Consider the following 57,671-nt stretch of genomic DNA (forward strand, 5'->3'; position numbering starts at 1 on the left):
TTTTTTTGAAATCCTTCTAGAATTAAAAGCGACTCTTTGGCTTCATTTAAAGCAGATGTGTATCCTGGATCCTCATCAACCAACACCTCTAATTTTTTGATATCTATTTCTCGTTGAGCAATCTGTTTACGAATGATAAATATCTCCTTGGGATGACCTGAGAGCGTGAAATACCCACAGGGTAAACCAGATTGGCATTTCATCGCAAAAGGGCATCCCCAACGGCCAACATCGCGTGTACAGCAACCTAATTCGAGAGGATGGAGTAACGCATGTCGTGATATTAATTCAGATGCTTCTTTATCTTTTTGTGATGCAATTAAAGCAGCATGAGCGGCTTTTAATTCAGGTACAAATGAACCAGAAATGGTACTGGTTATATAATTAGCAACCTCTTTATTAGTTTGGCCATAGGTCTGCAAGTTTGTTTTAAAATTAGTTTCAATATTTACCGTTGGGTCGATCAGCATCATCCCAGTTTCTTTAAGGAACGAATTTGAGTGATTCAAGTCTGGTACTTGAACTGAAGTGTTTTCTCTACGGTAAATTGACAATTGATGATCAATGCCGGTTTGGCTTTTATCAGAACGGTCCTCTAACATCATTGCTGATAAGGATGCAGCACGAAAACTTTGCGATTCAGCCACGTACTAAATTCGTAACACGTACTCGAGTCAATAGGGGCTAACAGTGCTATCTAGCTGATATTTTATCTTTCATGAAGTTATTCCTCATTACGTCACGTTTAACATAATATGCATTATGCGAACCTAAGTTGTAGAGGCTCAATGCTAATGTCTAATCCTGGCTCAATCTAAATGTCTGCACTATATTTATCTATGGGGTTAACCTTTCTTTTTTCGACGTGGGGAAAGAAAAAGGATATTTCAACTTTGCTGAAAGGCGGACATTTTAACTTAGCCTTGACATAAGTGTGAAACGAAGAAATACAGCGTTTTGGCTGGTTAATTCCGTGTTGGTTCTTTTTAGCTTCGTTATAGTCGTTCATGAACTTAGCCATTGCCAAAAATGATTTTTCACTAATCCAAACAGTTTTCACCTAATTCATTCCCTATAAATTATCGCTGAAAGATTCTTTCGTCTTCGACCATTAAACTATTAAATTGCTATTAGATCGAACAATTAAAACCCTGTCAACCAGTGGCGCAAGCGCGGTTTCGTGGCACTTAATATGTCCCCCCATTGTATCGGCGAATTGGTATTTAATTTCCTTTGAAAAATCGGCGTGTCGCCTCACATATCTATCGACATAAAAGTTGAGAAATTTGATTTAAGATTAACCAATATGCTACTATTCTGTCTACATAAAACAACATAGGTTATTGAAATAAATGTCTAATATAATTTATTTAAAGCTAACTGGTGAACGACAAGGTTTAATTTCAAGAGGCTGTGGAACTGAGGATTCTATAGGGAATAAATTTCAATTAAATCATCAAGATGAAATATTTATTACTCAGTATTCTGAATCAACATCGCGTATGCAAAATATGACTCACCATCCTGTTGATTTTATTAAGATGATTGATAAATCAACCCCACTGCTTTTAGTGGCAAACTCTAATAATGAAAAGCTTCAATTAGAATTGAGTATTTATAAAACGACAACAAATGGAACCATAGAAAAGTATTTAGTTGTTAAAATTAATGAAGCCTACATTATCAATCGCAATGTTAGAATACCTCATTCAATCAATAGCAATGATATGCAACCAGAAGAATCATTTTCAATTATATATAGGGATATTACATATAATCATATAACTGCAGGAACATCAGGTTATAGCATTTGTGAACAAAGCCTTTAATAGTAATAAGGTTTTTATCATCATGAAATTTTGAAAGATAAAAACCTATTATTTAAATTAGCTTTTTCTTTATTTTAGCTTATTATAAATGATATTTTTCAGAATGAACATCCCGATAAATAAAATCAGAAAAATAATTAAAGTACCCCCCTCACTTTCAATCCCTAGATCTTTTAGGAAAAAATAGATCGATACAGATATGGTAGCTGAAAAAAACAAGTTTACCCAAATAAATAACTCTAAAAAAATCAAATCTAAAATACCACTAAGAAAATCACGCATGTTATTTACCTGTTCTAGCATTATTAATTAACTCATTAAAAGCCAAGTATAAATTATCTAAAACCAGCTTGTTATCCCCTGAAGAAATTAAATTTAATATCTTTTCAAAGAATGGTTCAGCAAAATAATATAACATATTAATGTTTTTTTCTTTTAACTTATTAAAAACAACCGGATGATTTCTATACAGCCTTCTGGATGAAGCGGACATTTTTTCAACAATTCCATACCCAGATAGAACTAAAATAGGAGTACCTAAGGAACCTCTAATGACTGCCGCTTTAGATAAGTTATTTAGAATAATAATTGCAATAAGATTAGATAGTGTATATACCAATATATCTTTAACTAGCATTTTTGCTGAAAATCTTTCTAAAATATTCTGTGGACTTTTATAATTAAAGTAAGGGCTGAAATTTGTTGCATTATTTATAAATCCTGACAAAGTTGAATACAACTTGCTTCTAAAATAATTCTTTATTTCCTGTGATATGGTTTTATCTTCAATTAGCCCATTATCTACCAAAACTTTTAATATGACTTCTAATTTCTCATTGGATGAAATATCAATAATTGAATTAAAAATAGTTGATACTAAATCGGATATTACATCATAATATTTAAATGGTGAAGTTACAATTCGATATAAAATTATTAGTATTTGTAATTCTTCTTCATTCATTGTCTGCCTTAGGGCTGTTCTTAACGGAATTAAATTATGTTCAAAATAACGAGAATGAAAGGGATTTAATTTAGATGGATTCATAGAGAACTCTCTCAACGATGCTCTACTTACACCTTGATATATATCATTTACAACACTTGCTCCTAATTCTGCCGCATCATCAGTAAGCTGCATCCATTGTTCAGTATTTTTAGAGCGATATATCCATCCTTCATCAAAATCTTCCATTGCCATTTTTGTTTCCTTTTGATTTATTTTTTAGTTGTTAATGCATTATAAATTTCACTTAGGTTATATGCAATCAAAACCCTTTTAACGATATCCGCTCCCGCTGACGTAATGAACGGACACCGTTTTCTGGCTAAATACCCTAATGTCATCAACTGCAGTAGCCAATGGATATACGGGACTATTTTTTAAAGCGACTTTAAGCTTTATCTGTTATCAACAAATATTAAAATGCAATACCATGCCACTTAACTCAATTTTCAATTTTATACCAATAATTGGTTCTTGGAGCTCAACTATGAAGATACCTGCTCGATTAGCAAGTAGCCTGCTGGTTGCTACATTATTTAATTCTCATTATATTTTTGCAGAAACCTTATTAAATCAACCTGTTGAACTTAACCACGCAACTGTATTCTTACGTGGCGCCGAATTAGATAACACCGTGACACTGTCACTTAATAAGGGTGAGAGTTCCGTTGTTCTCACTAATATTGCGAATAATATTGACCCGCGTACATTATCGATTAATCTTAAACATGATGATGTGGTTATTCGCTCCGTTAATCTTCAAAAAATAGCAACTGAAGCTAATTATCCAATTGCTATTGTTGAACTTTTGGAACAGAAAAAACTATTAAGTCAGCAAATAGAAACATTGAATATTGCAATTAAAGTAGGTGAAGAACAATTAAGCTTATTGAAAGATCACCGCTTTTTTGGGGAAAATACAGAGCAAACACTAGAAGAATCCGCCCAAAAATTAAATTTTATGCGTCAGCAGATGTCTAATATTTTACAAGATCAACAAGAACACCAGTTGGAATTAGTTGAACTGCAAGAAAAAGCCGCGTTATTGCAGGCAAAAATTGATGAAAATATGCCCTCTTCAATTGGCGAACAAAGCCAAATTGTCTTATCTATCGATGCGAAAAAGCCAGTTACCACAGAGTTGCAAGTTTCTTATTTAACACCTGATGCTGCTTGGTCTCCGAGTTATGATCTCCGTAGCTTAAATTCGCAATCCCCTATTGTTTTAACGTACAAAGCGGATATAGTGCAAAATACAGGCATTGATTGGGATAAAATTAACTTAACACTTTCAACGATTAACCCCTCTAAAAATATCATGCCTTCTGTCTTACAACCTTGGCGTTTGTCCGTTTATGATAATAATGCTCAAATAGCGAGTCAGGCTCGAATGAGAATGCCTGCAGCCCCAGTGGCAATGTATGAAGAAAGTCATGTTAGTGAGAAGAAGACAATCAATTCAGGAATAGCAGACTTTGTTACAACGTCTAATAACGGTATCAATTTAAATTACGAAATCGCCCTGCCTTACTCGCTAAAAAGTACGGTCAAGCCGAATTCGCTCACCATCAAACAACAACATATTGATGTTAAATATAAATATACCGCCACGCCAAAATTAACTGAAGAAGTGTTCTTACAAGCGAATATTGAAGATTGGCAATCACTTAACCTATTGAATGGTAATGCTAATATATATTATGGAAATACTTATATAGGCAATTTCATGGTCAATGCTAATCAATTGGTTGACTCATTGGTAGTACCTTTTGGGGTCGATAAGAATATTCAGGTTTCCCGTGAACCAAATGAAAAAATAAAGAAAAAACCGAGTTTTATGGGGTCAACAATCCAACAAACAGAAAGTTACTTGGTTAAAATAAAGAATATGCATACGAAACCCGTTGAAGTAACAGTTTATGACCAAATTCCAGTAAGTGAGGATAGCGATATAAAAGTGTCTGCAATAGAGGATAAAAATGCGGTCACCAACAAAAGCACCGGTGAAATAACATGGGATATCACCTTAGAACCTAATGAAGAAAAGCAAATCTCATTCAGTTATACATTGAGCTACCCAAAAGACAAACAAATATTGGGGTTGTAACAATTTTTGTGGTTCCCAATAGATAGCGTTAAAATGAAATCACGCTAACACGACAATAACAACTATGAGGTTTTCAATGATTATTTTAGTAACGGGTGCTTCTTCTGGTTTTGGTGAATCAATTGCCCGTCGATTTATCAAACATAATTACACTGTTATTGGTACAGGACGTAGAACAGAGCGTTTAGAAGCCCTCCATAAAGAGTTAGGTGATAAATTTTATCCGTTAACTTTAGATATCCAAGATAGAAAAGCTATCCATGATTCGATTGCAAATTTACCTGCACATCTCAAAAAAATCGATGTTTTAGTGAATAATGCAGGTTTAGCATTAGGTTTAGAACCTGCATTTGACGCCAATCCTGATGATTGGGACGTTATGATTAATACGAATACCAAAGGTTTAGTCAATATGACCTACGAAGTATTGCAAGGCATGGTTGCCAACAATCACGGTCATATTATTAATATTGGCTCTACGGCGGCGAGCTGGCCTTACAAAGGTGGCAATGTTTACGGTGCAACCAAGGCTTTTGTTAAACAGTTTTCACTTGGTTTACGTGCTGATTTACAGGGGAAAAAAATCCGAGTGACTGATATTGAACCAGGCCTAGTCGGTGGAACAGAATTTTCAAATATTCGCTTTAAAGGAGATGATGATAAAGCGGCTAGTACTTATCAAGGCGCTGACGCTCTAACCCCTGAAGATATCGCGGAAACGGTATACTGGGTTGCCACATTACCTGCACATATGAATGTAAATACATTAGAATTGATGCCTGTTTGCCAAACTTTTGCAGGTTTAACAGTACATAAACAGATTTAATTTTTAGTACTATTCTATACAGACGCACTGACACTTTTTTAGCTATACTCAGGTTATCGGTCCTGTTTAGTAAGGAATTTACATGAGTTCACACAAAATGTTGAAAACTGGCTTAACTGCGATTTGTTTATGTCTCCCTTTACTTTGGGCTACATCGTCTTCTGCGGCACAATCCACGACATCATGCACTGCAGGCAGTACTTGCGTTTCTGTGGGCAAAGGCGATGACTCTCTTAATAAAGAGCAAGCGCGTCAAGAAAAGGAACAATGGGATGATACCCGTATGTTGCGCAAAAAGGTTAATACTCGTACCGAAAAAGAGTTTGATAAAGTAGATCAGGCTTTTGATGCAAAAGATAAATGCGAAAAAAGCCTCAATCTAAATGCTTACTGGGAACCGAGCACTAAACGTTGCCTTGATGTAAGTAATGGCCGTCCAATTAATAATCCATAACCTTATAATAGGTTGTCTTATGGAGCTGTTGATCAAGGAGAGAAGATGAAAAAGAAATTGTTGTTACCCTTATTTGCATTGGTGCTAGTGCCAGTTTTTGCCCAAGCTTCATGTGAAAGTGTGATTGAGGAAATCAAACAAAAGATTATCAATAATGGCGTTCCTGCTGATAACTTTAGTTTGGTTGCAGTGCCTAATGATGAAGTTGACTCGTCTAAAGGCCAAGTTGTCGGGCACTGCCAAAATGATTCTTATAAAATCATTTATACTCGTCACTAGGTTACAATTTAGATAGAATCAAGGGCGCTATTTGATGATGGCGCCCTTTTTCTTTATTGCTTATTAAGCAATTAGTTAGGAATAGCGATAAGTTCTTGCAGTTTATCTGTATTGAGGTAATGCCCTAACTCTTTTTCTTCAGGGCGCAATAAATATGGAATTTCTCCAATTAATGGAGCCTTAATATGATGTTGCAACCGGTCAATTATTTGGGCGTAGTGTGCCAACCCTGGGTTGATGCGGTTTGCCATCCAACCTATTAATGGTAACCCATCGGCTCGAATTGCATCAGCGGTTAATAATGCATGATTAACACAGCCATGTTGAATACCGACGACTAAGATAACACCGACCGGCTGATCTTTTAACCAGTCTGCATAAAAAGTATTATCATCAAGTAGATAGCGCCATCCCCCATTACCTTCGATAACAACCATATCGCATTGATGATGTAAATGGTCTAACCCATGCTTTATTTTATTAAAATCAATGCTATTTTCATGACTGTAATTATCTGTGATACGCACAGGATTAACTTCATCATAGGAAACAAGGTCTTGAGAAACACTGTGGATTAGCAATGCATCTTTATTTCTGATTCCTTCAGGGGTATCAATGCATTGATCCGCAATAGGTTTATAGCCCACGGCTTTAATTCCTTGGCTATTTAGTGCTTGCAGGATGGCAAGCGTCGATACTGTCTTCCCGACATCTGTATCTGTCCCGGTAACAAATAGATTGATCATGGTCTTTTTCTATCCTGAAGTGACAGACTTATACAGCAATAAGCTGCAAAAATGATATGGATTCAGTTTATTGGAATGGGTAAGTGAGAAGTTTGCGTTAGCTCAATTTTGTGTACGATAGTATAAATATTATCGAATTGTTTTAGCCTTGTAATAGTTGTAGTAGTAGAGAACCATCATATAACGCTCTCTGTATTAATGACGTTTCACTATCCTTAACGGTAAATATGGATTTTTCTATTACTAAATTAGATGAATATAGAGGGATTGTATGTTTGTTTATATGATTATGTAAACATTCTAAAAATAACTCAGAATCTTGATTCAATGGGGAGTTTACCAAAATTAGCTCGCTCCCTAATAAATTCACCATCAATCCTAATGGTTTTGCCAACCGTTGAGCAACCTGATTAATAAGATAAACACAAAGGCTATCGTTTGATATTGCTCCAGAGCAAATGTTATCAATTGAGATATTTTTCTGATGTAAATGCGAATCAGGGTAGTTTATTAGCAAACTTTCAGCTAGGTGTAATATTGCAGGAATAGAAGTTTGGGTTTCCAAGCAACCATCGCTACCACAATAGCAAAAGCTATGGTTACAGGGTTCACATTGGGTATGGCCGAACAAAATAGGCCGATGGGTATTTGTATCTAATGTTGTTCCATGGCTTAGCACCATGACATTAACAACATCTTGTAGCTGTAAGTAAATAATATTTTTTTCTTTTCTTTTCTCTTGATGAGAGAAATGATCCATTAACGCTAAAGCATCCACAGGAGGGTGTAAATAAACTGGTAAACCGGTTTGCTTGGTAAGAGATTCCGCTATGGCCAGTTGGTGGATTTTAAAAGATGGATGCTGATAAATAACACCTGTATGAGGATCTAATATACCATCAATAAGAATGCTAATTGCAGTGACTCTTTCTAATATTTTTTGATTGCTAGCAAAAAATTGACTGATTAATTCAGTAAGCGAATCCATGAATTCACTATTGCCTAACGGTGTGAATGGATATTCTGTTTGAGCCAAGGTAACTGCGTTAATTTCTTTCAAGGAAATAATCAGTTTCTGGCCTTCAATACGGATCGCTAGAAATTGCCACCCTTCACTTTCAATTACCAGCCCTACAGCTGGACGCCCACGTAAACCAAGCACTGGAAACTCTAACTCTTTGATTAAGTGAGCATCCATAAGTTCACGTGTAATTTTAGTGATACTGGCAGGCGCAAGCTGAGCCTGTTTTGACAAGGCAATACGCGAAATTGGACCATGTTGATCAATGATACGATATACAATACCCGTATTTAACTGTTTGATTTGGTCAATGTGACCAGTTTGATTCACCATGGTAATAATTCAATTCCTTTATAAAGCAATGAGTTATTATGCCTTAATCTGTGTATGAATGATTTCGTTTACATTGAAAATGTGAACTAGCTCACTCTTGGTTGCCAACAATGTTGGCCATCAAAAGATTTGTTAATTTTTTGGCTACGGCAGGTAATGTTCTACGAGTATTGTAGACTAACCAAACTTCAGATGAAGCATTAATATTAGTGAGTTTTAAGTATTTTACACCATCAATTTTCATTCGTGTGAATGATTCTGTAATCACAGAAATTCCCATTCCCGCGGAAACTAATCCTAAAATGGTCATGGCTTCCCCCGCTTCTTGAGAAATGGTGGGTACCACTCCCGCAGATGTTAACAATTGATTTATTTCATCATATAGTGCGGTACCAACATCACGTTCAAAGAAAATGAATGGATAATCAGCAAGTTGTTGAATATCAACACCAACATCAATAAATTCTAATAATGGATGGCCTTCATAGACGGCAACCATAAATGGTTCTTTAAATAATAGTTGGTAATCCAATTGTTCTGGTAACACCGTATTTCTCATAATACCAATATCAATTCGCCCCGTAATTAATGGCGCTATCTGTTGTTTGGTATTCATCTGATGCATATGAATAGAAACTTCAGGGTAAGCTTCCCGATACTGCCGTAAACTCATGGTAACTTTGTGCATAAATGGCGTAGTTGACGTAAATCCAATAGATAACTCCCCAAGTTCGCCTTTTTCCATGCGAGCTGCTTTTGTCGCAGCCGCATCGACTTGAGCTAAAATTTGATATGCCTCTTTTAAGAACATTGCCCCCGCAGGCGTTAACGCAACGTTTCGATTATTCCTTTCTAACAATTTTGCATTAACTTTCTCTTCAAGCATTTGTATTTGCTGGCTTAAAGGGGGCTGTGAAATATGCAGACGTTCAGCTGCCTTGCCAAAATGAAGCTCTTCAGCGACAGCAATAAAGTATCGAAGATGTCTAAGTTCTATACTCATCTTTTGGTTAATACCCATTAATATGTTTAAAGTATTATTATTAATAATTAATATATTAGACAAAAAACTAGAAAGTTTCTATTCTTTGATCGAAATCAAACGTGTTGGTATGACAAGGAATAAACATGGAACACTCACAAAATAGCCTCACATCTGAGCGGCCTAATGAAGGAATAAGAACACCCTTGCAGGGAAATACCACACCCAAAAAACATTATATACAAAGAGATGATGCGCTGTATTTACGTGTAACCTTATCTTTTTTTACGGTGGGCTTTGCCACATTCGCTTTGCTATATTTTGTTCAGCCAATATTACCTATGCTGTCAGAGGATTTTAATATTTCCCCTGCAACTGCAAGCTTATCATTATCACTGAGTACTGGCTTGATGGCATTAGGTTTACTGATTACCGGGCCAATTTCAGATGCAATAGGTCGCAAAAATGTGATGGTTATTGCATTGGCTTGTGCTGCACTATTTACTCTGCTCAGTTCAGTCATGCAGAGTTGGCAAGGGATCTTAATTGCGAGGGCATTAGTCGGTTTATCGCTAAGTGGCGTTGCTGCTGTCGCTATGACTTATTTGAGTGAAGAGATCCATCCAAGTTATGTTGCGTTATCTATGGGGTTATATATTAGTGGTAATTCATTGGGTGGAATGAGCGGCCGTTTGGTGACGGGAGTGATTGCTGATTTTTATTCATGGCGTGTTGCCGTTGTGATTTTAGGTTCGTTAGCTTTGATCGCGGCTATTGGTTTTTGGCGCTTATTGCCCCCTTCTCAGCATTTCCGTGCGAGTTCTTTAAAACCTAAGAATCTATGGGTTAATTTGCATCTACACTTTAGAGACAAAGGCTTACCTTTTCTATTTATTGAAGGCTTTGTTTTGATGGGGGGTTTTGTCACAATGTACAACTACATTGGATATCGTTTACTTGAAGCGCCTTACTCTTTTTCTCAGTCTACTGTTGGCTTGTTATCCGTTATTTATTTAACAGGGACTTACAGTGCGACTAAAACGGGAAGTTTAATTCACAAGTATGGACTTGGACGAGTGCTCATAGCGTCTATTACTATGATGTTAGTTGGTATTTTAATCACACTATATTCAAATGTTTGGTTAGTGCTGCTAGGAATGACAATACTAACAACGGGCTTTTTTGCAGCGCACTCTGTAGCGAGTAGCTGGGTGGGACGCAGAGCTAAACGAGCACGTGGACAAGCGTCTTCTCTGTATTTATTTAGTTATTACGCTGGGTCAAGTATTGCAGGTACGGTTGGTGGCTTATTTTGGCAACACTTTGGCTGGAATGGCGTTGCGCTATTTATTGCTGGAATATTATTTATCGGCATAGTCATTGCTTACCGTTTGAAATCAATTTGTTATAACCAGTAGATTAGGAACTAATAAAGGTTAAACTACCATACCTTCTCGTGATTAGTAGATGATAAAAAAGTCTATTAATTACGAGGAAACCCAATGAAACCATTCTCTATAAAACCATTTTTAATTGCCCCATTACTCCTATGCTGTAGTTCTTTTGTTTGGTCCCATGGCTATGTCGAATCCCCTGAAAGTCGTTCATATTACTGCAAGCAAGGGGGAAATACCCACTGCGGAGCTGTGCAATATGAACCGCAATCTATTGAAGGCCAAAAAGGTTTTCCTCAATATGGCCCAGTTGATGGAAAAATTGCTAGCGCCGGTATTGCTGCTTTTTCTCCCTTAGACATACAAACTGCGAATCGATGGCAACGGGTTATCTTAAATTCACCTGATGTTAGGTTTAAATGGCACATTACGGCAAAACATAAAACGACAAAATGGGAATATTTCATAACTAAGCCAGACTGGCAGCCAAACGCCTTGCTATCTCGTAATCAATTTACACTAACGCCATTTTGTAAATTTGAACGCGTAGAGTTTCCAGAAGAGACTGTTGAGCACAAGTGTGTATTGCCAAAAAATCAAAAAGGTTACCATGTCATTTTAGCCATTTGGACGATAGATGATACGCAAAATGCGTTTTATCAAGTTATTGATACAGAAATAAATTAACGTCAAAGGAAAGCTTATATAAGAAAGGGGCAAGTGTTAAAATGCCTCACTTGCCCTTTTTGACTCTGATTTTCTTATAGATAAACACGAGAGTTTATGTTATTTATTGTTTATTACCTATTTGAATGTTGTAACTAAACTATGAAAAAACAAGATTTAATTAATACGTTCAATGAATTGGAATCACAAATAAACCAATTTAGCCTGTTGTTATTGGAACAATCAAAACAAGTTCCATTTACAGCTCATGTCTTCCAGATACCTTCAGTAATTAAAGGTGAAGAGAATAATGAGATAGAACAAATCTCAGTACAAACATTAGTTGGTCATGATGCGATACGTGAAACAGTAAAGTTAGTTAATTTATTGTTTTTACAAAACAAACCAGACGAGGTCAGCAACAAAGCCGCTATCCGTTTACCGGGGGTTATATGTGTACAAACTAATTTGCAAACTTATCGTAACTTTAATTCATTAATTTTAAAGATCAATGAGTTAAAAATGCATATAAAAGCCATTGTCACACAAGTTGACGAACCTCATCGATTCGAATTTATTCGTGATAGTTTACATGGCCTACTAACATTGAATACCTACCGAACCCTCTCTTCATTGATTGATGTCGATACGATTAATTTTGGCTGGGCGAATAAAAAAGTTATCAATAAAGTCACAAAAGAAGCAATGCTAGACCGCTTACAAGCAAGCTTAGAAAGTGGCCGCTGCCCTCTTCATTTACCAAAAGAGCACTGGCGCTTACAATTGGAAAATGAAATTCGCTTAATTGACGCCCTACCTTACAATGCGGTTTTAAAAACTCAACGGCCAGTCAAAGTTCAGCCAATCGCTCGTGTGTGGGATAAAGAACAACAGAAACAAACCCAGTTTGCTTGTGCAACGCCTTTATTTGTTTTTGCGCTTGAAAAAACGGTGGCAGAAATTAAAGTCGGTGAACTTCCCGATTACCATGCCAATAACATTGCAATCCGTAATCGGCCCAGAGCAAAAGCAGTTGAACTATTAATACCACGTTTAAATTTGTATATAGAACGCTAAAAAAACACCCATCTGTCAAACAGTATGGGTGTTATATAAAGCCAGTTTAATAAGCTAGCTTAAGATTTCATGCTGCCAACCATATCTTCTGGACGAACCCAATCATTGAACTGTTCTTCAGTTAAATAGTTTAGTTTCAGTGCAGATTCTTTCAGCGTCAGCCCTTCTTTGTGTGCTTTTTTAGCAATTTCTGCCGCTTTATCGTACCCAATGTGAGTATTTAAAGCTGTCACTAACATTAGCGATTCATGAAGTAATTTTTCAATACGCTCACGATTTGGTTCAATTCCAATCGCACAATGCTCATTAAAGCTACGCATACCATCAGCTAATAAGCGAACAGACTGTAAGAAATTATCAATTAGCATTGGGCGGAATACATTCAGCTCAAAATTACCGGATGCCCCACCAATGTTAACAGCAACATCATTCCCCATAACTTGTGCACATAACATAGTCAGTGCTTCACACTGTGTAGGGTTTACTTTACCTGGCATGATTGAACTGCCTGGCTCATTTTCTGGGATAGATATTTCACCAATACCGCAGCGAGGACCAGATGCTAACCACCTAACATCATTGGCAATTTTCATTAAAGAGGCAGCTAAGCCCTTTAAAGCACCATGTGCATGTACAAGGCTATCGCAAGTTGCTAATGCTTCAAATTTATTAGGTGCCGTAACAAATGGTTGGCCAGTTAATTCTGCGATTTTTTTCGCAACACGTACCGCATATTCAGGATGCGTATTTAAACCAGTCCCTACTGCTGTACCACCTAGCGCTAATTCACACACATGAGGAACAGAATTTTCAATGTGTTTTTCATTATGCGCTAACATTGCAGCCCAACCTGAAATTTCTTGGCCTAGCGTCAACGGGGTTGCATCTTGCAAGTGAGTACGACCGATTTTTACAATATCTTTAAATTCTTTCGCTTTTGCATCTAATGTTTGATGCAAAATTTTCAGTTCAGGGAGAAGATGTTCGCGGATTGCGACGACCGCAGCAACGTGCATTGCCGTTGGGAAAACATCATTTGAACTTTGACTTTTATTCACATCATCATTAGGGTGAATAAGACGATCATTACCACGTTGACCACCGAGAATTTCGCTACCACGGTTAGCTAAAACCTCGTTCATGTTCATGTTACTTTGCGTACCAGAACCGGTTTGCCAAATAGCTAGAGGAAATTCCGTTGGATGTTTACCAGCTAAAACTTCGTCAGCAGCAGCAATGATTGCATCGCCGCGCTCTTTAGCTAATAATCCAAGATCCATATTAACACTAGCAGCGGCTTTTTTAGTGATAGCGAGTGCGTGAATTAACGCAACAGGCATTTTTTCTACAGATATACGGAAATGTTCTAAAGAACGCTGCGTTTGCGCGCCCCACAATTGGTCAGCAGGTACTTCAATTGGTCCCATTGAGTCTTTTTCAATGCGAGTGGCTGCCATTACTATCTCCTTAGGTACATACACAGAATAATTGATTTTAGAATCATCTGCTTGCAGGTAAGCAAATAACCGAGCAGTATAATGCCACAAATTGAATTTCATTTATGAGACTTGGTCGAGCTTATTGTATTGTAGTGAAAAGGAAATCAGTTGATTTTTATGAAAAAGAGAATTTTGCTATGCTTAAAATGATAAACAAAGTCCAAAACTATGACTGGGGCAGTAAAACGGCCCTGACTAAGTTATATGGGATTTCAAACCCTGGTAGCTTACCTATGGCTGAACTTTGGATGGGTGCTCATCCAAAAGCAAGCTCCGAAGTTCTCGATGCGGAAAAAAATCAAAGTATTCCACTTAACGCCTTAATTGAAAGTGATCCTGAAGCCTACTTAGGTCAGCATGTCGCACAAACTTATCATCGTTTACCTTATTTATTTAAAGTGTTATGTGCTGCTCAACCGTTGTCTGTTCAAGTACATCCAAACAAAACTTATGCTGAAGTTGGTTTTGCTAAAGAAAATTCGGCTGGCATCCCACTAGATTCCCCAATACGCAATTATAAAGATGACAACCATAAACCTGAATTAATCTTTGCGTTAACACCTTTTAAGGCAATGAACGCGTTTCGCCCACTGAATGAAATCGCGCAATTACTGGATTTTGTTTCAGCTGCACATCCTGATATCCAATTATTTGTTCAAGACCCAACAAAAGAAAAGTTATCTCGTTTATTTGCACAAATTCTTAATTTAACAGGTGAACAAAAAGATTTAGCACTTGGCGTATTGAAAGCCGCTTTAAACAGCCGACAAGGCGAGCCATGGAACTCAATAAAGCAAATGGTTAGCCTATATCCTGAAGATAATGGGCTATTTACCCCTCTTCTTCTTAACATCGTTGAATTAGAACCTGGTGAAGCGATGTTTTTATATGCCAGAACGCCACATGCATATCTAGAAGGTGTTGGGTTAGAGGTGATGGCAAACTCAGATAATGTACTGCGTGCTGGGTTAACAAATAAGCACATAGATATCCCAGAGCTGATTGCTAACATTGACTTTAAGCCTACGTTTGCAAAGGATTTATTAAGTATTCCCGAAAAATCTGGAAATATCTGGAAATATAATATTCCAGTAGAAGATTTTGCATTTAATATATATTCTATAACCCACTCGGAAGTTGCGCTATCTAACAATAGTGCCTCAATTTTGTTCTGTATTGAAGGCCAGTTAGTTTTACATTCAAGTAATGATGAAATATGCATTAATTCAGGTGAATCTGTTTTCTTGCCTGCTTATGAGAAAAGCATAACCATTAATGGCAGTGGCAAACTAGCCCGGGTATTTAACAAATAGTGTCATATTCTGTATTTAACCGTCTTCATTGTATGAAGACGATTATATAAAACTTTTATAAATTTATAAGTACGGCAATAACGTGCTGAAAGGATGGATGTTTATAATGAAAAAGTCATTAGTCGCGGTTGGTGTTATTGTTGCTCTGGGGGCAGTGTGGACTGGAGCTTCATGGTATACAGGTTCTAAAGTAAAAGATGAACTTGATAGAGTAATTCTCAAAACCAACGATTTTTTTGCTGTAAATGTGCCTGAGTCAGGTTTGAATTTTAAAGTAGAAAATTATGAAAAAGGTGTTTTTTCATCTAAAGCAGATATCGTAATCACCTCTGCGGATTCAGTATCACCAGAAGACTCAATTGTATTCAAAACGAATATTGACCACGGTCCATTCCCATTATCACAAGTCGCTAAGTTTAATTTATTACCAAAATTAGCAGCGACGCAAATTGAATTAGCTAACAACGCGACGACAAAAGAATTATTCGAAGCGACTCAAGGTAAACCATTTATTCATGGTTCTGCTGTCATTGGCTATAGCAAAAGTATTGATACCAATTTAGAGCTGATCCCTGTCGAGTATAAGAAAGATGACGTTTCATTATCTTTCAGTGGTTCTAAGTTTGATGTATCAACAACTTCTGATCTTGCTGCCGTTGATGCAACTTTAGTCACTGATAATTTAGTTATTGGTAAAAAAGATAACTCTGAATCTATGACATTAAAAGGCTTAAAATTAGTCTCTAATGTAACAAAATCACAATATGGCTTCTACACTGGAACCCAGTCATTTGTTATTGCTGATACAGATTTCAACATTCCTGAAACTAAATTTTCTTTTAAAGATTTCAAAATTTCAAGCGACACCTCTATTACTGGCGAAGATGTGAAAGGGAATATTTCTTATAGCATCTCTGACTTAAAGGCATTAGAGCAAAACTTAGGTTCTGGCGAACTGACTGTTGCTATTGAAAAATTAGATGCTAAAGCATTAGGTAAATTCGTTGAACAATATAATGAAGCATTAGCTCAAGGCTTAGCTAATGGTGACCCAACTGAAGCAACAGAGCGTTTAGCGATGGAAATGATGTCTACAACATTGCCAGAGCTAATGAAAAGCAAGCCTGTATTCACTGTTAGCCCCTTCTACTGGAAAAATGAAGCTGGCCAAAGTTCAGTTGACCTAAACATCACATTTAATAAATGGAACCAAGATGAAATTACTGCGTTAGCAATGTCTAACAAAGTTGATGAAGCTATCAAGCAACTCATTACTTCTTTTGATTTCAATTTAAAACTGAACAAGCCAATGATCATCGAATCAATGACTCAAGCAATGATTTTAGATCAAGGTGTTCCAGTTAATGCTGATACTAAGAAAGAAATGAAAGGTATGGTTACTTCTGAATTTGAAGGTGTTCAGCAAATGCTGACTTCAGATATGTTCTCTTCTCCATTTGAAGAAATGTTTATGACAGATGAAGAACGTGCTGAAAAAGCTAAACAGAAAAAATCACCTTGGATGATTGATAGCGAAAATGATTTAACTATGACTATCAAATTTGCAGGTAATGACCTGACATTCAACAATGACAAATATACCTTAGCTGAGTTCCTCACTAAGATGAAAGTGATGTCTAACCCAGAAGATGCATTAGAATATGAAGCTGTACCTGCTCCAGATGCAGAACCAGCACCAGAAATGGAAGTTGAGCCTGAATTAGCACCACAAGATGCAGCGCCAGCTAACTAATTAATCTAATCGATACAATTTAGTCACAAAAGCCAGTTAATATGAAGTGACCCCATATAGCTGGCTTTTTTATTTGACACCCCACTTAAATGTGAGATACATCACATATAAAATGTAATTATTGATCATGTTTCACATTTTTCGTGATTTAAAATTGCTTTTAGCAAAATAAAAGCCAAAATGAGGATAGAAAATAGATAAAGGATCATTCCGTGATTAAAACACATTTACCTTTAACCGATTTACACCGCCACCTTGATGGCAATATCCGCCCAGAAACGATTCTTTCCTTAGCAGAACAGCATCACATTCAATTACCAGCGACAGAACTTGAAGCTTTGCGCCCTCACGTCCAAATTATAGGACAAGAAGCTGATTTAGTCGGTTTCTTAGCAAAACTCGATTGGGGAGTCGCTGTTTTAGCAGATTTAGAAGCATGCCGCCGTGTGGCATTTGAAAATGTCGAAGATGCTTTTAATGCTGGTATCGATTACGCAGAGCTACGCTTCTCTCCATACTATATGGCCATGAAACACCAGCTACCTGTAGAAGGTGTCGTTGAAGCTATTATTGATGGCGTGCGTGCTGGGTGCCAACAATTCGACATTAAAATTAATTTAATTGGAATTTTGAGCCGTACTTTTGGCCAACAAGCCTGTACAACTGAATTACAAGGACTATTCGCTCATCGTCATCACTTATGTGCTTTAGATTTAGCTGGAGATGAACTAGGTTTCCCTGGAGAGTTATTTGAGTCACACTTTATCAAAGCTAGAGATACAGGGTTAAATATCACTGTTCATGCAGGTGAAGCGGCTGGAGCGAACAGTATTTGGCATGCTATCAATGTATTAGGTGCACAACGAATTGGCCATGGTGTAAAAGCAATAGAAGACCCTGCTTTAATTGAATATCTAGTAAAACATCAAATTGGTATGGAAAGCTGTTTAACATCAAATATTCAAACAAGCACTGTGCCATCCCTTGCTAAACACCCATTAAAAACCTTTTTGCAACAAGGTGTATTGGCTTCAATTAATACAGATGACCCAGCAGTTCAAGGTATTGAGTTACGCTATGAGTATGAAGTTGCAGCCCCGCAAGCAGGTTTAACTTCAGCAGAAATAGAACAAGCGCAACGTAATGGCCTAAGTATGGCATTTTTATCTGAAAGTGAGAAAAAAGCGCTCTTACATAAAGCCGCTACCCGTTAATTTAAATGTTATCAGGGTATTTATTATAACCCTGATAACTCTCTCAAACATTTCACATCTCTTTACACACCAATAGACCGTCATCATTAATCAATTACTTCCCTCTCTAGTTAGCTTTTTTATACTTAACGTATAAATACTGTTGTTAATGTATCAATTATAAAGCTCTATTGTATGTTGTAACTAAATAAGTACCCTTATAAATAAACAGCAAAAAACATGAGGGGTTACTAATCCCCTCAATATTTGTGCTTATTTGGTCGATAATCGTTTAGCATAACGCTGTGCAAGTACAGCACTGACCATAAGTTGTATTTGATGGAAAATCATCAGTGGCAATAAGATGACCCCTACTGTCGCAGCAGGAAACAAGACGTTCGCCATTGGGACTCCGTTAGCTAGGCTCTTTTTCGAGCCACAAAACACGATAGTAATCTCATCTTCTTTGCTAAAACCTAGCAACCGTGCAGCCAATGTATTGAATACAATGATAATAAATAAAATAACGCAAGTGACAACCACAATCATAAAGAGTGAAAATGCGTCTATTTTCTGCCAAATCCCCTCGACAACCGCTTCACTAAATGCCACATAAACCACTAACAATATTGAAGACCGGTCAGTCATATTCACTAACTTACGATTACGGTTAATCCAATTGGCAATCAATGGTCGAGATAAATGCCCCACAACAAATGGCAGCATCAATTGCATTAAAATAGACCCTATTGCATTGAGCGTATCCATGGCTTGGCTGCCATCAGCATCCATCAATAAACCCACTAAGATTGGTGAAAGAAAAACCCCAAGAATGCTTGACGCTGATGCACTACAAATAGCCGCGGCAATATTTCCCCCGGCCACCGAGGTGAAAGCAATTGCTGATTGTACAGTTGCAGGTAAAGCACATAGGTATAAAAAGCCCATATATACGGTAGGTGACATCCATTTAGGTACAATCACCGCAAGCCCTAAGCCTACGATAGGAAATACAATAAATGTACTCGCAAAAACCAAGAGGTGGAGACGCCAATGCCCTATCCCTGCCATTATTGATTCACGAGATAACTTAGCCCCATGCATAAAGAACAATAATGCAATTGCAGCAGTAGTTAAATATTGAAACCCCGTTTTTATATCGCCTTCACAAGGAAAAAGGCTGGCTAGAATGACAACGCCAATCATGATAAGTAAAAATGGGTCGATTCTCAGTTTAGCTAGCAAATTCATTCGATTATCCATAATAAAAGCCAGTTATGTTAACTGGCCTTATAGTGTGCGTTAATGACGTTAAAATATTGCTTCGATTGTGCGTTTTTCTTTTGCCGAACGTATACCTGCTTCAATAAGCTTCATAATATCTATTGCTTCGCTCGGTGTGACGGGGTTTGGTTTACCATGGCGAATCGCATCATATATCCCTTGATAATAACCACCATAATTACCGCGTTGGTTTGGCCACGATTGTGTTATAAGCTCATCACCTTGTGACAACGTCACGTTACCCATATTGGTATCAACTCCCCAATCAGCCCCTTCTGGTCGTTTGCCAGCTTTTAAACAGTCTTCTTGGGTATCTAAACCATATTTAACATAACTACCATTCATTCCATGAATAACATATATCGGTGTTGGTGCAGCAGCTAATGTTGTTGCATGTAATACAACCTTCTTATCTGCATATTGCAAAACGGCATGAAAGAAATCCACTGCCTGTGCATTAGGGCGGATCATAGCAAGATCAACGCTGATCCCTAAAGGCCTACCAAAATACTGCAGGACTTGATCCAACAAGTGCGGCCCTAAGTCGTACCAAATACCTGCTCCAGGAATATCAGCTTCACGCCAACGTTGCCTAACTAACGGGCGATAACGGTCAAAATGTGATTCATAATATTTAATATCGCCTAGCTTACCTTCTTCTAATATTTTTTTAACTGTTAAAAAACCTGAATCCCATCGGCGGTTATGATAAACCGACAGTAATTTTCCTGCTTGCTCCGCTTGTTGTTTTAATTGTTCTGCTTGTGAGACATCTAATGTAAATGGTTTATCGACAACGACGTGCTTCCCTGCTGCTAATGCCGCTTGAGCAAGAGGAAAGTGAGTATCATTAGGCGTAGGAATAACGACTAGTTCGATATCTTTATCAGCAAAAACAGCTTCCGGAGAGGCCGCAACATGAATATTTGGCCAATCTGCCTTAACCTTACTCGGGTCACTGCTAGAAATCGTTGTTAAATCATACCCTTCTAAAATACCAAGGAAGGGAGCATGAAATGTTTTACTGGCATAGCCATATCCGATGATCGCGACTTTAATTGGTTTAGACATTTAGACCTCATACAACGATAAACTCAGGTAGAGATAAAAAGTACCATCAGAAGGAATGAAATGGCAAATAAATCTATGATAGGATTGTAGATTGTCCAGCGAATTTGCCAAAATGGGTTTGATTAATTATGACTTCAGTTTATGACGCTAACCGCATCACTGGCTGGCTATTAGTTCCAGCGATCTATTTGTTATTAACCTTTTTAGCTGTTTGCAGTATGACTGTTATGTATTGCATTAAATTTTATGAGATTGTCACGACTGTTGATCATTGGACAAGTTTTATTCCTGCCGCTTGGTATCTGTCATTTGCCATCGCTGTTGGGATGACTATTTTCAGTATTCATGTACTGCAACTGATGTTTTCTCGCTCAAAGCATTTTCCCCGCCGTTTTATTATTTGGCTACTCATTTTATTATTATTAGGTATAAAAACCTTCGCATTTTCACCTATTGACGATGAAACCGCTTTGCAAGTCTTAGCATGGCCTTTAATTGGCGCGGGTTTCTTTGTCCCTTATTTAAAACGCTCTCAACGTGTGAAAATGACTTTCACACAAGATCGATAAGCATCACATAAATTGCTTGATATCATAATGATAGTTTAACTGGCTTCGGCCAGTTTTTGTTCTTTTTTCATTTCAGGCAATAGCATGACTGATTATCTATTACTCTTTGTTGGAACAGTGCTGGTTAACAACTTCGTTCTCGTTAAATTCCTTGGCTTATGCCCTTTTATGGGCGTCTCAAAAAAACTCGAACCGGCCATTGGAATGGGCTTAGCAACGACGTTTGTTATGACATTAGCGTCAATCAGTTCTTGGTTGATTGACACACTTGTCCTTATTCCTCTCGACCTTGTCTATCTGCGGACGCTAAGCTTTATTTTAGCGATTGCTGTTGTTGTACAGTTTACTGAAATGGTGGTCAGGAAAACGAGCCCAACGCTTTACCGTTTACTCGGTATTTTTCTACCTTTAATTACCACCAACTGTGCGGTTCTTGGTGTTGCCTTATTAAATATTAATATGTCTCATACTTTTATGCAGTCTGCCGTGTACGGTTTTGGCGCTGCTGTGGGTTTCTCATTAGTAATGGTTTTATTTGCCGCTATTCGCGAACGTTTAGCTGTTGCCAATGTTCCTGCTCCATTTAAAGGATCATCAATTGGGCTAATTACAGCTGGCTTGATGTCTCTCGCGTTTATGGGCTTTAGTGGTTTGGTGAAATTCTAATGATGTCTGTATGGATTGCTATCGGTATATTAGCCGTTTTTGGCCTGATATTTGGGCTGATGTTAGGTTACGCCTCATTACGCTTTAAAGTTGAAGCAGACCCTATTGTCGAACAAGTTGAAGCGATATTGCCTCAAAGCCAGTGCGGTCAATGCAGTTACCCTGGCTGCCGTCCTTACGCCGAAGCGGTTGCAAATAATGGGGAAATGATCAACAAATGCGCCCCTGGTGGCGAGCAAGTCATGCTAAAAATCGCTGAGTTGCTTAATGTCGACCCTCAGCCGATTGATGGCGATGAAACCGCGCAAAACCCCGTTCGTAAAGTGGCTATTATCGACGAAGAAAACTGCATTGGTTGTACTAAATGCATTCAAGCTTGCCCTGTTGATGCCATTGTTGGCGCAACCCGCGCCATGCATACTGTGATTGAAGACTTGTGCACAGGCTGTGACTTATGCGTCGCCCCTTGTCCTACAGATTGTATTGAGCTTGTTCCTGTGAAAACGACTACAGCCAATTGGAAATGGGATTTAAACACTATCCCAGTAAAAAATATTAGTGTTGAACCCAATGAACAGCTTGTCACTAAAGCAAGAGGTGAAACTCATGCTTAAGCTCTTTAATTGGTTGAAAAAAGATAATATTTGGGATTTTAAAGGTGGGATCCATCCGCCTGAAATGAAGCTACAATCTAGCCAAACACCGATGCGTATTGCATCAGTGCCCAATGAGCTGATTATCCCATTACAACAACATTTGGGCCCTGAGGGAGAGCTAATTGTTCAGGTTGGCGACTCCGTATTAAAAGGCCAGCCATTGACTAAAGGGCTTGGGCGTACTGTACCTGTTCATGCATCAACTTCAGGGGTGATCACTGCAATTGAACCTATGGTAACGGCACACCCTTCAGGCTTAAAAGAATTGTGTGTGCGTATTGCAGCCGATGGCCATGATACATGGTGTACTTTGTCCCCAGAGCCTAATTACGTTCAACTAACCCGTGCTGAATTACTGCAAAAAATTGAACAAGCTGGGATAGCCGGCCTCGGTGGTGCAGGTTTCCCAACAGCATCAAAATTGGCCGGTGGTCAAGATGCGATTAAAACATTAATCATTAATGCAGCTGAATGTGAGCCTTATATCACAGCTGATGATAGGTTAATGCAAGAACATGCACAGGAAGTTATTGAAGGCTGTCGTGTTTTACAGCATTTATTAACCCCAGACCAAGTATTAATTGGTATTGAAGACAATAAACCCGAGGCTATCCAAGCCCTAAAAGATGCTGTCACCTCGCAAGACAAACAAATATTCATCCGAGTTATACCAACAAAATACCCATCAGGTGGTGCCAAACAGCTGACTAAAATTTTGACGGGAAAAGAAGTGCCATCCGGTGCGCGTTCGTCACAAATTGGTGTGTTAATGCAAAACGTGGGTACTGTCGTCGCCATTAAGCGTGCGGTTATCGATGGTCAGCCATTGATTGAGCGTGTGGTAACCGTTACTGGTGAAGCAATCAGTAAACCGGGTAATTTTTGGACTCGTTTAGGGACTCCGGTTAAACATCTATTACAGCAATCAGGTTTTAACCCAGAGCCAGAACAAATGGTGATTATGGGGGGGCCTTTAATGGGCTTTACCCTACCCGACCTGAATGTCCCTGTCGTAAAAATTTGTAACTGTTTACTGGTTCCCACAATGGAAGAAATGGGACCTAAAGCACTAGAAGAAGCGTGTATTCGTTGTGGGTTGTGTGTTGATGCCTGCCCAGCAGGGTTACTTCCTCAGCAACTTTACTGGTTCAGTAAAGGAGATGAACACGAAAAAGCGCAAAAACATAATTTATTTGACTGCATAGAGTGTGGTGCATGTGCTTATGTGTGCCCAAGTAATATTCCGCTAGTGCAATATTATCGTCAAGAAAAAGCAGAAATTCGTGAAATAGCTCAAGAAGAGCGCCGTGCCGCTGAAGCAAAATTGCGTTTTGAAGCAAAACAGTTGCGTATGGAACGTGATAAGCAAGCGCGGGAAGAACGTCATAAAAAAGCTGCTGTACAGGTAGATAGCGCTGATAAAGATGCCGTTAATGCAGCTTTAGCCCGGGTTAAAGCCAAACAAAGTGCGACAACCGAACCAATTAAGATTGTTTCCGGTGAATTACCAGACAATAGTGCTGTGATTGCTGCTCGCGAAGCCCGTAAAGCACAAGCACGTGCTAAACAGGCGGAAAAACTGGCCAATACACCAGTAGAACCTACTGATATAGAGGCCACGGATGATCCTCGCAAAACCGCTGTGGCAGCCGCCATTGCACGAGCGAAAGCCAAAAAAGCCGCACAAGAACAACCTGCAACTGAGCCAGTCGCTAACGCAGTCACTGACACAGAAGTTGATCCACGTAAAGCGGCTGTCGCAGCTGCCATTGCACGAGCGAAGGCCAAAAAAGCCGCACAAGCGCAACCTGCAACTGAGCCAGTCGCTGACACCGTCACTGATGCAGAGGTTGACCCACGCAAAGCAGCTGTCGCTGCCGCCATTGCACGAGCGAAGGCCAAAAAAGCCGCACAAGCGCAATCTGCAACTGAGCCAGTTGCTGAAACGGTCACTGACGCTGAGGTTGACCCACGCAAAGCGGCTGTTGCGGCCGCCATTGCTCGTGCGAAAGCCAAAAAAGCAGCTCAAGCAGAACAACTCGCACAAGAAGAGCTTACACCCGCCGCGGAACAACCCATTGAAGAGGAAACCGACCCTCGAAAAGTTGCCGTTACCGCTGCGATCGCGCGAGTAAAAGCAAAGCAAGCACAAAAACAACATGAACAAACGACTACAGAGTAAGTGATAACGAGATGAAATTTAGGCCAATTGATGCGAAAAATCGCCGTTTAAAAATTGCTAGTGCGCCATTTACTCATAACAATCAAAGCACCAGTTTAGTGATGCTTTGGGTACTTTTAGCAGCACTACCGGGTATTGCTGCTCAAGTTTATTTCTTTGGCGTTGGCACCTTATACCAAATTATTTTAGCGGTGCTAACAGCGGTTATCACAGAAGCAGTTTCTATTCGTTTACGCCAACAACCTGTGGTTCCTGTACTAAAAGATAATTCCGCCATTGTGACCGCATTATTGTTAGCTATCAGCCTACCTCCGCTCTCACCTTGGTGGATGATCGTATTAGGGACATTTTTTGCTATTACGATTGCTAAGCAATGTTATGGTGGATTGGGGCAAAACCCTTTTAACCCTGCGATGGTGGGTTATGTCGTTTTGCTAATATCATTCCCTGTTCACATGACAAACTGGCTACCTCCGCATGAATTACAAAATATGTCGATTTCTGCACTTGATAGCCTATCCATTATTCTCAGTGGCCATACTCCAACAGGTATTACCCTCGAGCAACTACGTACAGGCATTGATGGCATGAGCCAAGCGACCCCGCTTGATAGCTTTAAAACGGGCCTACTGACTCATTCTATTTCTGAAGTATTACAACAACCTATTTTACAAGGTTCCTTAGCGGGAATTGGTTGGCAATGGGTGAATATTGGCTATTTAGTGGGTGGTTTGTTCTTATTACAGCGCCGTATTATTAGCTGGCATATTCCGGTTTCGTTCTTAGGTACATTGGCAGTTTTATCTATTGTTAGTTATTTAATTGATGATAGCCAACATGCGTCGCCATGGGTTCATTTATTGTCTGGTGCCACTATGCTAGGGGCATTTTTTATTGCCACTGACCCTGTCACCGCATCGACAACGCCTAAGGGACGGATTATTTTTGGTGTGATTATCGGTTTTCTTGTTTGGGTGATCCGTGTATACGGTGGTTACCCTGACGCTGTTGCTTTTGCCGTGTTACTCGCCAATATTACTGTTCCATTAATTGATTACTATACGCAGCCTCGTGCGTACGGTCATGGACATAAGTAAGGATAACCGTATGTTGAACACGATGAGACGCCATGGGGTAACGTTAGCCATCTTTGCAGCAGGAACCACTGCGCTTAGCGCTGCAGTGTACACGTTAACGAAAGAGACTATTGCTGAGCAAGCTGCTATTGTTCAGAAAAAACTACTCGACCAAGTAATACCAAGTGATTTATACGATAACGACCTCGCAAAAGAGTGTTATTTAGTCACTAATGAGGCCATACTGGGTAATAAACAACCTAGGCGCTTGTATCTAGCCCGTAAAAATGGCGAACCTGTTGCTGCTGCCTTGGAAACAACCGCATTAGACGGCTACTCAGGCGCTATACTTTTATTAGTCGGTACAGATTTTCACGGTACAGTACTGGGAACTCGTGTTACAGAACATCATGAAACACCTGGGCTTGGTGACAAAATTGAGACACGAATATCTGATTGGATTACTTATTTTAGTGGTAAAAAAATAACCTCTGATAATGACCCTAAATGGGCAGTTAAAAAAGATGGAGGTGAATTTGATCAGTTTACTGGGGCAACAATTACACCCAGAGCAGTCGTCAATGCCACTAAACGTACTGCGGTATTTATGCAACAAATTCCACAACAATTATCGAATTATCCACGCTGTGGGGACGAATAATGAGCGATTCATCTAAAGACTTATTAGTGCAAGGTTTGTGGAAAAACAACTCTGCATTAGTTCAATTATTAGGGCTTTGTCCGCTGCTCGCTGTGTCATCAACAGCAACCAACGCATTAGGGCTAGGCTTAGCGACCACATTAGTCTTAGTTTGTACTAATGTTGCAGTTTCTGCTTTACGTCGTTGGGTACCATCAGAAATTCGCATCCCTATCTACGTGATGATTATTGCCTCTGTTGTTAGTGCGGTACAAATGTTAATCAACGCATATGCTTTTGGTTTATATGAATCTCTCGGGATCTTTATTCCGTTAATCGTTACCAACTGCATTGTGATTGGACGCGCAGAAGCCTATGCATCTCGTAATCCTGTTGGGCTATCTGCCCTTGATGGGTTTGCTATGGGCTTAGGTGCAACCGCGACCTTGCTTGTTCTAGGAGCAATTCGTGAAGTTTTAGGGAATGGGACCTTATTTGATGGCGCTGACTTGTTACTCGGTTCTTGGGCTACCTCCCTTCGTATTGAAGTATTACATCTTGATTCTCCATTTTTACTCGCTATGCTACCGCCTGGTGCCTTCATTGGCCTAGCACTACTATTAGCTGCGAAATACTTAATTGATGAAAAAATGAAAAAAAGAGCCGCACGACAATCTGGTATTCAACCAGAACGTGAATATGAAAAACAGCAAGGTTGCGGCAGCCATATTTCTTAACAACGATATTTTGTGAGCAATGAATAAATCAAAACGCATTGAAATTCTAACTCGTCTACGGGATAACAACCCACACCCTACAACGGAGTTAGAATTTAACTCCCCTTTTGAGCTATTAATCGCCGTTTTATTATCAGCTCAAGCTACTGACGTGAGTGTCAATAAAGCGACAGCAAAGCTATATCCTGTAGCTAATACGCCTGAAGCTATTATGGCACTCGGTGTGGATGGAATAAAAGAGTACATTAAAACCATTGGCTTATTTAATACCAAAGCTGAAAGCGTCTATAAAACCTGTCAAATTTTAATCGAAAAGCACAACAGCCAAGTCCCTGAAAACCGAGAGGCTTTAGAAGCTTTACCGGGTGTTGGCCGCAAAACGGCAAATGTGGTTCTTAATACCGCATTTGGCTGGCCGACTATCGCCGTTGACACGCATATTTTCCGTGTCTGCAATCGTACTAACTTTGCTCCTGGTAAGAATGTCGTTGAAGTTGAAGACAAACTCCTTAAAGTTGTACCTGCAGAGTTTAAAGTAGATTGTCACCATTGGTTTATTTTGCATGGACGTTATACTTGTATTGCCCGCAAACCCCGCTGTGGCTCTTGTATTATCGAAGATTTATGCGAATTTAAAGATAAAATATATCCAGAAGATTGACCAAGATACTATTTTGAATAGGTTATAGATAAACGATACTTTTAATCATGAATCTAGCCGGTAACGCATTTTTTCCTTGCTCTAAGACTTTGTCTTACGTAACAATAGAGCCAAACCCAATATTAATTAAACGGTAAGTATGTTCCAAGACAACCCACTGCTCGCACAGCTTAAACAAAAACTACATGCCCAAACCCCACGCGTCGAAGGGCTGGTAAAAAGTACAGAAAAAGGCTTTGGCTTTCTCGAAGTTGATGGCCAAAAAAGCTATTTCATTCCGCCTCCTCAAATGAAAAAGGTCATGCATGGTGATCGTGTTATTGCTACGGTTCATACCGATAAAGACCGTGAATTTGCAGAACCAGAAGAACTGGTAGAACCTTTTTTAGATAGGTTTGTTGGGAAAATACAAAAGAAAGAAAATGATAACCGTTTATTTGTCATTCCCGATCATCCATTACTGAAGGATATGATTTCTTGCCGTCCTATCAATGGCATTACTCATGAGTTTAAGCAAGATGATTGGGTTGTTGCACAAATGCGACGCCATCCATTAAAAGGCGATAAAACCTTCTACGCTGAAATTACTGAGTTTATCACTGACGGAGATGATCATTTTGCACCATGGTGGGTAACGTTACGCCGTCACCAATTAGACCGTAATGAACCGCAAATGGTTGATAGCGAACGTGATGACCAAGGTATTGAACGAGTTGATTTAACTCACTTGCACTTTACGACCATAGACAATGCAAGTACTGAAGATATAGATGACGCACTCTATGTTGAAAAAACCGATAATGGTGACTTAAAACTGTATATCGCTATTGCTGACCCAACAAGCTATATACCAGAAGGTAGCGAACTCGATAAACTGGCTTTAGCCCGTGGCTACACCAACTATTTACCGGGTTTTAATATTCCAATGCTACCGCGCAAATTATCTGACGACCTGTGCTCTTTGCGCCCAAATGAACGTCGCCCTGCTTTAGTCTGCATTGCGCTCATCAAAGAAGATGGTCGCATTGACGATAATATTGAGTTTTTCAGCGCTTGGGTCGAATCAAAATCTAAATTAGTTTATGACGAAGTCTCTGATTGGCTTGAAAATACAGGCAGTTGGCAGCCAGCAAATGACACTGACAAACAACAAATTTTGCTGCTTAAAGAAATGGCAGATAGGCGTTTACTATGGCGCGAAAACAATGCACTCGTGTTCAAAGATCGCCCTGATTACCGCTTTGTATTAGATGACAAAGGAATTGTGGTTGATATCGTGACTGAACGTCGCCGCAGTTCTAATCGCATTGTTGAAGAAGCCATGATCACCTCTAACCTCTGTGCTGCCGCAGTACTGAAAGAAAAATTAGGATTTGGCGTATTTAATGTGCATATGGGCTTTGAACCCCTGCAAATTGACCAAGTCGTGCAAACGCTTAAAGATAACGGCATTGAAACAACGGCTGAATCATTATTATCACTAGAAGGCTTCCGCCAACTACGCCGTCAACTAGATGCACAGCCGACCCAATTCCTCGATAGCCGCATCCGCCGTTACCAAACTTTTGCAGAAGTCAAAGCTGAGCCCGGCCCGCATTTTGGTTTAGGGTTTGAAGCTTATGCGACTTGGACTTCACCAATTCGTAAATATACCGATATCGTCAACCACCGTTTAATCAAATCTATTATTGCTGGTAAACCTTCAACGAATAAGCCATCCGAAGAATTATCAATCAAGTTAGCCGAACGTCGTCGTGCAAACCGCATGGCTGAACGTGATGTGGGTGATTGGCTCTATTCTCGTTACTTAAAACCTTTTGAAGGTACGGGTACCAAATTCCCAGCTGAAATTATTGATATCACTCGCGGTGGCGTAAGAGTCCGTTTGGTAGATAATGGTGCTGTAGCTTTTGTTCCTGCGCCTTTTATTCATAGTGTTCGTGATGAGATCCAATGTAGCCAAGAAACAGGTAATGTACTTGTTAAAGGTGAAATAGCTTACCAACTTAACGATATTATCAATGTCACCATTAATGAAGTTCGTATGGAAACACGTAATATCGTCGCTAGACCAGCCGAATAACAGCTTTTCTGCTACTCTTTAAAGACCATAGTTTGAAACCTATGGTCTTTTATTTTTCTATCTACTTTTTTACAACCTAAAATTCGCATTAAACGTTAAACTGCAAACACTTTTCCATATTTTTTCCTGATTATTCTTATTCGTAAATTTACCTATCATGATATTTTGTTAACTGTTAAATCTGTATTAAGGGTCATTAAAATGAACACAGTAAGCAAACGTATTTTATCATTCATGGTGATAGCTACTGTCGCTATCAGCGTCAGTGCCTGTTCAAATATGTCTAAACGCGATAAAAACACAGCGATTGGTGCCGGTGTAGGAGCTGTTGGTGGTGCTGTATTGACAGGCGGAAGTTCCATAGGAACCGTAGGTGGTGCGGCTATTGGCGGAATTATTGGCCACCAAGTAGGCAAATAAATCTCATAATATCCTTTAGTCGCTCTCCTTAATCTAAAATAGCGTTCATTATGAACGCTATTTTATTTTTTATATCCGATAATCTATTAAACTATTGACGGCAAAAAGTGTACAAAGTACACTTGCAATTAATACAAAGGGAGGGAACCCTGTGAGTCACGCAATTGAATTTATTGAAACCAGCTTTTTTACCAAACAAATCCAATCTATCGCCACACAAGAAGAACTTAGGATATTACAAAATGAACTTATCGCATGGCCAGATAAAGGCGATATCATCCAAGGAACGGGTGGGCTTCGTAAAATTAGGATGGCAACTGGTAATAAAGGAAAAAGTGCAAGTGTACGAGTTATTTATTTCCTAGCTACAGCAGAAATTATTTATTTTATAATGGCTTATCCAAAAAATGTCAAAGATACGCTAAATGACTTAGAAAAAGCAGAATTAAAGAAACTAACGAAATTACTAAAAAATGAGGTATAAAATGAGTATATTCAACGAATTAAAAGCCTCTTTAGAAGAAGCTGTTGAAATAAAACAAGGCCATCAAAAAGCCGCTAATGTTACTCGTTACGAAATTACTGATGTCAAAGCTATTCGAGAACAACTGAATGTTTCCCAAAGCGAATTAGCTCATGCACTAGGAACTAGCCTAGATACAATTAAAAGTTGGGAACTTAAACGACGAAACCCAACAGGGCTAGCAGCTAAAATACTCATCGCCATTAAACGTAACCCAGCTTTATTTGCTGAGTTAGCAGCAATTTGACCACTTCTTCGTTATAAATGAGTGGCTTTCTAAGTAGCCACTCATGACAAACAGTAAAATTTTCGAACCTATCAGCCACCAGCTAACTTAACTTGAAAACCTTTCGCCTCAAGGTACTGTTTGATAACATCACGTTTATCGCCTTGAATTTCAACGTTACCGTCTTTGACAGCTCCGCCACAGCCACACTTCTTTTTAAGATCAGCCGCTAATTTAGCTAATTCGCTGTCTTCAAGGTCAAGTCCAGTTACAACACAAACCCCTTTTCCTTTACGACCTGATGTCTCACGGCGGATCCGCACAATACCATCACCTTTAGGCCTTTCAATTTTGGGTTTATCTTCAGCAATACGCCCTGTTTCTGTACTGTAAACAAGACGACTATTTGAATCACTCATAGCAAACCCTCAATAGACTGATTGATTTGTTGTAATGTGGTAGTTGGGTTTTCACTACGCGTAATCGGACGACCAATCACCATATAATCCACACCCGCCTTCACTGCATCTTGTGGTGTCATAATGCGGCGTTGGTCCCCAACATCACTTCCCATTGGGCGAATACCTGGGGTAACTAATTTGAAATCGGCACCACAAATTTGTTTTAAACGTTGGGCTTCATGAGCAGAGCAAACAACACCATCTAGCCCGCATTGTTTGGTTAATAAGGCCAAACGCTCTGCATGAGCAGCTGGTGACAGATTAATCCCAACACCAATGAGGTCAGATTCATCCATACTCGTTAATACGGTTACTGCTGTGAGTAATGGCGCCTCTTTACCATAAGGCTCAAGAGATTGGCGTGCCGCCTCCATCATACGAGCACCACCACTTGCATGAACATTAACCATCCATACCCCCATTTCAGCCGCAGCTGCAACCGCTCGGGCAACAGTATTTGGAATATCATGAAACTTCAAATCTAAGAAAACATCAAAACCACGATCATGGAGTGACTTAACAAATTGAGGACCATTAAAAGTAAACATTTCTTTGCCTACTTTTAAGCGACAATCACGTGGGTCAATGCGATCCACAAAAGCCAAAGCCTCATTAGCATTTTCATAGTCAAGTGCCACAATAATTGGTGAATGTGTGTGGTTCTCAGTTGAGGAAATCATTTCTTAGCCTTTAAAGAGTCGTTATTATTTAAAAAGTGACGCTGTCACTGCCCATCTAGCCCACGAATAGGTTTAATCGTGTCCCACGAGCGACAAGATGGGCAATGCCAATATAATGCACGTGATGTAAACCCACATTTATGGCAACGATAATCGGGTTTGGTACGAATTTGCTCCCCTACCATTTTTCGTAGCAAAATCAAACTTTCTTTTGCCCTTCCATCTTCAGCTTCTTCAAGATGGTAATCCATTAAACGATAAAATAAACGCATGGTAGGATGACGTTGAATTTGGTCATTAATATAATTTGCAGCGGCTTCGTGATTTTGCTTTTCAACAATAATATCCGCTAAATAAAGCTCTGCAATAGCCCCTGAGTTACCCGCAACACACTGACGTAGGTAATCTTCCCACTCATCGGCTTGGCCAGTATGTTGGTAGCAATCAAACAGCAAAGGTAGCGTTTCAGCGACGAGCTCTCTATCTTGCTCATAGACTTGTTTTAGGACATGAATTGCTTTGTCGTAATTACCTTGTTCGATGAACAAGCGCCCTTTCATAATTGAGACCCGAGCGCAGTGGTTGTCGGCTTGCTCTGCCTTATTTAAAAAGATCAGTGCATCTTCGAGATCATCGCTAGCAAGTTGTTGAGTCGCTAGTTCACAATAAAAATGTGCAATTTGCTCACGTAGCTCTGTATGCCCTAATTTAACCAGTTTACCTGCTGTTTCAATAGCTTTTGTCCAATCACTGGTTAATTGATAAATATTTAACAGGGATTGTAAGGCACTTTGTTTGAAATCGACTTCATCCGTCAATTGTTGAAACATGTTTTCTGCTCGGTCATAAACCCCAGCAGCCATGTAATCTCGACCGAGTTGTTGAGTTGCTAATAAGCGTTGTTCAAATGATAAAGCGGCACTTTCCACCAGCGACTGGTGAATACGAATGGCGCGTTCAACTTCACCACGAGAACGGAATAAATTTCCCAACGTGAGGTGTGCTTCAAAAGCAGAGCTATCTTCATTTTTTAGCATATCGAGGAATAAATCGACAGCTTTATCTTGTTGATTAGACAATAGGAAATTAACGCCTGTCACATAATCACGTGACAAGCGATTCGCATGTTGTTGCTTATCTTGTTGAGCACTTCTGCGCCCCATGTACCAACCGTAAGCAGCAGCAACTGGTAGCAGCAGAAACAGCAACTCGAACATACAGGATTATTCCTTGTTCTGAGTCGTCACTAATGAGGTTGAATCGGAAATATGACTTTCTCCAGCACCTAATTGTGATTCTAAACGTCTAATTTTACGACGTGCGTTTTTCAGGCTAACAATGACTCGTAAATAAAACACAGCACAAACTAGCCAACCTAGCACAAAACCGACACCAAAAAGTGATGCAAGAAGGGTCGATAATGAAAAATCCCCTTTTGCAATCAGGTAGTTAAATGTAATAACCTGATCATTGCTTGAACCTAGCGTAATCGAAATAATAAAAAAAGCGACCGCTAGTAATAAAATCAGAAAATATTTCACATTTATTCCCGTTATCAGTTCTATTCATCCAATAATATCTACCTGTTAAGGTAGCATTTCCAACGCATTCAGACAAAGCAATTTATTTTATACAATGAGAGATTTAAGTCAGATCTCCCCTAATAATGGTTAACTTGATGAAAGATTAATCGGTTTTACTCAGTATTCCCCATGCTCGCAAAATATAATAACCAAATAAGGCAAAACACGCACTGATGATCACTGAAGTAATTATATCAATAGGCCAATGCATGCCTAACAACATACGACTAAATGCAATACCCTCAGCCCAAATAGCGAGCCCTATCGATAAAACGTATAAACGTTGTTGCCAAAAAAGCGCAATTAAAAACAATGCCCAGCCAGCCGCAAATAACATATGACCAGAAGGAAAAGAATATCCGGTTTCTGCTTGCCAGTGTTTACGCTGCCATTTCGCTATATATTCATCTTGTTTGACGGTGTCTTTAATTAATTTTGCTCGTTCACTACGTTTTAACGCATAAAAGTCTGATGAAGGAATTTGATATTCGGTTGCTAGCCATTCCACATAAGGGCGAGGCTCTTTAAACGTACTTTTTAATGCCGTCTTCAAACCTTGCTGCAGTAATACAATGCCAACAAGAACAAGCAATATTTTCAGTCGCTGTTTTTTTTCTGAACGAAAGATAAATACAACAGCTCCAAGAAATAACAGAGACGTTAAAATACTATAAGGTGCTCCCGCAGTGTCTGTCAGCCAGAGTATCCATTTCATTGAGTTAAACTGGGTTTCTGGTGACCAATGCCACCCTGTAACTATCATCACCATGGGAGGCATAATTAATAACAATGCAAAAGTACAAACGACCAAAACAGTTTTTTTCATTCAACGTGTTCCAAATAAAGTTCTATTAAATATACAAATATTCCATTCACCTATTATTAACTCTGTTATAGTAATACAGCGTTGGTCGTGTGCAAAGAATACCAACCTCTATATGCTAAACGTCATATAGCATCGATGTATTATAGTTAAGCTACTTTATATCGATAAACGTTATTAATTAAGCAAGAGTTACTTTAACTAATGAAAGAAAATATGCAGCTAAAACGCGTTGCCGAAGCAAAACTTCCTACACCTTTTGGTGAATTTTTGATGGTGGGTTTTGAAGAAATCGCAACCGGTCGTGATCATGTAGCGTTAATTTTTGGCGATATCTCAGGAAATGAACCGGTACTCAGCCGGATCCACTCCGAATGTTTAACAGGAGATGCGTTATTTAGTCTACGTTGCGATTGTGGTTTTCAATTAGAAGCCGCACTCTCTCAGATTAGTAAAGAAGGCCGAGGGGTATTACTTTACCATCGTCAAGAAGGCCGAAATATTGGCTTGCTGAATAAAATCCGAGCTTATGCATTGCAAGATCAAGGCTTAGATACGGTTGAAGCTAACATTAAGTTAGGCTTTAAAGCGGATGAACGTGATTTTACCTTATGCTCTGATATGTATAAGTTATTGGGGATAAATGAAGTCCGCTTATTGACGAATAACCCGAGAAAAATCGATATTATGCGTGAAGCTGGAATTAACGTGGTAGAACGTGTTCCGTTGATCGTTGGCCGCAACCCAAGTAATGAACATTATCTTGACGTTAAAGCAGAAAAAATGGGCCATATGCTATTTAAGCACCAATGACCTCAGCAAAGGAAGAGTGTTCTGCTCTTCCCTTTATTTTTCCTATTTCATTATCACCATTCAAAGTGTGCCATTTATCCACGGCTATATTCACTTTCTTTCCATAAGGTTTATACTGTTAGCCATCTGATTACCCTGACGAATAAACTGAGTTTTTGAGGTTTATTCCGCATACTACCAGGAGATACTGTGAACAACCTGCATTCCATTCAACGCATGAGAAGATTGCGTAAAACTGAAAAATTCCGCACTTTATTCCAAGAAACTCACCTTTCTATTAATGACCTTTGCTTGCCAATTTTTGTTGAAGAAGAACTCGACGACTATATGCCAATCAACAGCATGCCGGGTGTTATGCGTATTCCTGAAAAACGCCTTGCTTATGAAATTGAGCGTATCGCAAATGCAGGAATAAAATCAGTGATGACCTTTGGGGTTTCCCATCATCTTGATGATAATGGTAGTGATGCATGGCAAGAAAATGGTTTAGTGGCACGTATGTCACGTATCTGTAAAGAAACCGTCCCTGAAATGATAGTGATGTCTGACACCTGTTTTTGTGAATACACTTCCCATGGTCACTGTGGTGTCATGCACGGCCATATCGTTGATAACGATGCAACCATCCATAACCTAGGTTTACAAGCGGTTGCCGCTGCACGCGCAGGTGCTGATTTTATTGCCCCATCTGCTGCAATGGATGGGCAAGTTGCCGCAATTCGTCATGCACTTGATGAAGCTGGTTTTACAGACACCGCCATTATGTCTTACTCCACAAAATTTGCTTCAGCACTGTATGGCCCATTCCGAGATGCAGCGGGTTCATGCCTTAAAGGGGATAGAAAAACCTATCAGATGAACCCAATGAACCGCCGTGAAGCACTACATGAATCACTAATTGATGAACGTGAAGGTGCTGACGCGCTAATGATTAAACCTGCTGGGGCTTATTTGGATATTATTCGTGATTTACGCGAGCATACCCAATTACCTATCGGTGCTTATCAAGTCAGTGGCGAATATGCACAAATTAAATTTGCTGCTCAAGCGGGTGCAATTGATGAAACTCGTGTGGCTCTTGAAACACTGGGGTCAATCAAACGCGCAGGTGCTGATCTTATTTTCACTTATTTTGCTTTACAATTAGCCGAAGCCAACGCGCTATAATCTCATTCAGTTAAAGAAACCCGCACTACTGTATATAATTACAGTGTTGCGGGTTTTTGTCATTTTTGTTGAATAATAATACTTAAATCGACCAATTAACAACCAAATGGCTATTTTGCTCTTTGCAATTCAAGTTGTTGAGTTAGTGTTTGCGCATAATGCTGTGCTTGCTCTGCCGTTGCCAAACCAGCAATCAATAAATCTTGTTTACCCGCAGATGTTGTTGCGACCACTCCCCAGTAATCAACTTCAACCGTAATACTTTCAGGGTTTTGATCGGGCATCGGCAGAATATCAAAGTAGTCTTGTAATGGCGCAATGGTAATGGCGGTATAATCTGCATTTAAGCCGAGTGGAAATTCTTTGTCTGCATATAAACGCAAATCATGGACTTCCGTTTCAGGTGTTCTCATCACAATAGAATATAAGTTAGGTATGTGCTCCAAAATGTCACGAACCTCTTCGTTCGCACCATCAAAATGGGATGTGGTTAATAAGATATCTGCTGCCCACAATGCCCCTTTATAGAAATCGGTTTCATTGATATCTGCCATACTCATTTCCTTAATAGTGTTTTCGATAAGCTCAGTCACATGGTGCCCCATGCTAAAGCTATTACATTCAATTATTTTGCACAAAGAAACTTATTTATGGCGAACTTCACCCTATTTTCATTTAGCCTAGTTGCGACTATTTTCTCCTTTAATTTACCGTCTATTTAACACCATAACGTAGATTGCCATCAAAAATATTGAGAAAAAACAAGATTGATAAATAAGATTAAATATTAAAAAATAAAAACGCCCGTAGGATACAATCTTACAGGCGTTGAAGTGTCATAATTTAATGATTAATAATGATTAATGTAGCATCTGTCTTATTACATAATGCAAAATACCACCATGACGGTAATAATCCATCTCCGTTGCGGTATCAATACGACAGCGAGTTATAACTTCTTTTATATCCCCATTACCATAAGTGATTTTCACCGTGATATCCTGCCCTGGGGTAATTGACTGAAGCCCTGTGACATCAATGCGTTCATCACCTTTTAATCCGAGAGTTTTACGAGATACCCCATCTTTAAATTCTAAAGGTATAACCCCCATGCCAATCAAATTAGAACGGTGGATACGCTCGTATGATTCAGTAATGACAACTCTCACACCTAATAAATTCGTGCCTTTAGCTGCCCAATCTCGGCTAGAACCTGAACCATATTCTTTCCCGGCGATTATGGCCAGTGGGCGATTTTCTTGTTGATACAGCATTGCCGCATCATAAATCGCCATTTGTTTGCCTGTCGGTATATGTAAGGTATATCCCCCCTCTACACCCGGCACCATTTCATTGCGAATACGAATATTCGCAAATGTTCCTCGCATCATCACTTCATGGTTACCACGACGCGAGCCATAAGAGTTGAAATCTGCAACAGCAACGCCGTGTTCTTGCAGATAACGCCCCGCTGGACTCTCTTTTTTGATATTCCCTGCAGGAGAAATATGGTCAGTAGTTACCGAGTCGCCGAGGATAGCTAAAATATTTGCACCATGAATATCTTTGACCGGTGCTGGCTGGGCTTGCATGCCTTCAAAGAAAGGTGGATGGCGAATATAGGTTGAGTCTTCTTGCCAGTGATAAGTTGAAGAGCTTTCAACTTTCAATGCTCTCCAAGCATCATCACCTTCAAAGACCGCATTATATTCTTTTCGGAACATGTCTGTTTTAACTTGCTGTACAGCTTGGGCAATTTCAGCACTCGATGGCCAAATATCTTTCAAATAAACATCGTTACCTGATTTATCGACACCGATAGGATCGGTTTTCAAGTTGATATTCATGTTACCCGCCAGAGCATATGCAACAACAAGTGGCGGTGATGCTAACCAGTTGGTTTTCACCAATGGATGAATTCGCCCTTCAAAGTTACGGTTACCCGATAGCACAGCGCCAACGGTAAGATCCGCTTGTTTAATCGCCTCTTCTATTGGTTCTGGTAATGGGCCTGAATTACCAATACATGTTGTGCATCCATATCCGACAAGATTGAATCCGAGCTTATCTAAATAAGGCGTTAAACCCGCGACAGCAAGATAATCAGTGACAACTTTTGAACCCGGTGCCAATGATGATTTAACCCATGGCTGACGGACTAACCCTTTTTCAACGGCTTTTTTCGCTAATAGTCCTGCAGCCATTAATACACTTGGGTTCGACGTATTCGTACAAGATGTAATTGCCGCAATAACGACTGCACCATCGGTTAACTCAAAAGTTTTATTTTGATATTTAACAGAAGGATAGCTCGATTGAATTTTTTTATTAACTTCTAACTCTACTGCACCGCGAAATGCTTTTGGTACTTGGCTGAGTTCAACTCTATCTTGCGGACGTTTAGGGCCTGCTAAGCTAGATTCAACCGTCGACATGTCTAACTCAAGTGTACTGGTAAAAATAGGTTCATCACCTGCATAACGCCACAAACCCTGTTCTTTGCTATAAGCTTCCACCAGCGCAATTTCATCATCACTGCGCCCAGTTAAACGCATATAAGATAGCGTCACTTCATCAACAGGGAAAAAACCACAAGTTGCGCCATATTCTGGTGACATATTCGCAATCGTTGCTCGGTCTGCTAATGGTAAATCCGCTAGGCCATCACCATAAAATTCAACAAATTTACCCACAACACCATGTTGACGTAGCATTTGTGTTACCGTCAATACAAGGTCGGTTGCCGTTATCCCTTCGGATAATTTCCCTGTTAATTTAAAACCAACAACATCAGGGATCAGCATTGAAACCGGTTGGCCTAACATCGCGGCTTCAGCTTCAATACCACCGACACCCCAACCTAACACACCTAACCCATTGATCATCGTCGTATGAGAGTCCGTACCCACTAAAGTATCGGGATAAGCATATAATTTACCGTCAATTTCTTCATACCATACTGCCTTGCCAAGGTATTCTAAATTAACTTGGTGACAGATACCGGTACCCGGCGGCACCACTTGAAAACGATTAAATGCTTTTTGGCCCCAACGTAAAAATAAATAACGTTCATGGTTACGCGCCATTTCAATTTCAACGTTATCGCCAAATGCTGATTCGGTTGCAAACTCATCCACCATCACTGAGTGGTCAATCACTAAATCAACAGGTGACAACGGGTTTACTTGCTCAACATTGCCGCCAAGGGATTTAACTGCTTCACGCATAGCGGCAAGGTCAACAACAGCAGGAACACCCGTGAAGTCTTGCATGAGAACACGCGCTGGGCGATAAGCAATTTCTCTATCTGCATGCGCGTTTTTTTGCCAGTCAATTATTGCTTGTAAATCTTGTTCGACAACTGAGGTGCCATCAATATGACGTAATAAATTTTCGAGTAAAACTTTTAATGACTTAGGTAATTTAGTCCCCTCACCGAGCTTTTTTTCAGCAAGCGCTAAACTGAAGTAATTATACTGCTTGTTTCCAACATTGAGTGTCGAAGCACTCGTTGTTTTTAGACTCAACGACATAACTCCTCCTTGGTTTTTATGGCTATGGCAATATTTGTATTTACCACCATTATTTTTTGTTAACCAATTGTAATCATAGTTGCTCTAGAAATTTGATTTATAGATTTTGTGCCAAATATTGAATTTTTCTCTATTAATAATAGGAAATTTAAGATAAGAAGGGAAATAAGTCAGGAAAAAACCAAGTACACCAACTCGGTAATAATAAAAACCCTAGAAATACGATCACTAGGGTTCCTACTTACAAATTATGACAAGGCAAAAATATAAAGAAATTAAATGATAGGCAGTTTCATATCTTTAAAAAACTCTTCAATTTCTTCATTGTTACGTATAGCAACCGCTTTATCGACCACATCACGGGTTAGATGCGGTGCGAAACGCCACATAAAATCATACATATAACTACGCAAGAAACTAGTACGTTTAAAACCAATCTTGGTTGTGCTATAGCTGAACTTATCACGCACATCAATCACAACTAAATCGCTATCACTAACAGGGTCAACGGCCATACTCGCGATAATACCGATCCCTAACCCTAATCTAACATAGGTTTTAATCACGTCAGCATCGGTTGCAGTAAAAATAATTTTGGGCTCAAGACCAATTTTCTGAAATGCCACATCTAATTCTGAACGGCCAGTAAACCCATGAGTATAGGTTACAATTTGATATTCAGAGATATCTTCAATAGTGACATTTTTTTTCGTTGCAAGTGGATGGTCTTTTTGCACGACCACACAGCGATTCCAATGGTAGCATGGCAACATAATCAAATCGTTATAAAGGTGCAATGCTTCGGTTGCTATCGCAAAATCACTGTTACCTTTGCACACTTCCTCAGCGATTTGCGTTGGTGACCCTTGCTGCATATGCAATGAAACATGTGGATAACGCTCAATAAAACCTTTTATTGTCGGAGGTAAAGCATAACGAGCTTGTGTATGTGTCGTGGCAATACTCAAGCTACCTCTATCTGGATAAGTATGCTCCCCAGCAACCGAGCGGATCGCTTCTATTTTTGATAGCACTTCTCGGGAGATCCGTACCACTTCTTCCCCTGCGGGAGTAACATGCGTTAAGTGCTTACCACTACGCGCAAAAATTTGGATCCCAAGCTCATCTTCAAGCATCCGCACTTGTTTACTGATACCGGGCTGTGACGTAAAAAGCCCCTCAGCGGTTGAGGAGACATTCAAGTCATGGTTAACCACTTCAACAATATAACGTAATTGCTGCAATTTCATATTTCAGTCTACCTCATACAGGAATAATGTGCATTTGCTATCTATAGCTAAAGAATATTACATATAGCTAATAGTTATAATTGGTTTATTTGATATAACCAATATAACATCATTCTCTGAAGAATAAACAGTATGATGATAAAATTTCATCTAAATCCCCTCTACAATGAAGAAAAGCAGTAAGGTACTGCAAAGACGGATTAACTTTATTTCATTATGTGGTTCAATAAGTGAAATAAATTTTGCAGAACACTCGCTCCAAGGTTTAACGTATTAGAGTGGATATCGTAATTCTCAACGAAGAGAGGTGGTTACATGCGTTTAAATGTTTTGGCTTTAATTATTGGTATGTCGACTATTTCTTTTGCCCCGTCACTATTGGCAAAAGAAGTTAGTTATGGACAACAAAAAATTGTTTTGTCTGACACGATTGAACCCGGCAATGATTTTTACCGTTATGTGAATGAAGATTGGGTAAATAAAGCGCAAATCCCTACCGGTATGCCACGTATTAACTCTTTTGTGGAATTATACTTAAATACAGAAAAACAAATTCAATCGATAATTGACCAGCTACAGCAGATCCCCGAAAACAAACTTACGCATAATCAACGAAATATTCGAAATTTATATCTTAGTTACCTGAATGAAACGGCTATCGAACAGGCAGGAATTACCCCAATAAAATCCGATTTAGATGCCATTAAGAAAGCTAAAAGCCATAGTGATATTAGCCAGTTAATGACCCAACCCGACTACAAATCATTGATTTCTTATTGGGTAGACTTAGATGCTAAAGCACCGGATACCTATGTGCTTTATATCGGCCAAGGCGGCTTAGGGCTACCTAATCGGACTTATTACCTCGATAACACACCGCAAATGGAAGATATTCGAAAAAGTTATATCGCTTATATCGCTACCATGTTAGAGCTAGCCGGTGAAAAAGATGTCACACAAAAAGCACAGAAAATTTTTGATTTAGAAAAAGCGATTGCAACTGTACATTGGAGCCCTGAGGCCCGCCGTGACACTATCAAAAATTACCATGCAATGACCTTAGCTGAAATGAAAAACCATACCCAAGGTTTTGATTGGGATAGCTTTATTACTAGCCGCAAGTTAACTGATAAGCAACTTGCGAAAGTGGTCGTTGAAACGGACAGCGCAGTTGAACAAACTGCAAAGATTTTTGCAGATACCCCAGTTTCGACATTAAAAGATTACTTAACCTTTCAGTATATTAGTGAGCACGCACGTTATTTAAACCAAACCATCGCAGATGCTCAGTTTGATTTTTACTCGAAAAAACTCAATGGTATTGAGAAGCAACGCACCCGCCAAGAGCGCGCTTTGCAAACCGTTAACTCACTCCAAGGTGAGCCATTAGGGCAAATTTACGTCGAACAATATTTCGACCCTCAAGCTAAAGAAAAAATTAAAGATTTAGTTAGTTATGTGAGAGGAACATTTAATTCACGCTTAAAAGTCAATGACTGGATGGATGAGCCTACTCGCCAAGAAGCCCTTAAAAAATTGGAACAATTCACGGTTAAAGTGGGTTATCCAGACCAATGGAATGATTTCAGTGAGATTAACCTCAAGCCCGATTCATTATTAAAGAATTATAAGCAAGTTTTAGCTTGGTCATATGATGATATGATTGGCAAAATTGGTCAGCCTGTTCGTCAATGGGAATGGGGAATGACGCCACAAACAGTCAATGCCTATTTCAACCCTGTTCAAAATGAAATTGTGTTCCCTGCTGCAATTTTACAAGCACCGTTCTTTGACCCTAATGTTGACCCAGCCTATAACTATGGCGCAATAGGTGCAGTCATCGGCCACGAAATGGGCCATGGTTTTGACGACCAAGGCAGTTTATATGACGGAACCGGGCAGTTACGTAATTGGTGGAGTGAGAGCGCTAAAACCCACTTTAAAGAGAAAACCGCTAAGCTTGTTGAACAATATAACGGCTTTACTGTTGATGGCTTAAAGGTGAACGGTGAGCTTACATTAGGGGAGAATATTGGTGACCTCGGTGGGTTAAATATCGCCTTAAGTGCTTATAAGCAATTTGCCAAAGAAAACTACCCAAATGGTGAGGCTCCAATTATTGACGGAACAACTGGGTTACAGCGTTTCTTCATTGCTTGGGCACGCACGTGGCAAGAGCTGTCAAATAAAGAATCTGAACGTAATAAGATTATGACAGACCCTCATAGCCCTAACCAATTTCGCGCAAATGGCGTAGTACGCAATATTGATGACTGGTACGAAACATTCGGTGTTGATAAAAATAACGCCCTGTATTTGGCACCAGAACAGCGTATTCGTATTTGGTAATAGAAAAAAGGCTCAGATTATTTTCTGAGCCCTTCATAGCTAGGTAACAAACGGTGCTAAGCCCTAGTGGCATATATTAGTATATTTAAAATTAGCAAGCCCAACTAACAATACTGCTGTTTAAATAACTTTTTAATCAATACAATACGCTAAATAGTTCAAGTTGTGGCTAGGCAGCAAGCGGCGCTAAGACCTAGGAGCATACATCAGTATGTGACTAGGGGTAGCAAGCACAGCTAACAACGCCACAGCTTGAAATATGACGCGTATTATTTGATGACGCCGCAGGCCATCCTAGCCCCACCACCGCCTAACGCTTCTGGATTATCAGAATAGTTATCACCACCCACATGCACCATCAATGCGCGGTCTTGAACATCTTTGAGTGATTTTAAACGTGGCGCTAGTACCGCATAATTAGCATTACCTTGACTATCGGCAACTAAGCCGGGTAAATCGCCTAAATGCCCTGTGTTATCATAAGGGCCTTTATGAACGCCTGTTTTGGCTGGGTCTAAATGACCACCTGCTTTTAATGCAGGTACCGATTTACCGTCTTTTTCTGCAGGTTCGCAGCTTGGGTTCTCATGAATATGGAAGCCATGAGTGCCTGCTTGTAGTCCTGTTAATTTAGGCGTGAACAGTAATCCATATTCCGTTTCTGAGATAACAACCTCACCTATTGCTTTACCATCACCTGTGGGTGTCGCTTCTTTTAATACAACAGTAGACTGAGCAGCGTACGCTGTCCCCGCTGTCAATAATGCAGCCAGTAAACACATTTTTAACTTCATTTTGCCTCCGGTGGATAACTTTTATCTATCATTCCATCGACTTACCTAAATATTTCAGCAAGGTAAGGATTATTACTGCCAATTGATAACTACAACGACTCTATCTTAAGTTAACACAAATTAGTTATCACTTTGGTGCTACATTTGAGTTTAGTTAAAAATTGGTGGCTGTATCACAGTGAGCGATAAGAAATAAAGGAATGGACAGTATAACAGCGGGTTATTCACTGATAGGCATTGATATGAAATTGACAAGTTAATAAAAAAGCCAATCTAATTAAATGATTGGCTTTTTTGTTTGGAAACAAAAGAGAGCTATTACTTTTCTTTTACTTCCCACTTACCGTCAACGTAGAATGCACTCCAACCCGTTGCTTTGCCGTTTTTCTCTGAAGAAACATATTGTTGTTTCGTTTTACGACTAAAACGGACGACAGTTGGGTTACCTTCACCGTCTTCAGCCGGTGCTTCAGCTAAATAAGCGAGTTTTTCAGGTAAACGGTCTTTAAAACGCTGTAATTCTGCCACTAGTGGTGCACGTGTTTCTCGTGATTTAGGGAATGTATTCGCCGCAAGGAAAACGCCAGCAGCCCCATCACGTAACACAAAATACGCATCAGATTTTTCACATGGAAGTTCCGGCAATGGCACTGGATCTTCTTTCGGTGGTGCCACTTCACCACTTCGTAAGATTTTACGCGTATTTTTACACTCTTCGTTGGTGCAACCCATGTACTTACCAAAACGCCCCATTTTCAGGTGCATTTCTGAACCACACTTGTCACACTCAATGACCGGGCCGTCATAACCCTTAATACGAAACTCGCCTTCTTCGATTTCATAACCTTCACACGCAGGGTTATTACCACAAACATGTAATTTACGGCCATTATCAATCAAATAGCTGTCCATCGCGGTGCCGCATTTTGGACAACGACGTTTGGCTCTTAACGCATTAGTTTCCGCATCATCCCCTTCAAGGACATTAAGGACTTCGTCTTCAGGGATAAGGTTAATCGTTTTTTTACAACGCTCCTTGGGTGGTAATGCATAACCAGAACAACCTAAAAATACCCCAGTTGATGCGGTACGAATGCCCATATGGCGTTCACAATCAGGGCAGGTAATTGAGGTAATTACCATTGGGTTGGTGCGCATTCCCCCTTCCTCTGGTTCTTTTTCAGCAACATCGAGCTGCTTACTAAAATCAGAGAAGAATTCATCTAATACGGCTTTCCATTCGGCATCATGGTTTGCAACATGGTCCAGTTGGTCTTCCATACGTGCAGTAAAATCATAGTTCATCAGATCGTTAAAGTTTTCCTCTAAGCGGTCTGTGACGATTTCACCCATTTTTTCTGCATAGAAACGACGGTTTTCAACTTTGACATAACCTCTGTCTTGGATCGTCGAAATAATCGCTGCATACGTTGAAGGACGGCCAATACCACGCTTTTCTAACTCTTTAACTAAGGACGCTTCACTAAAACGTGCCGGCGGCTTAGTAAAGTGTTGGCTAGGCAATAGCTCAACCAAAGACAACTCCGCACCAACTTGTATTGGTGGCAGCGTTTTGTCTTCATCATTTTTACGCAGTGCAGGCATAACTTTCGTCCAACCATCGAAGCGCAGAGTACGCCCTTTGGCTTTTAGTTCAAAATCCCCTGCTTTGACTGTTAAGGTTGTTGAATCATATTTCGCAGGTGTCATTTGACAAGCCACAAACTGGTTCCAAATCAATTGATACAACCTTTTCGCGTCGTTCTCCATGTCTTTTAGTGACTCAGGTAAAACATCGACACTAGAAGGACGAATGGCTTCGTGTGCCTCTTGCGAATTGTCTTTGCTACTATACACATTGGCATCTTTTGGCAGGTATTTCGCGCCAAAATTATCATTAATATAGCCACGAACCATGTCAAGTGCATCTTGACTCAAGTTTGTTGAGTCAGTACGCATATAAGTGATGTAACCCGCCTCATAAAGACGCTGAGCCATCATCATGGTTTTTTTCACGCCGAAACCTAAACGGGTACTAGCAGCTTGTTGTAGCGTTGACGTGATATACGGTGCGCTCGGTTTACTGGATGTCGGCCTATCTTCACGGTCAGTAACCGCAAAACGGGCATTTTCCAGTAATTTAACCGCCGCCTCTGTTTGCGCTTTATTGACTGGCTTAAATGCCTTACCACCTTGTGAAGTGACTTCCATACGCAAATTAGCGATATCTTTATCGGCTAAGTCGGCATGCAGTTCCCAATATTCTTCAGGAACGAAGGCTTTAATTTCCCGTTCACGTTCAACTATCAGTTTCACTGCAACTGATTGAACACGACCAGCAGATAAGCCACGGGCCACTTTTTTCCACAACAGTGGAGAAACCATGTAACCCACAACTCGGTCCATAAAACGACGCGCTTGTTGTGCGTTAACTCTATCTATATTTAATTCCCCAGGGCTATCAAATGCCTGAGTGATCGCATTTTTGGTGATCTCATTAAATACAACACGACTAAAACGAGAATCGTCTCCACCAATCACTTCACGTAAATGCCACGCAATAGCTTCCCCTTCGCGGTCCAAGTCCGTTGCGAGGTAGATGTGATCAGCATCCTCCGCCAGTGATTTAAGTTCAGAGACCACTTTTTCTTTACCTGGTAGAATTTGATAATTCGCTTTCCAACCATGGTAAGGGTCAATCCCCATGCGCTTAACTAATGCGTCACGCGGATCTTTTTTCACTTTCTTTGTTTTGTCGGTAGATGAGCCTGTACTCTTTTGTGAGCCGGTTTGTGAACCAGAGCCGCTTTTCGGCAGATCACGAATGTGGCCAACGCTGCTTTTTACAACGTAGCCACTGCCAAGATACTTATTAATCGTTTTGGCCTTTGCCGGGGACTCCACTATAACAAGAGCTTTACCCATATTTACCTTTACCTAAATATCAACAATGGCGCATTTCTACATTAAAATGCGCAAAATGAGAATCTCTTTTTTATATTGCGACACAATCACAATATATCAATATATTTTTAAACAATTATTTGTGTTGAAACAAAACTTATAAACTCAATCACGTTATTCTAAAAGGCACAAAGTGTCTTCTAGTTGACTGATTTTAACCATATAAAGATGTTTAGTCACAATTGAAAACCACACACTCTACCTGATAAAATGCTAGAAGCAACCAATTATTTTTTCAAGGAAGCCAAGTTATGCAAGACAATTTACCGTTCATCACAAAAAAAGAGTTACTTGAAAAAGCTAATGATATCATAAAGAAACATGATGATTATATTCATGGTATGTTTGTTGATACTGTAGAGCAGCATCGAGGTACATTGGTATTTAAAGGGGAGTTCTTCTTAGATGAGAACAAAATCCCTACCTTAAAGAGTACCGCTGCTTTTAATATGTACAAACACCTTGCTCATGTACTATCAGAACAATACCAATTGAGTGATAATAACTAATTAACACGTTTGCTCTTTGTATATAATTTACCGGCTAAAAAGCCGGTAAATTAATAGTAGATTTAAAAACGCTTATTCGCTAGGCAAAATTCGAAATTACAAGAGTGGTTTTTGCCCACGCTGCCACCAGCGCAATAATAAATTATCCACGCTCTTTGCCGCGCTTCCCATAAACTTATCCATCATTTTTTTACTTAATACATAACGGATACTAACTATTTCCTTAGTATCAATCGCATTAATAATAAAATCATCACTCACACCAATATTATCCACAAGCCCTTTATCAAGCGCCTGTGAACCATACCAATACTCCCCTGTTGCAACTGCAGAAATATCTAAAGATGGGCGATTTTGATGAACAAATTGTTTAAACAATTCATGTGTTGAATTTAAATCTTCAACAAATTTCTTACGACCTTGCTCCGTGTTCTCACCTAACATGGTCAATGTACGTTTGTATTCGCCAGCGGTGTGAAGTTCAACATCAACATCATGCTTTTTTAATAACCGATGAATATTTGGAATTTGAGCGACAACACCAATCGAACCAATAATGGCAAATGGCGCTGCGATAATTTTATCTGCGATGCACGCCATCATATAGCCACCACTCGCAGCGACTTTATCTACCGCAATAGTCAGTGGGATATTTTTTTCTTTGATTCTTAGTAATTGTGAAGCCGCTAAGCCATAACCATGAACCATCCCACCTGGGCTTTCAAGTCTTAACAAAACCTCATCCTGTTGGTCTGCAACAGCGAGAATTGCACTGATCTCTTCACGTAAAGAGGCAACTTCACGTGCATCCATACTACCTTTGAAGTCTAAGACATATAAGCAAGGCTTTTTAACCCCTGTTTGGCCTAATTTAGCCCCAGTTTTCTCACTTTTTGATTTTGCTTTTTGCTGTTTTTTAAATGCTTTTAGCCATGCCTTATGTTCTGATTCATTCATTTTTATCTGTTGCATTTGGCGCTGACGCTCACGATAGCTTTCACCTAAATCTGTGATTTTCAAAGCACCTTTTGCTCCTTGTCTGCGCATACCTACGCCAAACACAAAAACAGCCAGCAAAACCACCGCTACCAAAATCGTAACGGCTTTTGCTAAAAATAGCCCATACAATGAGAAATACTCCACAATCTGATCCTTTTGATATTTATCTTCAATACAAAAATAATCTCACGATTACGCGCAAACAACCAGAAAAAAACAGAGTTGGCACGACAAACCTTGTTAATACTATGTTAGATTAGCCAATTATCACAATCAGTGCGATGATAACCATACATGCTAATCACAATAGTAGGAAAGAATATGCTCCAATATCAGCCTAGACAAGACCTATTGAAAGGTAAAACTATTCTCGTGACAGGTGCCGGTGATGGCATTGGCCGTGAAGCCGCTCTCACTTATGCGCGCTATGGTGCATCCCTTATTCTTGTTGGTAGAACACTGCATAAATTACAATCAGTTAGTGATGAAATAGCGGCTTTAGATGGAAAGAATCCACCTTGCTTTATATTAGACTTATTAACCGCAACAATTGATGACTGCCATACACTCGCTTCGCAAGTTGCGTCAATAACGCCTTATTTAGATGGCGTTTTACACAACGCGGGAATACTTGGTGTAGTAGCCCCTATCTCTGAGCAACCCAGTGACCTATGGCATGATGTGATGCAAATAAATGTTAATGCCACATTCATGCTAACTCAAGCTTTGCTCCCTCTATTACTTAAAGCGCCTAATGCCTCGTTAGTTTTTACCAGTTCAAGTGTAGGTAAACAAGGTCGAGCCGGTTGGGGAGCTTATTCTGTCTCTAAATTTGCGACAGAAGGTTTAATGCAAATTCTATCCGAAGAGTATAAGCACAGTAATCTTCGTGTAAATTGTATTAATCCAGGTGGAACTCGAACCTCTATGCGAGCAAGCGCGTTCCCTGACGAAGATCCACTTAAATTGAAAACTCCTGCTGATATCATGCCTATTTATATCTATTTGATGGGTGATGATAGCCTGCGTAAAACAGGAAGTAGCTATGATGCACAACCCGGACGCAAGCCCGGTGCTGCGGAGTAAAAATGATGTCTCAAAGCCGACACGAAGAACGTCAACAACGTTTAAAAGAAAAAGTGGATGCACGAATTGAAGCCGCTCAAATTGAACGGGGTATCGTTATTGTCTTTACTGGAAATGGAAAAGGCAAAACGACAGCGGCATTTGGTACTGTTTGCCGTGCAGTAGGCCATGGTAAAAAAGCCGCTGTTGTTCAATTTATTAAAGGTGGCTGGGATAATGGTGAACGTGAGCTGTTAGAACCCCAAGGCGTTCCCTTCTATGTTATGTCCACAGGGTTCACTTGGGAAACTCAAAACAAAGAGACAGACACCCTCGCCTGTATAGAAACTTGGCACTACGCCAAACAATTATTAAGTGACCCACAGTACGATTTAGTTATTTTAGATGAACTCACCTACATGGTAAGTTACCATTATCTCGAATTAGCAGAAGTGATCCAAGCATTACAAAGCCGTCCTGCCAATCAATCTGTTGTGATCACTGGCAGAGGTTGCCACCGAGATTTAATCGAATTAGCTGATACAGTAACAGAAATGCGCCCAGTGAAACATGCATTTGATATTGGGATTAAAGCTCAAAAAGGGATTGATTGGTAATCATCCGATAACAAAGTGCAATAATAAGGCGTTATTTTTTATTATTGCACTTCTAATCTATTTCACTAGCTATTTTTCTAACTAAGCCATCAGTTAACCTATAAAAAAGTTATTTAATACTTTTCATTGGTAACACTAATTTAGTGTGAACTCCATATTGGAAATATATTTTTTGGTAGTATGAATTTTTTTGCTAACTTTTGTTCATCAAGTATCACAATTATTTTATAACGATAAAGAATAAATATAAAAATAATTAATGCTATTTATTGAAAACCTCCTCTTTAATTAAAATGATTACGTATTGCTACGTGAGTAAAATCCTCCTAACAGGCTAAAAATGCGTAAACACAACCTATTGATAAAAAACAAACTAATCTATAAAAATAGATATTACTCCGCTTTTATTCAGTTTTAGTTAGTTATCAATGAATAACGATATATTTACCCATGTTAACATTATTAATTTTATTTAGTTTTCTATTTAAGCATAATTAAACTGCAATAATGGATTGTTAGTTATCTTAGATTTTTCTATTTTATTTAAGGGATATATATGAAAAACGTTTCAAATTCTCATTTGAATTTCACAAAAATGAAATTTAATTCACTCTTTTTATGTGTTTCAATAATCGTTGGAACTACTACTGTTGCTCAAGCGGCAATTACACCAACTAATGGGGCTGGTATATTAAATCAAGGTAATGGACCGACTGTCGTTTATATTAATAAACCAAGCCAGGCTGGTGTTTCCCATAATACCTATAGCCAATTCGATGTTGACCAAAAAGGCGTTATTTTAAATAACAGTGCAAAAAATTCTAATACGCTCATTGGCGGCAAAATTGGTGGCAATACCAATGTTGCTGGCGGGCGAGCTAAAGTTATCTTAAACGAAATAAATTCAAATGCGGCAACCACATTAAATGGCATGATTGAGGTTGCAGGCGGCAAAGCGCAAGTAATCGTTGCTAATGCGTCCGGAGTTACATGTAACAACTGTGGCTTTATCAACACCAATCGTACAACACTGACAACCGGTAAAGTAGAGCTAGCAAATGATGGCTCCATTGCTAACTATAATGTGCAGCAAGGTAAAATTGCCATCAATGGGAGATTAGATACCAATTCTCCGACAGATTTAATTGCACGTTCGGTGGCCATTAATGGCATTATTGATACACAGCGCATCAATGTGATAGCTGGAAGTAATCACGTCAATTCGGCTGGGGATGTGACGGGTACAGCCGCTGCAATTGGAACAAAACCCACTGTTGGGATTGATGTTTCGTCGATTGGCGGTATGTATGCCAATAAAATCTCATTAATAGCCACTGAAACTGGCGTTGGTGTCAGTAATTTAGGGGATATTGGTACCTATAATGGCGCAATTTCTATTGATACCGCAGGAACGGTGAATAATACCAATGGTAATATGAACGCAGCGGGTGATATTGATATTAAAGCAGCAAGCCTTACCAATAACGGTCGCATTGCGGGTAATAAAAACGTCAATATTACCGTTGCAGGAACGGGTGTAATTAATAATGATAATGGTGATATCACATCCTATAACAATGATATTAATCTAAGTACATTAGGTACACTAAGCAACAATCGTGGTTCGATAATCGCTCTGCAGAATGTTAATACACTCTCTGATTCATTTGTAAATGATAATGGTATCATTCAGTCTACTAAAGGTAATATCGACATTCATTCCATGAGTACAATTTACAACAGGGACAATCTCGCCAATCCAAATGATCCAGTAAAAGGATTCAATGCTGGGCGTGATATAACGATTAATGCCGTTCGTGTTGTGAATGAAAACTCCAATATTACTGCAGGGCGAGATAGCAAAATCAGCACGCAATCCGCAATTGATAACACATCAAATAGCAAAATTACTGCACAACGCCATGCAGACATCAGTACGATGTACTTAACGCAAACTAATTCTGAAATAAATGCCATTGATGGCCAGATGAATTTAGATGCGTCGGTATCACTCACTAATGCGGGAACGTCAACCATTCATAGTGGTCGCTTGATGAATATCAATGCTAACCAGCTCAATAACACCGGAGCGATTGTTTCGAATAACGGCAAATCCGTTATTAATGCTAATTCAATGAACAACCGTTCTGGCTATATCAAAGGACAAAATCTTACGATTAAAGCCTATAGTATTGATAACCAAGCAGGGTTAATTAATGCAGAAAATAATCTCGATATTGAAACCAGTTATTTGAACAACAGTTACAGTAGTGACTTTAAACTCATTAATACTAAATTTGGACTAACAAACCAAAATGGTGGCCTACAAACCAATAATGGAACTATTAAAGTTAAAGGTGATACGTTACATAATACCTATGGTTCTATTGCTGCAAATGTAGAAAATAATACCGCTGCACGTAATGATATTGACGTTAAGCTCAAAGCAACACTCAATAATAATTATGGGGAAATCAAAAGCGCTAATAGCCAGAAACTGGATGTTGGCACATTAGAAAACTATTCAGGAACAGTGGCCGCAGGGAAAAATCTCACCATTGATTCAAAAAATCGTATTAACAACCAATATGGTGCTTTACGTTCTACTAACACGACTAAAGTCACCAGCCCTATAGTAAGTAATGGAACGACTGGAAGCATCACGGGTAACCGTGTGATTATTGATGCAGTTGTGACAAACTAATATATTACAATCATAACCACTCGCATAGCGGGTGGTTTATTCTAGCCCTATAAGGGCTTATTACCGACCGCGCCTAAATAATATTCTCACACTATATCTACCGAAACAAACACAAACAAATAATTAATAAGTGGCGAAATTAAAACCTAATATATAACAGCCAAATGCCACTACCCAACAACAATAATAATAAGTGTTAAACATATCTTATCTATGCTTATTGTAAAGTCACAATAGATAGGAGAACTCACTTAAGTAATAACGTATACGATCTCCATTTTAGAGTAAAGTTTACATATTGAATATACAAGGAAATTTTACAAGCCAAGTGATAAATACCCATTTTTTCACCTTTATAGATATAACATCTAATTGACGTCAATTGCATAGTCTTAAAAAGAATTAATTTTTATTTAAATTTTTATTAACGTACAATCCTATAGCTTATTTTATTTATCATCTACGTATTTTATATCTATCGATAAATTAGAGATTAATATGAAACAAAATAACAAAGAATATTACAACCATCCTACCCTAAAATTAAAACCTGTTTTTTTAGGAATTTCCATTTTTTTAGGTACAATTTCTATTGCGCAAGCAGATATTGTTAACACCAATGGCGCTGGTGTCATTAAAGCACCAAATGGCGCAACTATTGTAAATATAAAGACCCCATCTAATAATGGTGTTTCTCATAATATTTATAGTAAATTTGATGTTGACAAAAAAGGTGTCGTACTCAATAACAGTAAAGCAGATATTAATACGCAATTAGCAGGTAATATTAAAGCCAACAGCAATCTTCAAGGTAATGTTGCAACTGTTATTCTAAATGAAGTTAATTCTAATAAAGCAACCCAATTAAATGGAATGATTGAAGTTGCTGGTAATAGTGCTCAAGTTATTGTTGCCAATGCTTCAGGTATTACTTGTAATAATTGTGGTTTCATTAACACAAATAGAGCAACACTCACGACAGGGAAAATAACACCACAACTTAATGGTGATTTCACTATCAATGTTGACAAAGGTCAAATCGTCATTACTGATAAATTTAATTCAAACTCACCTACTGATATCTTAGCAAAAACAGCTGCTATCTCGGGTAAGATGAATGCTGATGAGATAAATATAATTACAGGTACCAATGTTATTAGTAAAAATGGACAACTTATAAAATCTACAAGTTCCAATACTAACACTCCAAATATTGCTATCGATATTTCAGCATTAGGTGGCATGTATGCAGATAAAATCACGCTGATATCCACTGGAAATAATAGCGCTATTAGCAACAAAGGCATTATCTCCGCTGGTGATGATGGTTTACGAATTGCCAGTAATGGTAATATTTTCAATTATAAAACAATGGATGCTATTAGTGACGTAAATATTACCGCAACCAGTAATCCTGCCTATGCGCACAATTTAAGCGGAATTGAAAATACAGGGGCTATTAAATCAAAAAACAGCGATATTAATATCAATACTGATGGCTATATCCTTAACTATTCTGGTGGCGAGATCACTGCAAATCAAAATTTAAATGCTGACGCTAACATGATTGGCAACTATGGCGGTAAAATACAGGCCACCAAAGGTGATATGAACATCAAAACAGTTAATAATGTTGAAAATTCATCCAATATGTTTCCTAATTCTATTAAAAGTGTTATTTCAGCCGGTAATGAATTAAACATTAATTCAGGTAGCATTGTTTACAATAATGATGCTTTACTTACTGGTCGTGATATTACAATTGAGGCGGCTGTTTCTATTGAAAACAAAAATAATGCGTTAATCAATGCAAAAAGACGTATGAACTTAAAAAGTGAGGAAATAAATAACCACACTTCTTCAATCAAAACCACGAATGGAAGAATGGATCTAATTGCAGAAAAGTCATTAACTAATGGTAAAGACTCAGCGATTGAAAGTGGTCGTCTTTTAACTATCGAGACACCATCACTTATCAACTCTGGTGCTATTATTTCCAAGGCAGGTAAATCTACCATCAATACCGATAAATTAGATAACACTGCAGGTTATATCAACGCAACTAATTTAGATATCAATGCAGAAAATAAAATAATTAATAAAGAAGGCTTAATTAGTACAAATGGTAATTTAGTAATCAAAACAAACGAACTAGACAACCGTTGGAGTTCAGATTTTTCCAATCATGCCCAAAAATACGGTGTCACAGATGATAAAGCAGGAATAAATGCAGTTGATGGTTCTATCAATATTAAAGCAAATACCTTTAACAATTATATAGGAGAGGTTAAAACTAACTGGACTGAAAAAGCGTTAGCTTCTGGTGATGTTCAAATGAATATCAATGAAAATCTGTATAATTCAAACGGTACAATTTCAGCTTTTAATAATTTAAAATTAAATGCAGATATTATTGATAACGGATACCACGGCTTAATTAGTGCTGATTATAACGCAACTATAAATGCAAAAACTGCTTTATTTAATCCTTACGGTACTATTTCATCAAAAAATCAAACTCGCGTCACTGCACCTATGGTTTATAACAGCCCAGATGGTAAAATATTAGGCGGTGAAGTAATCATCAATACAGACAATTATTATTAAGTTATGCAATAAAGGGGTCAATTTACCTAATGCCGATCAGTTAAGAGCTAAATAATCAGTTTAACGACCCTACAGTTCTACAAAAATCCGTAATTATCCCAAGATTACGGATTTTTTATGTTACTTAGCCAGCTTTCGAGTCTGTTCAGGCTTTCCCGCCAAAATAATTTACAGCCCTTTTCTGGCCTCCTTTCTGCTGCACTCATTTTTGAATAAATATCCTCCGGCATTAGTCGGAGGATATTTATTATTTGCATTGCACTTGTTGAATTAATATTCTGAATTAATCACAACCTCTTCACCAAAGCGACCTGCTTTTGGTAATGGTTGGTAAGATGAATTTGCCGCACGTAGAATACGAACACCGCGAATACCTAACTCATGTGCTGCTGCGATATCGGCATCAGCATCACCATAATATATGGTAAGTTTGTGATCACGCATCCAGCTCACTTTATTATTTTGCCCTGGTTCATCACCCGCAAAAATAACAGGTTGCATTTTATCCGCAGGTATCGCTAAACCTTCTTGAACATATTTCGTCACTGTTTCCGTTTTTGTTTTCGTACGGCCAGTAATGAAATAAACAGTGTCACCGCGCTCTAAGTGCATTTTGACTAAATCAATACCCACTTGTTTTGGCATACTGAATTTGTCCCACTCATTATTCATTTTTTCCCAAAATTGTTGATTTTTGAGGTAGCTAAAATCGTTAGGTGAGAACTCTAATTTACCACGGTAAAAACCTGGACTTGAAAATAACACCGTATCATCGATATCAAACCCAACAGCCATAGGTGCTTTCCCTTCTAGGCTTTGTTTAATTTGTTCGATGGAAACCCAATGAATAGGCTGTTGTTGAGCAAGTTCAACAACGGTAACGCCGGGGCTTACGGTTTCTGGCATTGGAATTTTTGCTTGAGAGGTTGCCGTAAAACTCAATGCCAATGCAATCGCACTCAAAGTCAGTGTTATTTTTTTCATGTTTTGTCCTTATTCAGGTTTATCCACTTAAACCATTCTTTATTTATCTGGATAAACTGGGTAAGTAATAGGTTTATCTGTAAATTTATCTTTATTATCAGTTAGCAACCCAACATTTTGTGAGTTACATCTCATAAGAATGGGCATACTAAGACTTTTTATTACATTAAAATGAGACAAACATCTCATAAACATTATCTATTATTAATAGGTTTCATAATAATGTGAACTAGACCATTAATTTTCTAATTATCTATGTGGCATATAACTATTACTGAAAGATGAATTTATAAGATTGGTGATTACTGGAGTGGATGATTATTGGCGTGATCACATAAAAAAACGCAGAGAAATTACGCTCTGCGTTTTTATACTGAATAAAGAATAGCAAATTTAGATGCGAGTACGACGTTTCGCTGTTGGTCTTGATGATTGACGTTTTGATGCCGGACGCGATGCGACTTGTGTATGGCGTTTAACCGCACGGCGAATTTGGT

General features: G+C 39.0%; 51 protein-coding genes and 1 pseudogene (1 of these 52 running past the window's edge). 31 read left to right on the forward strand and 21 right to left on the reverse strand.

The features are described from left to right. Nucleotides 1–647 (reverse strand): annotated as a pseudogene (locus tag PSF31_RS10305) (hypothetical protein); the annotation flags it as partial. A 705-nt stretch (nucleotides 648–1,352) separates the two neighbouring features. Here PSF31_RS10305 and PSF31_RS10310 point away from each other — a divergent pair. Next, a complete protein-coding gene (locus tag PSF31_RS10310) occupies nucleotides 1,353–1,829 on the forward strand; it encodes an Hcp family type VI secretion system effector (RefSeq protein ID WP_096863752.1) in 477 nt (158 codons plus the stop codon). Nucleotides 1,830–2,112: 283 nt separating this feature from the next. On the opposite strand, the gene PSF31_RS10315 is transcribed toward PSF31_RS10310, so the two are convergent. Further along, the gene (locus tag PSF31_RS10315; RefSeq protein ID WP_164561005.1) at nucleotides 2,113–3,030 is read right to left on the reverse strand and encodes a hypothetical protein; all 918 of its coding nucleotides are present in this window, start codon (nucleotides 3,028–3,030) and stop codon (nucleotides 2,113–2,115) included. A gap of 292 nt (nucleotides 3,031–3,322) precedes the next feature. Between PSF31_RS10315 and PSF31_RS10320 the strand changes: the two genes are divergently transcribed. The 4 genes from PSF31_RS10320 to PSF31_RS10335 all read left to right on the forward strand — a co-directional run bounded on the left by PSF31_RS10320 (nucleotide 3,323) and on the right by PSF31_RS10335 (nucleotide 6,501). After that, entirely contained in the window at nucleotides 3,323–4,942 is a 1,620-nt protein-coding gene (locus PSF31_RS10320) for a DUF4139 domain-containing protein (protein WP_164561004.1), read from the forward strand. A gap of 76 nt (nucleotides 4,943–5,018) precedes the next feature. Further along, nucleotides 5,019–5,768, forward strand: coding sequence for a bifunctional NADP-dependent 3-hydroxy acid dehydrogenase/3-hydroxypropionate dehydrogenase YdfG (gene ydfG, locus PSF31_RS10325; RefSeq protein ID WP_094960554.1), 750 nt, complete (start codon nucleotides 5,019–5,021; stop codon nucleotides 5,766–5,768). A gap of 82 nt (nucleotides 5,769–5,850) precedes the next feature. Continuing rightward, nucleotides 5,851–6,222, forward strand: a complete 372-nt coding sequence (locus tag PSF31_RS10330) for a DUF1283 family protein (RefSeq protein ID WP_036957730.1) — start codon at nucleotides 5,851–5,853, stop codon at nucleotides 6,220–6,222. Nucleotides 6,223–6,267: 45 nt separating this feature from the next. Further along, the gene (locus PSF31_RS10335) at nucleotides 6,268–6,501 is read left to right on the forward strand and encodes a DUF1161 domain-containing protein (protein ID WP_036957728.1); all 234 of its coding nucleotides are present in this window, start codon (nucleotides 6,268–6,270) and stop codon (nucleotides 6,499–6,501) included. A gap of 71 nt (nucleotides 6,502–6,572) precedes the next feature. Here PSF31_RS10335 and bioD read toward each other — a convergent pair whose 3' ends face one another. From bioD to PSF31_RS10350, 3 genes are all read right to left on the reverse strand, one after another. Then, nucleotides 6,573–7,247 (reverse strand): dethiobiotin synthase, encoded by a 675-nt coding sequence (gene bioD / locus PSF31_RS10340; protein ID WP_004254308.1) that lies wholly within the window; start codon nucleotides 7,245–7,247, stop codon nucleotides 6,573–6,575. A 142-nt stretch (nucleotides 7,248–7,389) separates the two neighbouring features. Further along, nucleotides 7,390–8,601: an ROK family protein gene (locus PSF31_RS10345; RefSeq protein WP_096863760.1), complete on the reverse strand. Its 1,212-nt coding sequence runs from the start codon at nucleotides 8,599–8,601 to the stop codon at nucleotides 7,390–7,392. Between the two features lie 91 nt (nucleotides 8,602–8,692). Continuing rightward, complete coding sequence (locus PSF31_RS10350; RefSeq protein ID WP_036957727.1) at nucleotides 8,693–9,604, reverse strand: LysR family transcriptional regulator; 912 nt, start codon at nucleotides 9,602–9,604, stop codon at nucleotides 8,693–8,695. 125 nt (nucleotides 9,605–9,729) lie between these two features. Here PSF31_RS10350 and PSF31_RS10355 point away from each other — a divergent pair, with 125 nt between their 5' ends. The 3 genes from PSF31_RS10355 (at nucleotide 9,730) to tus (ending at nucleotide 12,720) form a co-directional block, all read left to right on the forward strand. After that, nucleotides 9,730–11,001: an MFS transporter gene (locus tag PSF31_RS10355; RefSeq protein ID WP_004254299.1), complete on the forward strand. Its 1,272-nt coding sequence runs from the start codon at nucleotides 9,730–9,732 to the stop codon at nucleotides 10,999–11,001. An 84-nt stretch (nucleotides 11,002–11,085) separates the two neighbouring features. Further along, nucleotides 11,086–11,664 carry a lytic polysaccharide monooxygenase gene (locus PSF31_RS10360; protein ID WP_232062958.1) on the forward strand — a complete coding sequence of 193 codons (579 nt, stop codon included), beginning with the start codon at nucleotides 11,086–11,088 and terminating at the stop codon, nucleotides 11,662–11,664. Between the two features lie 141 nt (nucleotides 11,665–11,805). Beyond that, nucleotides 11,806–12,720 (forward strand): DNA replication terminus site-binding protein, encoded by a 915-nt coding sequence (tus, locus tag PSF31_RS10365; protein WP_096863761.1) that lies wholly within the window; start codon nucleotides 11,806–11,808, stop codon nucleotides 12,718–12,720. Nucleotides 12,721–12,779: 59 nt separating this feature from the next. On the opposite strand, the gene fumC is transcribed toward tus, so the two are convergent. Next, nucleotides 12,780–14,177 carry a class II fumarate hydratase gene (gene fumC / locus PSF31_RS10370; RefSeq protein WP_036957725.1) on the reverse strand — a complete coding sequence of 466 codons (1,398 nt, stop codon included), beginning with the start codon at nucleotides 14,175–14,177 and terminating at the stop codon, nucleotides 12,780–12,782. A 179-nt stretch (nucleotides 14,178–14,356) separates the two neighbouring features. On the opposite strand from fumC, the gene manA reads away from it, so the two are divergent. From manA to add, 3 genes are all read left to right on the forward strand, one after another. After that, nucleotides 14,357–15,532 (forward strand): mannose-6-phosphate isomerase, encoded by a 1,176-nt coding sequence (manA, locus tag PSF31_RS10375; RefSeq protein WP_096863809.1) that lies wholly within the window; start codon nucleotides 14,357–14,359, stop codon nucleotides 15,530–15,532. Between the two features lie 106 nt (nucleotides 15,533–15,638). Further along, the gene (locus tag PSF31_RS10380; RefSeq protein WP_232062957.1) at nucleotides 15,639–17,285 is read left to right on the forward strand and encodes a YdgA family protein; all 1,647 of its coding nucleotides are present in this window, start codon (nucleotides 15,639–15,641) and stop codon (nucleotides 17,283–17,285) included. Between the two features lie 212 nt (nucleotides 17,286–17,497). Then, nucleotides 17,498–18,499: an adenosine deaminase gene (gene add / locus PSF31_RS10385; protein ID WP_096863764.1), complete on the forward strand. Its 1,002-nt coding sequence runs from the start codon at nucleotides 17,498–17,500 to the stop codon at nucleotides 18,497–18,499. A gap of 252 nt (nucleotides 18,500–18,751) precedes the next feature. On the opposite strand, the gene PSF31_RS10390 is transcribed toward add, so the two are convergent. After that, the gene (locus PSF31_RS10390) at nucleotides 18,752–19,729 is read right to left on the reverse strand and encodes a bile acid:sodium symporter family protein (protein ID WP_094960550.1); all 978 of its coding nucleotides are present in this window, start codon (nucleotides 19,727–19,729) and stop codon (nucleotides 18,752–18,754) included. A gap of 60 nt (nucleotides 19,730–19,789) precedes the next feature. Further along, nucleotides 19,790–20,833 (reverse strand): oxidoreductase, encoded by a 1,044-nt coding sequence (locus tag PSF31_RS10395; protein ID WP_096863766.1) that lies wholly within the window; start codon nucleotides 20,831–20,833, stop codon nucleotides 19,790–19,792. A gap of 128 nt (nucleotides 20,834–20,961) precedes the next feature. On the opposite strand from PSF31_RS10395, the gene PSF31_RS10400 reads away from it, so the two are divergent. The 12 genes from PSF31_RS10400 to nadS all read left to right on the forward strand — a co-directional run bounded on the left by PSF31_RS10400 (nucleotide 20,962) and on the right by nadS (nucleotide 31,293). Then, the gene (locus tag PSF31_RS10400; RefSeq protein ID WP_094960548.1) at nucleotides 20,962–21,402 is read left to right on the forward strand and encodes a DUF2569 domain-containing protein; all 441 of its coding nucleotides are present in this window, start codon (nucleotides 20,962–20,964) and stop codon (nucleotides 21,400–21,402) included. Nucleotides 21,403–21,486: 84 nt separating this feature from the next. After that, a complete protein-coding gene (gene rsxA, locus PSF31_RS10405) occupies nucleotides 21,487–22,068 on the forward strand; it encodes an electron transport complex subunit RsxA (RefSeq protein WP_004254254.1) in 582 nt (193 codons plus the stop codon). Further along, on the forward strand, nucleotides 22,068–22,682 hold the full coding sequence (rsxB, locus tag PSF31_RS10410) for an electron transport complex subunit RsxB (RefSeq protein WP_094960547.1): 615 nt from the start codon (nucleotides 22,068–22,070) through the stop codon (nucleotides 22,680–22,682). Before rsxA ends, rsxB begins: the two co-directional genes overlap by 1 nt. Then, nucleotides 22,675–24,906, forward strand: a complete 2,232-nt coding sequence (gene rsxC / locus PSF31_RS10415; RefSeq protein WP_164561002.1) for an electron transport complex subunit RsxC — start codon at nucleotides 22,675–22,677, stop codon at nucleotides 24,904–24,906. The genes rsxB and rsxC overlap by 8 nt, the downstream gene beginning before the upstream one ends. Before the next feature lie 11 nt (nucleotides 24,907–24,917). After that, nucleotides 24,918–26,003, forward strand: a complete 1,086-nt coding sequence (gene rsxD / locus PSF31_RS10420) for an electron transport complex subunit RsxD (protein ID WP_096863768.1) — start codon at nucleotides 24,918–24,920, stop codon at nucleotides 26,001–26,003. A 10-nt stretch (nucleotides 26,004–26,013) separates the two neighbouring features. After that, nucleotides 26,014–26,643, forward strand: a complete 630-nt coding sequence (gene rsxG, locus PSF31_RS10425; RefSeq protein ID WP_096863769.1) for an electron transport complex subunit RsxG — start codon at nucleotides 26,014–26,016, stop codon at nucleotides 26,641–26,643. After that, nucleotides 26,643–27,359, forward strand: coding sequence for an electron transport complex subunit E (locus PSF31_RS10430; RefSeq protein WP_094960545.1), 717 nt, complete (start codon nucleotides 26,643–26,645; stop codon nucleotides 27,357–27,359). The genes rsxG and PSF31_RS10430 overlap by 1 nt, the downstream gene beginning before the upstream one ends. Before the next feature lie 19 nt (nucleotides 27,360–27,378). Continuing rightward, nucleotides 27,379–28,020, forward strand: coding sequence for an endonuclease III (gene nth / locus PSF31_RS10435; protein WP_004254236.1), 642 nt, complete (start codon nucleotides 27,379–27,381; stop codon nucleotides 28,018–28,020). A gap of 139 nt (nucleotides 28,021–28,159) precedes the next feature. Next, complete coding sequence (locus tag PSF31_RS10440; protein ID WP_096863770.1) at nucleotides 28,160–30,103, forward strand: exoribonuclease II; 1,944 nt, start codon at nucleotides 28,160–28,162, stop codon at nucleotides 30,101–30,103. Nucleotides 30,104–30,304: 201 nt separating this feature from the next. Further along, on the forward strand, nucleotides 30,305–30,523 hold the full coding sequence (osmB, locus tag PSF31_RS10445; protein WP_036957717.1) for an osmotically-inducible lipoprotein OsmB: 219 nt from the start codon (nucleotides 30,305–30,307) through the stop codon (nucleotides 30,521–30,523). Between the two features lie 151 nt (nucleotides 30,524–30,674). After that, entirely contained in the window at nucleotides 30,675–31,007 is a 333-nt protein-coding gene (locus PSF31_RS10450; RefSeq protein WP_036957715.1) for a type II toxin-antitoxin system RelE/ParE family toxin, read from the forward strand. A 1-nt stretch (nucleotide 31,008) separates the two neighbouring features. Next, a complete protein-coding gene (gene nadS, locus PSF31_RS10455; RefSeq protein WP_096863771.1) occupies nucleotides 31,009–31,293 on the forward strand; it encodes a NadS family protein in 285 nt (94 codons plus the stop codon). 71 nt (nucleotides 31,294–31,364) lie between these two features. On the opposite strand, the gene yciH is transcribed toward nadS, so the two are convergent. From yciH to PSF31_RS10480, 5 genes are all read right to left on the reverse strand, one after another. Continuing rightward, nucleotides 31,365–31,691 (reverse strand): stress response translation initiation inhibitor YciH, encoded by a 327-nt coding sequence (gene yciH / locus PSF31_RS10460; RefSeq protein ID WP_004254225.1) that lies wholly within the window; start codon nucleotides 31,689–31,691, stop codon nucleotides 31,365–31,367. After that, on the reverse strand, nucleotides 31,688–32,413 hold the full coding sequence (pyrF, locus tag PSF31_RS10465; protein WP_036957709.1) for an orotidine-5'-phosphate decarboxylase: 726 nt from the start codon (nucleotides 32,411–32,413) through the stop codon (nucleotides 31,688–31,690). Before pyrF ends, yciH begins: the two co-directional genes overlap by 4 nt. Nucleotides 32,414–32,457: 44 nt before the next feature. Then, nucleotides 32,458–33,630: a lipopolysaccharide assembly protein LapB gene (gene lapB, locus PSF31_RS10470; RefSeq protein ID WP_004254221.1), complete on the reverse strand. Its 1,173-nt coding sequence runs from the start codon at nucleotides 33,628–33,630 to the stop codon at nucleotides 32,458–32,460. A 6-nt stretch (nucleotides 33,631–33,636) separates the two neighbouring features. Beyond that, nucleotides 33,637–33,954, reverse strand: a complete 318-nt coding sequence (locus PSF31_RS10475) for a LapA family protein (protein ID WP_004254219.1) — start codon at nucleotides 33,952–33,954, stop codon at nucleotides 33,637–33,639. 145 nt (nucleotides 33,955–34,099) lie between these two features. Next, a complete protein-coding gene (locus tag PSF31_RS10480) occupies nucleotides 34,100–34,822 on the reverse strand; it encodes a phosphatase PAP2 family protein (RefSeq protein ID WP_094960539.1) in 723 nt (240 codons plus the stop codon). Between the two features lie 213 nt (nucleotides 34,823–35,035). On the opposite strand from PSF31_RS10480, the gene ribA reads away from it, so the two are divergent. Continuing rightward, nucleotides 35,036–35,632 carry a GTP cyclohydrolase II gene (ribA, locus tag PSF31_RS10485; RefSeq protein ID WP_036958118.1) on the forward strand — a complete coding sequence of 199 codons (597 nt, stop codon included), beginning with the start codon at nucleotides 35,036–35,038 and terminating at the stop codon, nucleotides 35,630–35,632. Nucleotides 35,633–35,821: 189 nt separating this feature from the next. Then, entirely contained in the window at nucleotides 35,822–36,799 is a 978-nt protein-coding gene (gene hemB / locus PSF31_RS10490; protein ID WP_096863772.1) for a porphobilinogen synthase, read from the forward strand. A 110-nt stretch (nucleotides 36,800–36,909) separates the two neighbouring features. On the opposite strand, the gene PSF31_RS10495 is transcribed toward hemB, so the two are convergent. The 3 genes from PSF31_RS10495 to cysB form a co-directional block, all read right to left on the reverse strand. Further along, nucleotides 36,910–37,353, reverse strand: coding sequence for a hypothetical protein (locus PSF31_RS10495; protein WP_036957705.1), 444 nt, complete (start codon nucleotides 37,351–37,353; stop codon nucleotides 36,910–36,912). Between the two features lie 306 nt (nucleotides 37,354–37,659). Further along, complete coding sequence (gene acnA / locus PSF31_RS10500) at nucleotides 37,660–40,332, reverse strand: aconitate hydratase AcnA (protein ID WP_164561001.1); 2,673 nt, start codon at nucleotides 40,330–40,332, stop codon at nucleotides 37,660–37,662. Between the two features lie 275 nt (nucleotides 40,333–40,607). Next, nucleotides 40,608–41,582, reverse strand: a complete 975-nt coding sequence (gene cysB, locus PSF31_RS10505) for an HTH-type transcriptional regulator CysB (protein WP_096863773.1) — start codon at nucleotides 41,580–41,582, stop codon at nucleotides 40,608–40,610. A 315-nt stretch (nucleotides 41,583–41,897) separates the two neighbouring features. On the opposite strand from cysB, the gene PSF31_RS10510 reads away from it, so the two are divergent. Continuing rightward, nucleotides 41,898–43,931 (forward strand): M13 family metallopeptidase, encoded by a 2,034-nt coding sequence (locus PSF31_RS10510; protein WP_096863774.1) that lies wholly within the window; start codon nucleotides 41,898–41,900, stop codon nucleotides 43,929–43,931. 269 nt (nucleotides 43,932–44,200) lie between these two features. Here PSF31_RS10510 and sodC read toward each other — a convergent pair whose 3' ends face one another. Beyond that, nucleotides 44,201–44,725 carry a superoxide dismutase family protein gene (sodC, locus tag PSF31_RS10515; RefSeq protein ID WP_096863775.1) on the reverse strand — a complete coding sequence of 175 codons (525 nt, stop codon included), beginning with the start codon at nucleotides 44,723–44,725 and terminating at the stop codon, nucleotides 44,201–44,203. Nucleotides 44,726–45,043: 318 nt separating this feature from the next. Then, a complete protein-coding gene (gene topA, locus PSF31_RS10520) occupies nucleotides 45,044–47,650 on the reverse strand; it encodes a type I DNA topoisomerase (RefSeq protein WP_004254195.1) in 2,607 nt (868 codons plus the stop codon). A gap of 290 nt (nucleotides 47,651–47,940) precedes the next feature. On the opposite strand from topA, the gene PSF31_RS10525 reads away from it, so the two are divergent. Continuing rightward, nucleotides 47,941–48,198, forward strand: a complete 258-nt coding sequence (locus PSF31_RS10525; RefSeq protein WP_096863776.1) for a DUF2498 family protein — start codon at nucleotides 47,941–47,943, stop codon at nucleotides 48,196–48,198. Between the two features lie 96 nt (nucleotides 48,199–48,294). Here the strand turns inward: PSF31_RS10525 and sohB are convergent, their stop codons facing one another. After that, nucleotides 48,295–49,341 carry a protease SohB gene (sohB, locus tag PSF31_RS10530; RefSeq protein ID WP_096863777.1) on the reverse strand — a complete coding sequence of 349 codons (1,047 nt, stop codon included), beginning with the start codon at nucleotides 49,339–49,341 and terminating at the stop codon, nucleotides 48,295–48,297. 177 nt (nucleotides 49,342–49,518) lie between these two features. Between sohB and PSF31_RS10535 the strand changes: the two genes are divergently transcribed. The 4 genes from PSF31_RS10535 (at nucleotide 49,519) to PSF31_RS10550 (ending at nucleotide 56,190) form a co-directional block, all read left to right on the forward strand. Then, a complete protein-coding gene (locus PSF31_RS10535) occupies nucleotides 49,519–50,283 on the forward strand; it encodes a YciK family oxidoreductase (RefSeq protein ID WP_036957702.1) in 765 nt (254 codons plus the stop codon). A 5-nt stretch (nucleotides 50,284–50,288) separates the two neighbouring features. Continuing rightward, nucleotides 50,289–50,879, forward strand: a complete 591-nt coding sequence (gene cobO / locus PSF31_RS10540) for a cob(I)yrinic acid a,c-diamide adenosyltransferase (RefSeq protein ID WP_036958117.1) — start codon at nucleotides 50,289–50,291, stop codon at nucleotides 50,877–50,879. A gap of 556 nt (nucleotides 50,880–51,435) precedes the next feature. Continuing rightward, complete coding sequence (locus tag PSF31_RS10545; RefSeq protein ID WP_164561000.1) at nucleotides 51,436–53,583, forward strand: two-partner secretion domain-containing protein; 2,148 nt, start codon at nucleotides 51,436–51,438, stop codon at nucleotides 53,581–53,583. Between the two features lie 498 nt (nucleotides 53,584–54,081). Next, nucleotides 54,082–56,190, forward strand: a complete 2,109-nt coding sequence (locus tag PSF31_RS10550; protein WP_096863779.1) for a two-partner secretion domain-containing protein — start codon at nucleotides 54,082–54,084, stop codon at nucleotides 56,188–56,190. Nucleotides 56,191–56,460: 270 nt separating this feature from the next. Here PSF31_RS10550 and aphA read toward each other — a convergent pair whose 3' ends face one another. Both aphA and rluB read right to left on the reverse strand, forming a co-directional pair. After that, the gene (gene aphA, locus PSF31_RS10555; RefSeq protein ID WP_004254174.1) at nucleotides 56,461–57,174 is read right to left on the reverse strand and encodes an acid phosphatase AphA; all 714 of its coding nucleotides are present in this window, start codon (nucleotides 57,172–57,174) and stop codon (nucleotides 56,461–56,463) included. Between the two features lie 393 nt (nucleotides 57,175–57,567). After that, nucleotides 57,568–57,671 carry the end of a 23S rRNA pseudouridine(2605) synthase RluB gene (gene rluB / locus PSF31_RS10560; protein ID WP_036958116.1) on the reverse strand. It continues 814 nt past the right edge of the window, so the window shows 104 of its 918 coding nt (coding positions 815–918); its start codon lies off the right edge, out of view; its stop codon occupies nucleotides 57,568–57,570.

The sequence above is a fragment of the Providencia sp. PROV156 genome, assembly GCF_028480905.1.
GTDB lineage: Bacteria > Pseudomonadota > Gammaproteobacteria > Enterobacterales > Enterobacteriaceae > Providencia > Providencia hangzhouensis.

What these genes read in the sequence shown, in the direction of transcription:
- tus (WP_096863761.1), top strand. Translation starts at nt 11,806, where the DNA reads ATGAAAAAACAAGATTTAATTAATACGTTCAATGAATTGGAATCACAA.
- PSF31_RS10320 (WP_164561004.1), top strand. Translation starts at nt 3,323, where the DNA reads ATGAAGATACCTGCTCGATTAGCAAGTAGCCTGCTGGTTGCTACATTA.
- ydfG (WP_094960554.1), top strand. Translation starts at nt 5,019, where the DNA reads ATGATTATTTTAGTAACGGGTGCTTCTTCTGGTTTTGGTGAATCAATT.
- rsxD (WP_096863768.1), top strand. Translation starts at nt 24,918, where the DNA reads ATGAAATTTAGGCCAATTGATGCGAAAAATCGCCGTTTAAAAATTGCT.
- PSF31_RS10355 (WP_004254299.1), top strand. Translation starts at nt 9,730, where the DNA reads ATGGAACACTCACAAAATAGCCTCACATCTGAGCGGCCTAATGAAGGA.
- PSF31_RS10430 (WP_094960545.1), top strand. Translation starts at nt 26,643, where the DNA reads ATGAGCGATTCATCTAAAGACTTATTAGTGCAAGGTTTGTGGAAAAAC.
- rsxB (WP_094960547.1), top strand. Translation starts at nt 22,068, where the DNA reads ATGATGTCTGTATGGATTGCTATCGGTATATTAGCCGTTTTTGGCCTG.
- acnA (WP_164561001.1), bottom strand. Translation starts at nt 40,332, where the DNA reads ATGTCGTTGAGTCTAAAAACAACGAGTGCTTCGACACTCAATGTTGGA.
- PSF31_RS10400 (WP_094960548.1), top strand. Translation starts at nt 20,962, where the DNA reads ATGACTTCAGTTTATGACGCTAACCGCATCACTGGCTGGCTATTAGTT.
- topA (WP_004254195.1), bottom strand. Translation starts at nt 47,650, where the DNA reads ATGGGTAAAGCTCTTGTTATAGTGGAGTCCCCGGCAAAGGCCAAAACG.
- PSF31_RS10345 (WP_096863760.1), bottom strand. Translation starts at nt 8,601, where the DNA reads ATGGTGAATCAAACTGGTCACATTGACCAAATCAAACAGTTAAATACG.
- PSF31_RS10510 (WP_096863774.1), top strand. Translation starts at nt 41,898, where the DNA reads ATGCGTTTAAATGTTTTGGCTTTAATTATTGGTATGTCGACTATTTCT.
- PSF31_RS10395 (WP_096863766.1), bottom strand. Translation starts at nt 20,833, where the DNA reads ATGTCTAAACCAATTAAAGTCGCGATCATCGGATATGGCTATGCCAGT.
- pyrF (WP_036957709.1), bottom strand. Translation starts at nt 32,413, where the DNA reads ATGATTTCCTCAACTGAGAACCACACACATTCACCAATTATTGTGGCA.
- osmB (WP_036957717.1), top strand. Translation starts at nt 30,305, where the DNA reads ATGAACACAGTAAGCAAACGTATTTTATCATTCATGGTGATAGCTACT.
- PSF31_RS10390 (WP_094960550.1), bottom strand. Translation starts at nt 19,729, where the DNA reads ATGAATTTGCTAGCTAAACTGAGAATCGACCCATTTTTACTTATCATG.
- cobO (WP_036958117.1), top strand. Translation starts at nt 50,289, where the DNA reads ATGTCTCAAAGCCGACACGAAGAACGTCAACAACGTTTAAAAGAAAAA.
- PSF31_RS10550 (WP_096863779.1), top strand. Translation starts at nt 54,082, where the DNA reads ATGAAACAAAATAACAAAGAATATTACAACCATCCTACCCTAAAATTA.
- PSF31_RS10525 (WP_096863776.1), top strand. Translation starts at nt 47,941, where the DNA reads ATGCAAGACAATTTACCGTTCATCACAAAAAAAGAGTTACTTGAAAAA.
- PSF31_RS10360 (WP_232062958.1), top strand. Translation starts at nt 11,086, where the DNA reads ATGAAACCATTCTCTATAAAACCATTTTTAATTGCCCCATTACTCCTA.
- yciH (WP_004254225.1), bottom strand. Translation starts at nt 31,691, where the DNA reads ATGAGTGATTCAAATAGTCGTCTTGTTTACAGTACAGAAACAGGGCGT.
- PSF31_RS10330 (WP_036957730.1), top strand. Translation starts at nt 5,851, where the DNA reads ATGAGTTCACACAAAATGTTGAAAACTGGCTTAACTGCGATTTGTTTA.
- manA (WP_096863809.1), top strand. Translation starts at nt 14,357, where the DNA reads ATGCTTAAAATGATAAACAAAGTCCAAAACTATGACTGGGGCAGTAAA.
- PSF31_RS10440 (WP_096863770.1), top strand. Translation starts at nt 28,160, where the DNA reads ATGTTCCAAGACAACCCACTGCTCGCACAGCTTAAACAAAAACTACAT.
- nadS (WP_096863771.1), top strand. Translation starts at nt 31,009, where the DNA reads ATGAGTATATTCAACGAATTAAAAGCCTCTTTAGAAGAAGCTGTTGAA.
- rsxC (WP_164561002.1), top strand. Translation starts at nt 22,675, where the DNA reads ATGCTTAAGCTCTTTAATTGGTTGAAAAAAGATAATATTTGGGATTTT.
- PSF31_RS10380 (WP_232062957.1), top strand. Translation starts at nt 15,639, where the DNA reads ATGAAAAAGTCATTAGTCGCGGTTGGTGTTATTGTTGCTCTGGGGGCA.
- PSF31_RS10535 (WP_036957702.1), top strand. Translation starts at nt 49,519, where the DNA reads ATGCTCCAATATCAGCCTAGACAAGACCTATTGAAAGGTAAAACTATT.
- PSF31_RS10335 (WP_036957728.1), top strand. Translation starts at nt 6,268, where the DNA reads ATGAAAAAGAAATTGTTGTTACCCTTATTTGCATTGGTGCTAGTGCCA.
- rsxA (WP_004254254.1), top strand. Translation starts at nt 21,487, where the DNA reads ATGACTGATTATCTATTACTCTTTGTTGGAACAGTGCTGGTTAACAAC.
- lapB (WP_004254221.1), bottom strand. Translation starts at nt 33,630, where the DNA reads ATGTTCGAGTTGCTGTTTCTGCTGCTACCAGTTGCTGCTGCTTACGGT.
- fumC (WP_036957725.1), bottom strand. Translation starts at nt 14,177, where the DNA reads ATGGCAGCCACTCGCATTGAAAAAGACTCAATGGGACCAATTGAAGTA.
- PSF31_RS10315 (WP_164561005.1), bottom strand. Translation starts at nt 3,030, where the DNA reads ATGGCAATGGAAGATTTTGATGAAGGATGGATATATCGCTCTAAAAAT.
- rsxG (WP_096863769.1), top strand. Translation starts at nt 26,014, where the DNA reads ATGTTGAACACGATGAGACGCCATGGGGTAACGTTAGCCATCTTTGCA.
- PSF31_RS10310 (WP_096863752.1), top strand. Translation starts at nt 1,353, where the DNA reads ATGTCTAATATAATTTATTTAAAGCTAACTGGTGAACGACAAGGTTTA.
- PSF31_RS10545 (WP_164561000.1), top strand. Translation starts at nt 51,436, where the DNA reads ATGAAAAACGTTTCAAATTCTCATTTGAATTTCACAAAAATGAAATTT.
- ribA (WP_036958118.1), top strand. Translation starts at nt 35,036, where the DNA reads ATGCAGCTAAAACGCGTTGCCGAAGCAAAACTTCCTACACCTTTTGGT.
- sodC (WP_096863775.1), bottom strand. Translation starts at nt 44,725, where the DNA reads ATGAAGTTAAAAATGTGTTTACTGGCTGCATTATTGACAGCGGGGACA.
- PSF31_RS10350 (WP_036957727.1), bottom strand. Translation starts at nt 9,604, where the DNA reads ATGAGTATAGAACTTAGACATCTTCGATACTTTATTGCTGTCGCTGAA.
- nth (WP_004254236.1), top strand. Translation starts at nt 27,379, where the DNA reads ATGAATAAATCAAAACGCATTGAAATTCTAACTCGTCTACGGGATAAC.
- bioD (WP_004254308.1), bottom strand. Translation starts at nt 7,247, where the DNA reads ATGATCAATCTATTTGTTACCGGGACAGATACAGATGTCGGGAAGACA.
- PSF31_RS10480 (WP_094960539.1), bottom strand. Translation starts at nt 34,822, where the DNA reads ATGAAAAAAACTGTTTTGGTCGTTTGTACTTTTGCATTGTTATTAATT.
- PSF31_RS10495 (WP_036957705.1), bottom strand. Translation starts at nt 37,353, where the DNA reads ATGGCAGATATCAATGAAACCGATTTCTATAAAGGGGCATTGTGGGCA.
- cysB (WP_096863773.1), bottom strand. Translation starts at nt 41,582, where the DNA reads ATGAAATTGCAGCAATTACGTTATATTGTTGAAGTGGTTAACCATGAC.
- aphA (WP_004254174.1), bottom strand. Translation starts at nt 57,174, where the DNA reads ATGAAAAAAATAACACTGACTTTGAGTGCGATTGCATTGGCATTGAGT.